At 29.1% G+C, this 57,671-nt stretch carries 50 protein-coding genes, 1 tRNA gene, 1 other RNA gene, 3 pseudogenes and 1 other annotated feature (1 of these 56 running past the window's edge); of the genes and pseudogenes, 51 read left to right on the top strand and 4 right to left on the bottom strand.

Going from position 1 to position 57,671, the window contains the following annotated elements:
• Positions 1 to 7, bottom strand: a tRNA-Leu gene (locus I2E98_RS07440); it reaches 80 nt to the left of the window's first position.
• A 132-nt stretch (positions 8 to 139) separates the two neighbouring features.
• On the opposite strand from I2E98_RS07440, the gene recQ reads away from it, so the two are divergent.
• From recQ to I2E98_RS07405, 7 genes and pseudogenes are all read left to right on the top strand, one after another.
• Positions 140 to 1,894: a DNA helicase RecQ gene (recQ, locus tag I2E98_RS07435; protein ID WP_195468320.1), complete on the top strand. Its 1,755-nt coding sequence runs from the start codon at positions 140 to 142 to the stop codon at positions 1,892 to 1,894.
• A 243-nt stretch (positions 1,895 to 2,137) separates the two neighbouring features.
• Entirely contained in the window at positions 2,138 to 4,060 is a 1,923-nt protein-coding gene (locus I2E98_RS07430) for a PrkA family serine protein kinase (RefSeq protein ID WP_195468319.1), read from the top strand.
• Positions 4,061 to 4,065: 5 nt separating this feature from the next.
• Positions 4,066 to 5,241 (top strand): sporulation protein YhbH, encoded by a 1,176-nt coding sequence (yhbH, locus tag I2E98_RS07425; RefSeq protein ID WP_195468318.1) that lies wholly within the window; start codon positions 4,066 to 4,068, stop codon positions 5,239 to 5,241.
• Positions 5,241 to 6,611: a SpoVR family protein gene (locus I2E98_RS07420; RefSeq protein WP_195468317.1), complete on the top strand. Its 1,371-nt coding sequence runs from the start codon at positions 5,241 to 5,243 to the stop codon at positions 6,609 to 6,611. The genes yhbH and I2E98_RS07420 overlap by 1 nt, the downstream gene beginning before the upstream one ends.
• Positions 6,612 to 6,730: 119 nt before the next feature.
• Positions 6,731 to 6,853 (top strand): annotated as a pseudogene (locus tag I2E98_RS07415) (rubrerythrin family protein); the annotation flags it as partial.
• A 53-nt stretch (positions 6,854 to 6,906) separates the two neighbouring features.
• Positions 6,907 to 7,338, top strand: a complete 432-nt coding sequence (locus I2E98_RS07410; protein ID WP_195468316.1) for a hypothetical protein — start codon at positions 6,907 to 6,909, stop codon at positions 7,336 to 7,338.
• Between the two features lie 25 nt (positions 7,339 to 7,363).
• Positions 7,364 to 7,762, top strand: a complete 399-nt coding sequence (locus I2E98_RS07405) for a hypothetical protein (protein ID WP_195468315.1) — start codon at positions 7,364 to 7,366, stop codon at positions 7,760 to 7,762.
• A 54-nt stretch (positions 7,763 to 7,816) separates the two neighbouring features.
• On the opposite strand, the gene pssA is transcribed toward I2E98_RS07405, so the two are convergent.
• Positions 7,817 to 8,338, bottom strand: a complete 522-nt coding sequence (gene pssA / locus I2E98_RS07400) for a CDP-diacylglycerol--serine O-phosphatidyltransferase (protein WP_195468314.1) — start codon at positions 8,336 to 8,338, stop codon at positions 7,817 to 7,819.
• 224 nt (positions 8,339 to 8,562) lie between these two features.
• Here pssA and I2E98_RS07395 point away from each other — a divergent pair, with 224 nt between their 5' ends.
• The 24 genes from I2E98_RS07395 to smpB all read left to right on the top strand — a co-directional run bounded on the left by I2E98_RS07395 (position 8,563) and on the right by smpB (position 35,438).
• Positions 8,563 to 9,444, top strand: a complete 882-nt coding sequence (locus tag I2E98_RS07395) for a YegS/Rv2252/BmrU family lipid kinase (RefSeq protein WP_195468313.1) — start codon at positions 8,563 to 8,565, stop codon at positions 9,442 to 9,444.
• 213 nt (positions 9,445 to 9,657) lie between these two features.
• Positions 9,658 to 10,167, top strand: a complete 510-nt coding sequence (locus I2E98_RS07390; protein WP_243251016.1) for a hypothetical protein — start codon at positions 9,658 to 9,660, stop codon at positions 10,165 to 10,167.
• A gap of 267 nt (positions 10,168 to 10,434) precedes the next feature.
• Complete coding sequence (locus I2E98_RS07385; protein WP_195468311.1) at positions 10,435 to 11,685, top strand: CBS domain-containing protein; 1,251 nt, start codon at positions 10,435 to 10,437, stop codon at positions 11,683 to 11,685.
• A 487-nt stretch (positions 11,686 to 12,172) separates the two neighbouring features.
• Positions 12,173 to 13,081 (top strand): cysteine synthase A, encoded by a 909-nt coding sequence (cysK, locus tag I2E98_RS07380; RefSeq protein WP_195468310.1) that lies wholly within the window; start codon positions 12,173 to 12,175, stop codon positions 13,079 to 13,081.
• Between the two features lie 154 nt (positions 13,082 to 13,235).
• Entirely contained in the window at positions 13,236 to 13,829 is a 594-nt protein-coding gene (gene epsC / locus I2E98_RS07375) for a serine O-acetyltransferase EpsC (RefSeq protein ID WP_195468309.1), read from the top strand.
• A 3-nt stretch (positions 13,830 to 13,832) separates the two neighbouring features.
• Positions 13,833 to 14,807 carry a tRNA epoxyqueuosine(34) reductase QueG gene (gene queG / locus I2E98_RS07370; protein WP_195468308.1) on the top strand — a complete coding sequence of 325 codons (975 nt, stop codon included), beginning with the start codon at positions 13,833 to 13,835 and terminating at the stop codon, positions 14,805 to 14,807.
• A 70-nt stretch (positions 14,808 to 14,877) separates the two neighbouring features.
• Positions 14,878 to 15,582: a lysophospholipid acyltransferase family protein gene (locus I2E98_RS07365; protein ID WP_195468307.1), complete on the top strand. Its 705-nt coding sequence runs from the start codon at positions 14,878 to 14,880 to the stop codon at positions 15,580 to 15,582.
• A 107-nt stretch (positions 15,583 to 15,689) separates the two neighbouring features.
• Positions 15,690 to 16,331, top strand: a complete 642-nt coding sequence (nth, locus tag I2E98_RS07360) for an endonuclease III (RefSeq protein WP_195468306.1) — start codon at positions 15,690 to 15,692, stop codon at positions 16,329 to 16,331.
• 79 nt (positions 16,332 to 16,410) lie between these two features.
• A complete protein-coding gene (locus tag I2E98_RS07355; RefSeq protein WP_195468305.1) occupies positions 16,411 to 17,322 on the top strand; it encodes a D-alanine--D-alanine ligase in 912 nt (303 codons plus the stop codon).
• 203 nt (positions 17,323 to 17,525) lie between these two features.
• Entirely contained in the window at positions 17,526 to 18,467 is a 942-nt protein-coding gene (locus I2E98_RS07350) for a glycoside hydrolase family 25 protein (RefSeq protein WP_195468304.1), read from the top strand.
• A 207-nt stretch (positions 18,468 to 18,674) separates the two neighbouring features.
• Positions 18,675 to 20,150, top strand: a complete 1,476-nt coding sequence (locus I2E98_RS07345) for a VanW family protein (RefSeq protein ID WP_347708020.1) — start codon at positions 18,675 to 18,677, stop codon at positions 20,148 to 20,150.
• A 282-nt stretch (positions 20,151 to 20,432) separates the two neighbouring features.
• Positions 20,433 to 20,894 carry a tRNA (cytidine(34)-2'-O)-methyltransferase gene (locus tag I2E98_RS07340; RefSeq protein WP_195468303.1) on the top strand — a complete coding sequence of 154 codons (462 nt, stop codon included), beginning with the start codon at positions 20,433 to 20,435 and terminating at the stop codon, positions 20,892 to 20,894.
• Between the two features lie 18 nt (positions 20,895 to 20,912).
• Entirely contained in the window at positions 20,913 to 21,749 is an 837-nt protein-coding gene (locus I2E98_RS07335) for a DegV family protein (RefSeq protein ID WP_195468302.1), read from the top strand.
• 367 nt (positions 21,750 to 22,116) lie between these two features.
• Positions 22,117 to 23,151 (top strand): sugar-binding domain-containing protein, encoded by a 1,035-nt coding sequence (locus tag I2E98_RS07330; protein ID WP_195468301.1) that lies wholly within the window; start codon positions 22,117 to 22,119, stop codon positions 23,149 to 23,151.
• Between the two features lie 78 nt (positions 23,152 to 23,229).
• Positions 23,230 to 24,243 carry a type I glyceraldehyde-3-phosphate dehydrogenase gene (gene gap / locus I2E98_RS07325; RefSeq protein WP_195468300.1) on the top strand — a complete coding sequence of 338 codons (1,014 nt, stop codon included), beginning with the start codon at positions 23,230 to 23,232 and terminating at the stop codon, positions 24,241 to 24,243.
• A gap of 151 nt (positions 24,244 to 24,394) precedes the next feature.
• A complete protein-coding gene (locus tag I2E98_RS07320) occupies positions 24,395 to 25,573 on the top strand; it encodes a phosphoglycerate kinase (RefSeq protein ID WP_133013754.1) in 1,179 nt (392 codons plus the stop codon).
• Positions 25,574 to 25,749: 176 nt separating this feature from the next.
• On the top strand, positions 25,750 to 26,496 hold the full coding sequence (tpiA, locus tag I2E98_RS07315) for a triose-phosphate isomerase (RefSeq protein WP_133013753.1): 747 nt from the start codon (positions 25,750 to 25,752) through the stop codon (positions 26,494 to 26,496).
• A gap of 296 nt (positions 26,497 to 26,792) precedes the next feature.
• Positions 26,793 to 28,325, top strand: coding sequence for a 2,3-bisphosphoglycerate-independent phosphoglycerate mutase (gene gpmI, locus I2E98_RS07310; protein ID WP_195468299.1), 1,533 nt, complete (start codon positions 26,793 to 26,795; stop codon positions 28,323 to 28,325).
• A gap of 202 nt (positions 28,326 to 28,527) precedes the next feature.
• Positions 28,528 to 29,394: a DegV family protein gene (locus I2E98_RS07305; protein ID WP_195468298.1), complete on the top strand. Its 867-nt coding sequence runs from the start codon at positions 28,528 to 28,530 to the stop codon at positions 29,392 to 29,394.
• A 247-nt stretch (positions 29,395 to 29,641) separates the two neighbouring features.
• A complete protein-coding gene (locus I2E98_RS07300) occupies positions 29,642 to 30,226 on the top strand; it encodes a protein kinase (protein ID WP_195468297.1) in 585 nt (194 codons plus the stop codon).
• 255 nt (positions 30,227 to 30,481) lie between these two features.
• A complete protein-coding gene (eno, locus tag I2E98_RS07295; protein ID WP_133013737.1) occupies positions 30,482 to 31,777 on the top strand; it encodes a phosphopyruvate hydratase in 1,296 nt (431 codons plus the stop codon).
• Positions 31,778 to 32,117: 340 nt separating this feature from the next.
• The gene (secG, locus tag I2E98_RS07290) at positions 32,118 to 32,348 is read left to right on the top strand and encodes a preprotein translocase subunit SecG (RefSeq protein ID WP_195468296.1); all 231 of its coding nucleotides are present in this window, start codon (positions 32,118 to 32,120) and stop codon (positions 32,346 to 32,348) included.
• 283 nt (positions 32,349 to 32,631) lie between these two features.
• Positions 32,632 to 34,893: a ribonuclease R gene (rnr, locus tag I2E98_RS07285; RefSeq protein ID WP_195468295.1), complete on the top strand. Its 2,262-nt coding sequence runs from the start codon at positions 32,632 to 32,634 to the stop codon at positions 34,891 to 34,893.
• A gap of 74 nt (positions 34,894 to 34,967) precedes the next feature.
• Positions 34,968 to 35,438 carry an SsrA-binding protein SmpB gene (gene smpB, locus I2E98_RS07280; RefSeq protein ID WP_195468294.1) on the top strand — a complete coding sequence of 157 codons (471 nt, stop codon included), beginning with the start codon at positions 34,968 to 34,970 and terminating at the stop codon, positions 35,436 to 35,438.
• Between the two features lie 73 nt (positions 35,439 to 35,511).
• On the opposite strand, the gene I2E98_RS07275 is transcribed toward smpB, so the two are convergent.
• Positions 35,512 to 36,423 carry a hypothetical protein gene (locus I2E98_RS07275; RefSeq protein ID WP_195468293.1) on the bottom strand — a complete coding sequence of 304 codons (912 nt, stop codon included), beginning with the start codon at positions 36,421 to 36,423 and terminating at the stop codon, positions 35,512 to 35,514.
• A 704-nt stretch (positions 36,424 to 37,127) separates the two neighbouring features.
• Here I2E98_RS07275 and mgtE point away from each other — a divergent pair.
• From mgtE to ssrA, 6 genes and pseudogenes are all read left to right on the top strand, one after another.
• Positions 37,128 to 37,965 (top strand): annotated as a pseudogene (gene mgtE / locus I2E98_RS07270) (magnesium transporter); the annotation flags it as partial.
• A 106-nt stretch (positions 37,966 to 38,071) separates the two neighbouring features.
• Positions 38,072 to 38,281: a response regulator gene (locus tag I2E98_RS16175; RefSeq protein ID WP_279324966.1), complete on the top strand. Its 210-nt coding sequence runs from the start codon at positions 38,072 to 38,074 to the stop codon at positions 38,279 to 38,281.
• Entirely contained in the window at positions 38,247 to 38,750 is a 504-nt protein-coding gene (locus tag I2E98_RS07265) for a response regulator transcription factor (RefSeq protein ID WP_347708019.1), read from the top strand. The genes I2E98_RS16175 and I2E98_RS07265 overlap by 35 nt, the downstream gene beginning before the upstream one ends.
• Positions 38,740 to 39,474, top strand: coding sequence for a HAMP domain-containing protein (locus tag I2E98_RS16005; RefSeq protein ID WP_243251012.1), 735 nt, complete (start codon positions 38,740 to 38,742; stop codon positions 39,472 to 39,474). Before I2E98_RS07265 ends, I2E98_RS16005 begins: the two co-directional genes overlap by 11 nt.
• Entirely contained in the window at positions 39,465 to 39,911 is a 447-nt protein-coding gene (locus I2E98_RS16310; RefSeq protein ID WP_347708022.1) for a HAMP domain-containing sensor histidine kinase, read from the top strand. Before I2E98_RS16005 ends, I2E98_RS16310 begins: the two co-directional genes overlap by 10 nt.
• A 354-nt stretch (positions 39,912 to 40,265) precedes the next feature.
• Positions 40,266 to 40,598: a transfer-messenger RNA gene (gene ssrA, locus I2E98_RS07255) on the top strand.
• Positions 40,599 to 40,915: 317 nt separating this feature from the next.
• Here ssrA and I2E98_RS07250 read toward each other — a convergent pair.
• Positions 40,916 to 41,326, bottom strand: coding sequence for an LAGLIDADG family homing endonuclease (locus I2E98_RS07250; protein WP_195468292.1), 411 nt, complete (start codon positions 41,324 to 41,326; stop codon positions 40,916 to 40,918).
• Positions 41,327 to 41,396: 70 nt separating this feature from the next.
• Between I2E98_RS07250 and I2E98_RS07245 the strand changes: the two are divergent.
• The 14 genes and pseudogenes from I2E98_RS07245 to I2E98_RS07185 all read left to right on the top strand — a co-directional run.
• Positions 41,397 to 41,537: pseudogene (locus tag I2E98_RS07245) on the top strand (DNA methyltransferase); the annotation flags it as partial.
• Between the two features lie 440 nt (positions 41,538 to 41,977).
• Positions 41,978 to 44,230: a formate C-acetyltransferase gene (pflB, locus tag I2E98_RS07240; RefSeq protein WP_195468291.1), complete on the top strand. Its 2,253-nt coding sequence runs from the start codon at positions 41,978 to 41,980 to the stop codon at positions 44,228 to 44,230.
• Entirely contained in the window at positions 44,196 to 44,990 is a 795-nt protein-coding gene (gene pflA / locus I2E98_RS07235) for a pyruvate formate-lyase-activating protein (protein ID WP_195468290.1), read from the top strand. The genes pflB and pflA overlap by 35 nt, the downstream gene beginning before the upstream one ends.
• Before the next feature lie 518 nt (positions 44,991 to 45,508).
• Positions 45,509 to 46,486, top strand: a complete 978-nt coding sequence (locus I2E98_RS07230) for a mannose/fructose/sorbose PTS transporter subunit IIA (RefSeq protein ID WP_195468289.1) — start codon at positions 45,509 to 45,511, stop codon at positions 46,484 to 46,486.
• Between the two features lie 36 nt (positions 46,487 to 46,522).
• Positions 46,523 to 47,329, top strand: a complete 807-nt coding sequence (locus I2E98_RS07225; protein ID WP_195468288.1) for a PTS mannose/fructose/sorbose transporter subunit IIC — start codon at positions 46,523 to 46,525, stop codon at positions 47,327 to 47,329.
• An 18-nt stretch (positions 47,330 to 47,347) separates the two neighbouring features.
• A complete protein-coding gene (locus I2E98_RS07220) occupies positions 47,348 to 48,259 on the top strand; it encodes a PTS system mannose/fructose/sorbose family transporter subunit IID (protein ID WP_195468287.1) in 912 nt (303 codons plus the stop codon).
• A gap of 163 nt (positions 48,260 to 48,422) precedes the next feature.
• Entirely contained in the window at positions 48,423 to 48,800 is a 378-nt protein-coding gene (locus I2E98_RS07215; RefSeq protein WP_195468286.1) for a DUF956 family protein, read from the top strand.
• 643 nt (positions 48,801 to 49,443) lie between these two features.
• Complete coding sequence (locus I2E98_RS07210; RefSeq protein ID WP_195468285.1) at positions 49,444 to 50,454, top strand: pectate lyase-like adhesive domain-containing protein; 1,011 nt, start codon at positions 49,444 to 49,446, stop codon at positions 50,452 to 50,454.
• A gap of 64 nt (positions 50,455 to 50,518) precedes the next feature.
• Positions 50,519 to 52,069, top strand: coding sequence for a triple tyrosine motif-containing protein (locus tag I2E98_RS07205; RefSeq protein WP_195468284.1), 1,551 nt, complete (start codon positions 50,519 to 50,521; stop codon positions 52,067 to 52,069).
• Between the two features lie 246 nt (positions 52,070 to 52,315).
• Positions 52,316 to 53,167, top strand: coding sequence for a DegV family protein (locus I2E98_RS07200; RefSeq protein ID WP_195468283.1), 852 nt, complete (start codon positions 52,316 to 52,318; stop codon positions 53,165 to 53,167).
• Between the two features lie 17 nt (positions 53,168 to 53,184).
• On the top strand, positions 53,185 to 53,682 hold the full coding sequence (locus I2E98_RS07195; RefSeq protein ID WP_195468282.1) for a DUF1836 domain-containing protein: 498 nt from the start codon (positions 53,185 to 53,187) through the stop codon (positions 53,680 to 53,682).
• A 183-nt stretch (positions 53,683 to 53,865) separates the two neighbouring features.
• A complete protein-coding gene (glgB, locus tag I2E98_RS07190; RefSeq protein ID WP_195468281.1) occupies positions 53,866 to 55,689 on the top strand; it encodes a 1,4-alpha-glucan branching protein GlgB in 1,824 nt (607 codons plus the stop codon).
• Positions 55,690 to 55,880: 191 nt separating this feature from the next.
• Complete coding sequence (locus tag I2E98_RS16170; protein WP_279324965.1) at positions 55,881 to 56,009, top strand: hypothetical protein; 129 nt, start codon at positions 55,881 to 55,883, stop codon at positions 56,007 to 56,009.
• A gap of 135 nt (positions 56,010 to 56,144) precedes the next feature.
• Entirely contained in the window at positions 56,145 to 57,275 is a 1,131-nt protein-coding gene (locus tag I2E98_RS07185) for a deaminase domain-containing protein (RefSeq protein WP_195468280.1), read from the top strand.
• Between the two features lie 77 nt (positions 57,276 to 57,352).
• Positions 57,353 to 57,580, top strand: a binding site (T-box leader).
• The last annotated feature ends 91 nt before the right edge of the window (positions 57,581 to 57,671 follow it).

The raw sequence follows: 57,671 nt of genomic DNA, 5'->3' as shown, positions 1-57,671 counted from the left end.
CTTCAGCAGGCAAGATTTATTTTAATATGACATTAAGAATAAGTCAATAGAAAAATTAAAAAAAATAAAAAAATATGTAATAGTAGTGAAAAAGGTGATAATATAAAAGAAATATATTTATGGAAATTGGTGAGCTATTATGAATAATGTGTTTGAAGTACTTCATAAGTATTATGGATATAATTCCTTTAGAAAAGGGCAGTATGAAATTATAAATAATATATTAAGTAGAAGAGATACATTTTGTATTTTACCAACAGGTGGGGGAAAATCAATTTGTTATCAGATTCCAGCTCTTTTATTTAAGGGAGTTACTATAGTTATTTCACCATTGATTGCTTTAATGAAGGATCAGGTAGATAATTTAAAATCAAATGGAATAAATGCCGAATATATAAATAGCACTCAAAGTTTAGAGAGTATAGATAGCATTATGGAGAGGTGTAGAAAAGGTGAAATAAAATTACTTTATATTTCTCCTGAAAGGTTAGAAAATGAATTTTTCAAAAGAAAGCTTAGAAGACTTAATATAAGTCAATTAGCAATAGATGAAGCTCATTGTGTATCAATGTGGGGACATGATTTTAGAAGAAGTTATGGATTAATTAATGATTTTATAAACTCTTTAAGTATTAGACCAGTAGTAACTGCATTTACTGCTACAGCAACAGAAATTGTAAGAAAGGATGTAGTTAAGCTTTTAGGATTGAGGAGGCCTTACATATACATAGGTAGTTTTGATAGGGATAACTTATCTATAAGGGTACATATTGAAGAAGATAAGTTAGAGTTAGTAAAAGATATAATTAAGGATAAGGAAAATGAAGCTGGTATAATTTATTGTGCTACGAGGAAGGAAGTAGATGGATTATATTTTTATCTTAAGGATTTAGGATATGATGTATTAAAATATCATGGTGGATTAAAGGATGAAGAAAAAGAGTATTATCAAGATGAATTTTTAAATGAAAACTGCAATGTTATGATTGCAACTAATGCTTTTGGAATGGGAATAGATAAGTCCAATGTGAGATATATAGTTCACTTTACAATGCCTAAAAATATAGAAAGTTACTATCAGGAGATTGGAAGGGCTGGTAGAGATGGAGCTATATCTGAGTGCCATATTTTATTTAATAGAAGTGATATTAGAACATTAGAATATTTAATATATACAACTGTTCAGATAGATAGAAAAGAATTAGAAATAAAGAAGCTTCAAAGCATGATAGACTTTTGTGAGAGTAAAGAATGCTTAAGGGCCTTTATTTTAAAATACTTTGGACAAGAGAATATTAGGGAGTATTGCAATAATTGTAGTAATTGCCTAAATAGTGATGAACTTAGAGATTATACTATAGAAGCTCAAAAGATATTATCTTGTGTATATAGAACTAGAGAACGTTATGGAGTTGCAGTTCTTATTGATGTACTTAGAGGAATGGTTGGTCCTAAGATAATTAATGATAAATTAAATGAATTAACTACATATGGAATAATGAGAGAGTATAGTAGTAAGTTTATACGAGATTTAATAAAAGCATTAATTGATTTTGGGTACGTTAATTTAAAAGAAGGTACTTACTCAATGCTACAATTAAATGAAAAATCCTACAGTATTTTAAAGTCGAAGCAAAGAGTAATGTTAAAGTTAAGTTATCAAAATGAGGAAAAAGTTATTAATAGTGATTTATTTAATAAGCTAAGAATTTGGAGAAGAGATACTGCAATTAAAGAAGGGGTAAAGCCATATATAATTTTTTCGGATGCAACATTAATTGAATTATGTAATAAATTACCTAAAACTGAGCAAGAACTTTTACAAATTAGAGGTATGGGAGAAAAGAAATTTAAAAAATACGGAGAAGAGCTTTTAAAAAGATTAAAAAGTTAAAATTTAATAAAGTAAATATAAATTCCTTATGAGTAAAATTATAGTTAATATAATTTTCTTATAGGGAATTTTTATTATTAATAAGGTATATTAGGCTGTAAATATAATAAATAAAAAAAATATGGTTAATTAATAATAATTGGTAAATTCAAACATATAAAATATAGAGAAGTGTAAATAAAAAAATAGGAATATAACTATTTAATACAATAATATATTAAATTAAAGGGGAGGGATGAGTTTATGAACTTTAAGGAATTTATAACTACAGATAGAGAAAGTAGAAATAAAGAAAAATTTGAGGGTACATTTTTAGATTACTTAGAAATAGTAAAGCAAAACCCAGATATAGCAAAACTTGCACATAAGAGGTTATATGACTTTATTATGAGTAAGGGGGTAGAAGTTTTAAAAGGTGATGAACACCCAAGAATAAGAAAAATATATGGTAATGAAACAATTAGGGAATATGGATATTTTAAAGATGATTTCTTTGGAATTGATAAAGTCTTAATGAAGCTTGTTAATTATTTACACTCTGCATCTATGAAGGGTGAGGAATCTAGGCAAGTTTTATACTTAGTAGGGCCTGTTGGAGCTGGTAAATCATCATTAGTTGAATCATTAAAGAGTGCATTAGTTCAATGTGAACCAATATATACAATAAAAGGTTGTCCAATGCATGAAGAACCTTTGCATCTAGTTCCAAACCACTTAAGACCTAAATTTAATGAAATGTTAGGTGTTCAAATAGAAGGAGATTTATGTCCAGTATGCAAGTATAGATTACTTCATGAATTTAATGGAGAATATGAAAACTTCCCAGTTGAAAGAAAAGGGTTCTCTATAAGATCAAGAAAGGGAATAGGTGTTGTTCCACCTGTTGACCCTAATAACCAAGATACTTCAATATTAACAGGTTCTATTGATATCTCTAAGATGGATATGTATCCAGAAGATGACCCAAGAATATTCTCATTAAATGGTGCATTTAATGTAGGTAATAGAGGGTTAGTAGAGTTTATAGAAGTATTTAAAAATGATGTTGAATATTTACACACAATCATAACTGCAACTCAAGAAAAATCTATACCATCACCAGGTAAAGGTTCAATGATTTACTTTGATGGATTAATAATAGCTCACTCTAATGAGGCTGAATGGAATAAGTTTAAATCAGATCATACTAATGAAGCTATTCTAGACAGAATTGTAAAAATTGAAGTTCCTTATTGTTTAGAGCTTGAAGAAGAAATTAAAATTTATGAAAAAATATTAAAGAAGAGTAATTTTAAAGCTCATATAGCACCTCATACAATTGAAGTTGCAGCTATGTTTGCTATACTTTCAAGATTAACACCATCTGCAAAGGTTGATCCTATGACTAAGCTTAAGATTTATAATGGTGAGGATTTAGTTGAAAAGGGAACAACCAAGAAGATTGATATTACAGAGCTTAGAGAAGAAGCAGGACCTTATGAAGGAATGAAAGGTATTAGTACAAGATTTATTATAAAATCAATTGATAATGCACTTTCAAATTCTGAATATGACTGTATAAATCCTTTAAGCATAATGGAAAGTATAATTAAGTCTATTAAAGATATGGATATAGCTGCTGATGATAAGAAAAAGTATTTAGCATTTATCCAAGATACTATCCGTAAAGAATATAATAAAACTTTAGAGAAAGAAATAACAAAAGCATTTATCCATTCATTTAGAGAACAAGCAGAAAGTCTTTTCAATAATTATATAGATAATGCTGAGGCTTTTGTTAATAAAACTAGAATTAAGGATGCCCAAACTGGTGAAGAATTAAAACCAGATGAAGAGTTTATGAGGAGTATAGAAGAGCAAATAGGCATTTCAGAAGCCTCAAGTAAAGGGTTTAGAGCAGATGTAACATCTTATATGTTCTATCTAGTTAGAAATGGATCAAAGATAGATTATAAGTCTTATGAACCATTAAAAGAGGCTATAGAAAAGAAGCTTATAGCATCTGTAAGAGATTTATCTAGAATTATTACTAAATCAAGAGTGAGAGATAAAGAGCAAACAGAAAAATATAATGCCATGGTTGATGAAATGCAAAGAAACGGATATTGTCCACACTGCTGTGATGTAATTCTTAAATATGCCGCTAACAACTTGTGGAAGGATTGATAAGGATGGCTATATTTAGAGACAATACTATAAATCCTGTTGAGCATGATAGAAGTATTGAAGATAGAAGAAGACATAGGCAGTTGGTGGAAAAATCTATTAAGGAAAACTTAGGAGATATACTATCAGAAGAAAGTATAGTAGGAGAAACTAAAAATAAGAAGTTTAAAATTCCTATTAGGGGAATAAAGGAATATCAATTTGTATATGGTAGCAACAATAAAGGTGTTGCTACCGGTACAGGTGAAGAAAAACGTGGTGATAAAATAGGGTCAGCTGAGTCTAGTGGCAAAAAAGGAAATAAAGGAGCAGGTAACTCCGAAGGTGATGATATATATGAAACAGAAATAACTTTAGAAGAGTTAATGGATTATATTGTTGAAGATTTGGATTTGCCTAATTTAGATAAAAAGAAATATTCAGAAGTTATTACTGAAAGTGCTAGTAGAAAAAGAGGATATCAAAGGCATGGAATTAATCCAAGACTAGCAAAGAAAAAAACAGTTATGGCTAAGACAGCTAGAAAGCAAGGGAAGAAACGTGCTCTTAAAGAAGCTGGATTAGATACTGAACTAGAGAGATTTCCTTTTAGAGAAGATGATATCAGATATTATAGAGTTAAAACTAAGCCTAAAAAGGAAAGTAATGCTGTAATGATTTTCATAATGGATGTATCTGGATCTATGGATAGCACTAAAAAGTATTTAGCAAGATCATTTTTCTTTGTATTATCAACTTTTATAAAAAGAAAATATAACAATATTGCATTTGAGTTTATTTCTCATACAACAGTTGCAAAACAAGTTAATGAATATGAATTTTTCCATAAAGCAGAATCAGGAGGAACATACATTTCTAGTGGTTTAAATTTAGCATTAAAGCTTATTGAAGAAAAATATTCGCCTGATGTTTGGAATATATATCCGGTATATGCTAGTGATGGTGATAACTGGTCTGAGGATAATGAAAGAGCCATTGAATCTGTAAAGAAGCTTTGTGAAATAAGTAATATGTTTGGCTATGCTGAACTTTTACCATCAACTTATTCAACAACAATGTACTATAGATTTAATAAGGAAATTTCAGATAAGAAATTTGTCTCTGTTATTGTTAAAGAGAAAAAGAATTTATGGGATGCTCTTAAGTTGATGTTAAGCAAGGAGCTGAAGGAGGATGAATAATGGAGTACACATTAAAAGAATTAGAAGAGTGGAATGTAAGGATTGAGAAAAAAGCAACTGAATTTGGACTTGATTACTATCCTCAAGAGTTTGAAATAGTTGGGTTTAATGAAATGTTAGCTTATGAAGCTTATGTTGGTATGCCATCTAAATATCCTCATTGGAGTTATGGTAAGGCATATGAAAAAAATAAAACATTATATTCATTAAATTTAACTGGTTTACCTTATGAAATGGTTATAAATTCAAATCCATCTCTTGCATATTTAATGAAGGAAAATACATTGCTTTTACAAATCCTAACTATGGCTCATGTTTATGGTCATAATGATTTCTTTAAAAATAATAGGCTATTTAGAGAAGGAACTAAGGCTTATTACACTTTAGAGATGTTTAAGTTAGATGCTGATATAATTAGAAGTTATATAAATGATCCTAGTATAGGATATAGTAGGGTTGAAAAGATTTTGGATGCGGCGCATGCACTTAGATATCAAATACCAAGGGTAGTTGGTGTGAAAGAATTAAGTGATGAAGAAATCAAAGCTAACTTAATAGAAGAATATAATATGAAAATTCAAGGTAGAGATATATTAAATAGTGATGAAGAAATTGAATTGCCAGATTTAAGTAAGACACCTATAGAACCTTGTGATGATATTATAGGGTTCATAATGAAATATGGTTCTTTAGAAGAATGGGAAAAATCAATTCTTAAAATAGTTAAAAGAGAAACTCAATATTTTATACCACAAATTGAAACTAAGATAATGAATGAAGGATGGGCAAGTTATTGTCATTATAATATCTTAAAAAGCTTAGATTTACCAGATGGATTATATTTAGAGTTTATAAAGCGTCATAATGATGTTATAGCACCAATATTAGGTGGCCTAAATCCTTATTATGTTGGTTTTAAAGTGTTTGAAGATATTGAAAGAAGATATGGAAGAGATAAATTATTTGAAGTTAGATATATAGAAAGAGACAATTCATTTTTACGTAAGTATTTAACTCAAGATTTGTGTAAGGATTTAGGATTATTCCAGTATGCAAAGAAGAGTTTTGAGTTTGTAGTAGACGAGGTTTCTGATGAAGAAGGATGGAAGAGTATAAGAGATACTATGTCAGATTCCTGTGGAGTTGGATCTATTCCTTATATACGAATTGTTGATTTGAATAAACGTGATGGTACTTTAACATTAGAGCATGTTTTTGATGGTAGAGAATTAGAATTGCTTTATGCAAAAGAAACAATAAAGTATTTATTTGATCTTTGGGGTCATAAAGTTGTATTGAACACACGTACTAAGGAAGGTAGAAGTATAGAAATAGTCTGCGATAATGATAGAAGAGTAACTGTAAATTAATATTAAAGATAAAATGATGAATTAAAAATGAGAAGTAACATGTTTACTATCATTTATGATTCATCATTTTTATATGTTTTGAATAATTTAATATTAGGAGTATTTTAGAGGGGATAAAAATGGATTTAAAGGGAAGTAAAACAGAGAAAAATCTGTATAGAACCTTTGCTGGAGAAAGTAGAGCAAGAACTAAATATAGTTTATATGGGGAAAAGCAAAGGTTGAAGGGGTGGATATCCAAAGGCTTATTTTAAGCCATATTGTGAAATTAAAAATGTATAAGGAGTTATAAATAATGTTTATATCAATACCAAAAGAATTTTTTGTTCCTGTCATTTTTGGAGAGGGATTTACATTAAATGAAGAAAATAATAATTTAGAGTTAGATTTAAGTATGTATAGAGAAAGTACTGGTAAAAAAACTACCAGTAATTTAGAAATGAATAAAGAGTATTTAGAGCAGAGTAAGACTGCAAAAGAAAAACAAGATATTGTTAATATAGAAGTAAATATGGATGAAAAACAATGTGGAAATAAAGCTAAAGTAGAAGGAAGTACTGCTAAGACTGAAAAAGAAAATGGAATAACAATGTACATGTCTTTGAAGGAAAAAGAAGACTATGAAAAATTCTGTTGTGATGAAGGAAAGGTATTTGAAGAATTAGATGATGAATTTATAGAAAATATTAATATTAACCTTAAAGGCTGCAATAAAAGTGACAGTTAAACAATTATAATTTGGAGGTATTTAAATGAAATATCAACAATTAATGAAAGAATATTATGTTGATATTAATAATTTAAATCAATTATTAAAAACAATGGTAGACTCTTATAGGTTATTAATAGGAGGGGCAGCGGAATTAAATAATATATATGAGGCGAAAAGTAGTTACGTTAAAGAAGCTGTCCATAGAGCAAATGAATTAGGTGATATAATAGATAATGTAATTGATTTATTGGATGAATGTGGACAAACCTATTTTAAATACTGTGCTCTAGTTGGAGATTATATTTTAAAGAAAAGTGATGATAAGATAATTTTAACTGAAGTAGATAATGAATTGTTTTTCCAAGATTCTTCTACTAGAGAAGAATTTGAAAGGTTAAAAGCTTATAAAAAAGAACATGAAGAAAAGTTAAATAATTAAAAAGAAGCTATATCAAAGTGTAAATTATTTAAATATCTTTGATATAGCTTTTTTTTAGAATTTTTTTAATTTAAATGAACTCACCATTAAATAAGAACCTAATAATAATAATAATAATGGAATAATTGCGGAAATGGCTTTATTAATGGTAAATAAGCAAAATAACGCTAAAAAGCTACCTGTAACAGTAATAGGAACACCTGTAAAAACTCCATTAAATTCACTTGCATTATATCTAGCTAATCTAAAAGCGCCGCATATTGGAAATAATAAAAGTGGAATTATTCCTAATATACCTGAAGGGCCTAGTGTATAAAAATCAAATGATAGAAATACTAATATAGATGGTGCAACACCGAAGGAAACTAAATCCGCCAATGAGTCTAGTTCTTTCCCTAAATCGCTTGTAACTTGTAAATAGCGAGCTATTCTACCATCATATCGATCAACTAATGCAGCAAGTAATATAAAAATACATGCCAGTGAATAGTTGCTATTAAAGGTAGAAAGCAATGATAATATTCCAAATGATAAATTAATAAAAGTAAAGATGTTAGGAATACTGCTTTTTCTCATATAATCACTCCTAATTCTATCTTACATAAATATAATTATAACATAAATTTTAAAAAAAAATTAATATTATCCAAAAGTCAATATTTAAAATTTTGTTAAGCATGAAAACACAAAGGTTTAAAGGGGTATATACCTAGTATATATCGTGAGTTTTAAATATATTCGAGATATAGCGTAATAAAATATATGTGGTATAATTTTATATAGATAATAGGAGGGATACGATGAAAAAGGTAAAGTTAATTTATAATCCATATTCAGGAGAAAATATTATTTTATCCAAATTAGATGAAATAATTAATATACATCAACAAGCGGGACTTACTATAGTGCCATATAGAATAAGAAAAGATTGTGGGATAGAAAGTGCGTTTCATGATATTAAACCAGGAGAATATGAATATGTATTAGTTGCTGGTGGTGATGGAACTGTTGATTCGGTGGTAAATGCTATGGCTAAACAAGGGATTTCACTGCCTATAGGTATTTTGCCAGTAGGTACAGCAAATGATTTTTCTAAATTTTTAGGAATACCATTTGATATAGAAGAAGCTTGTAAGCAAATAATTGGGTCCACAGCAACTACAGTAGATTTAGGAAGTATTAATGATAAATACTTTGTAAATGTTGCTAGCACAGGACTTTTTACAGATGTGTCTCAAAAAACTGATGTGAACTTAAAAAACACAATTGGAAAGCTAGCATATTATTTAAAAGGATTAGAAGAATTACCTAGTTTTAGGCCTTTAAAAGTAAAAATATCATCAGAACAAGTAAATTTTGATGGTACTATGTATCTTATGTTAATTTTTAATGGTAAAACTGCAGGAAATTTTAATTTAGCTACTAGAGCTGATGCTACAGATGGAATGTTAGATGTAATAGTTTTTAAGGCTGTTCAAATATATGAATTAATTCCTCTATTTATAAAGGTACTTAAAGGAGAGCATCTAGATTCTGATAAGGTTATATATTTTAAAACTGATAGATTGCATATAGAGTGTAGTGAAGATATAGTTACAGATATAGATGGAGAAAAGGGTCCAGATTTCCCATTAGATATAAAATGTATAAAAGGTGGATTGAAAATTTTAGGTGTTAAATAGAAAAAAGAGAATAAATAAATTAGCAATCTAATAATTATAAATAATAGTACTTTTGTAAAGGAGATAAAAAAAGTGGTTGCCTTTATTTATTTATGTATATTGTTATTTATAATTATTTTTTCTTTATACCTAATTTATTTAAGTTATAATAAATGTCCAATAAAAATAAGAAAATTTTATTTAGTAAGCTTATCAATTATAGTAGTGAGATACTTGTCATTACTTTCTTTATGGTTAATACAGAGGCAGAGAATAATTTACTTTATTAAAGTATTAACTCAATTAAGTTTTATTGCTATTCCACTTTTAATATTGGCAGCTATTTATATATTTTTAAGAGATGAAAATAGAAGCTTTGATTATAATTATACTTTTATGATTATATTATTTTTAGGGTACTGTGTAATAAATATATTTTATAAGATAGATATAAGGGTAGATACTGTATTTGGATTTATAGTAAGTTACAGGGATATTTTAGTTCCAAATTTGATTTATCTAATAATAATTTCTTCATTTGTAGTTATTACCTTGTTATTTGTTGATAAACCATATAGTAACACAAGTGGAATGAGATTACTTTTACTATCGTTAATAATTACTGTTATAGAGTTCATAATATTCTTAGGGGGAGTTAGAATTTTCCCTTATCCATTAATTGGGGAAGTATGTATTATAGGATGTTCTTATAAGGCAATATCCACATTTAAAATTAAAAAATAAGAATTAAATAATAAATATTGTTTTTATAGTATTGCCTTTTATCGGGTTGTTAATATAATATTAATATATGATGCCCAATAAAGGGCATTTTTATTGCAACTTTAAAGTAAAATTTGTAATGAATAATCTTTGAAAAATAATGGTGGTGAGATTAAATGGAGGGTGTCCCTCAGAGTATTAATTTAAGAAAATTGAATATAAGAAGTAATAGAGGGGAAACTCAGATTTAAGTGAAACATCTCCTCTATTAATTGAGGAGGAATTTTTATGCAAAGATTATCTGTTTTTTTATTTACGAGCATATTAGGAAGAAAGATATATGATGAATTTGACGATGTGCTTGGTGAATTAAAAGATATATATGTAACTACTGAGCAAGGATATCCAAGAGTTATTGGATATAAAGTTAAACGTGATGGAGTAACATTCCATTATGAGTTTAGAAGCATATTATTCTATAATGTTGATAATAAGGTTAAAATAATGACTCGTGGAAGTAAGGAAATACTTCCAAGAACTTATTCTTATTTATTATCAAGAAATTTATTGGATAAAAAGATTGTAGATATTAATGGAAAGCAAGTTGTTAGAGTTGATGATTTAAGAATTGCAGAAATTGCTGGTGAATATAGGGTAATTGCAGTTGAAACAGGTCCTCTTGCTAAATTTAGAAGAATGAATTGTCAAGGTTTAGGAAAGTTTTTCTATAAAGTGTTGAACAAGGATTTTGAAGATAAGGTTATTATGTGGGATGACGTTGAATCCTTAGAAATGGTTAATAAAAATCTTCAAATAGCAGTTCCCTATAAAAAACTATCAACATTACATCCAGCAGATTTAGCAGATATATTAGAAAATCTTGATGCAAGTTCAAGAAAACAAGTTTTTGAATCATTGGATGAAGATTTAGCAGCAGATACTTTAGAAGAAATAGAACCAGAATATAAAAGTAGTATCATAAAGGGTTTAAGTGAAGCAAAAGCTGTAGAAGTATTAGAAAATATGCCTAATGATGAAATTGCAGATATATTAGATGAACTAGATGATGATGAAAGAGAAAAGATACTTGTTAACTTAGAAACTGAAGATGCTAAAGAAGTAAAAGAGCTTCTTAAATATGGAGATGAAACAATTGGAAGCATAATGAGTAAGGATTTTATTTCATTTAATTTAGATATTACTGTTGGAGAAATAATAGATATTTTAAGAGAAAGTAATCCTGAAGATGAGGAGTTAAATTCAATATTTATAAAGGATGAAGAAGAAAAAGTAATTGGGGTAATAGAATTAAAAGATTTAATTCTAAATGATAGTAAAGTTAAAGTCAAAGAAATAATGGATGAAAATATAAATATACTTAAGCATAATGAGGATATAGACGAAGCGGTTGAAATAGCGGCTAAATATGATCTATTAGCTATACCAGTAGTTGATAATAATGATGTTTTAATAGGAGTTGTAAATACTCACGATTTAATTGATGAAGTTTTATATCCAATTTGGAAAAAGAAAAAATAAGCAAAATTTTCCAAATTGGTTGTTGACTTTTTGCTTAAGAAGCATATAATTATAGTATAAAGTTTAGTTAAATACTGGAAAATAAAACTATGAAAAAGGAAAGTAGTATAAAGGAAGGTTACAGAGAGAAAAGAGTGCTGAGAACTTTTCACTGGTAATTTATCTGATGTCTAGCTACTGTAAAACTTCAAATGAAGTTAACATTAGCACGAGCCTAGATAAGTTCCTCTAAGCTTCTATTGAAGCTAAGATTCACTTTATATGAAGTGCCCTTTGGAGTTTATGCCTGAAATAATAGTAGGGTTTTACGGTAGCACCCGTTATAGTGGTCAGGTATTGTGTTGTACCGTAGAATGAGTGAAATCATTATTATTATGATGGTTTAATTAGAGTGGAACCGCGAATATACTTCGTCTCTAGCATAGAGACGAAGTTTTTTTATATAAAAATTTAAATAGTTAATAAAAATATTTTTGGAGGTATATATATGATTTATAATGGAGCAATTGAGTTAATAGGAAGAACACCAATATTAAGAGTAACAAATATGATAGATGAAAATAGTGCAGATCTATATGTGAAGTTAGAGAAGTTTAATCCTGGTGGAAGCGTAAAGGATAGAGCTGCACTTGGAATGATTGAAAAGGCAGAAGAGGCAGGATTGCTTAAGAAAGGATCAGTAATTGTTGAACCTACAAGTGGAAATACAGGAATTGCATTAGCGATGATAGGAAGAATTAAAGGATATAAGGTAATAATAGTTATGCCTGAAACTATGAGTAAGGAAAGAAGAGATTTAATTAAGGCTTATGGAGCAGAGTTAGTATTAACAGAAGGAAGTAAGGGGATGAAGGGAGCTATAGAAAAAGCTACTCAAATGGTAAATGAGCATGGATATTTTATGCCTCAACAATTTGAAAATATAGCTAATCCAGAAAAGCATTATGAGACAACTGCACAAGAAATATATGAAGATATAAATGATTTAGATGCCTTTGTAGCTGGAGTTGGGACAGGGGGAACTATAACAGGGATAGGCAAGAGTTTAAAAGAAAAAATAGATGGTATAGAGATTGTGGCAGTTGAACCAAGCAATTCACAAGTTATTGCAGGAAAGAACCCAGGACCACATAAAATTCAAGGTATTGGGGCTGGATTTGTGCCAAAAAACTACAAACAAGAATATGTTGATAAGGTGGTAGCTGTTAGTGATGAAAATGCAATTAAAACTGCAGTAGATTTTACTAAAAATGAAGGAATATTAGTTGGTATATCATCAGGAGCAGCCATTTATGCGGCTATAGAGATAGCAAAGAAGCTTGGAAAAGGAAAAAAAGTATTAGCAATAGCTCCAGACGGTGGAGAAAAATACATCTCAATGGGAATATACGAATAATATTGTTCATCACGTGGAGCCGAAAAATTAATTTCTAAAACTTAATTATAATTATATAAATTCTAGGTAAAAATTTCATGGTTACTGGAAAATAAATATTTCATTTTTTCGCTTCCACGTAACCAATAATTTAGTTAAAGGAGGAAGAGTAGATTTGTTTAGGAATTTAAGATATGATTTAAATAGAGTTATGAAGAATGATCCTGCTGCTAGAAGTAAGATTGAAGTATTTTTACTTTATCCTACAATTCATGCTTTGATTGCATATAGAATAGCTCATTTTCTTTATACTAAGAAGTTATTCTTTTTAGCTAGGCTTATATCACAAATATCTAGATTTTTTACAGGGATAGAGATACATCCAGGGGCTAAGATTGGAAAAGGATTGGTTATAGATCATGGAATGGGTGTAGTAATTGGTGAAACAGCAGAAATTGGAGATAATGTACTTTTATATCATGGAGTAACATTAGGTGGAACAGGGAAAGATAAAGGAAAGAGACATCCGACCTTAGGTGATAATGTTATAATAGGAGCTGGGGCTAAGGTGCTTGGACCTATATATATTGGAAGTAATTCTAAAATTGGTGCAAATTCTGTAGTTTTAAGAGATGTTCCAGAAGGAGCTACAGCAGTTGGAATTCCAGCTAAAAATATAATTAAGGTCAAGGAAGAAATGTCAGCAATAATAGGAATAGAAGATTATAGGGGTAATAATAAAGAAATTTATAATGATATGGTGATTTAATTTATGTTTAAGGAAGAGATAAAGGAGTACTGTAATTCATTAAATCTAGATACTGTTGGATTTATTAAGTGTAGAAGATTTGATGAATTAATAGAATTTTATAAGGATAGAAAAGAAATGGCTTTAGAAAACGAGTTTGAAGAAGCTGATATAGAAAAAAGAATAAATCCAATGTGGTATATGGAAAGGGGAAAAACTATTATTTCAATAGCTTTCCCCTATCTTTGGGTTGAAAATAATATAGAAAATGGATTTTCAAAATATACTAAAGGATTAGACTATCATAGAGTTGTAAAAAAATATTTAGATAAGATTTGTGATTTCATTAAATCTAAGGGTGGTGAAGCTATTTCTTTTGTAGACAGTAATACATTACCAGAAAGATATATTGCTTACTTAGCCAATGTTGGATTTATTGGGAGAAATAATATGATTATAACTGAAAAATATGGTTCTTATGTTTTTTTAGGTGAAATAATTACTAATTTAGAATTAGCTAATGAAGAAATACGAAAATTTGAACAGATAAAAGAATATAGAGAGTGTGGGAAATGTACTAAATGTTATAAAGGATGTCCAACAAAATCTATTAATATAAGTAAAATTAATCCTAATATATGTTCTTCATATATTACACAAAAGAAAGATTTAACAGATATTGAAATAAAGCTTTTAAAGGGAAAGATATTTGGATGTGATATATGTCAAAATGTATGTCCATATAATAATAAAATAGATTTTTCAAAGATTGAAGAGTTTAAGCCTTTAGAATTTATGGGTAGTTTACAAAGTGATATTTATGCTGATATGAACAACAAGTTTTTTAAAGAGAATATTTCAAGGACGTCTTGTGGTTGGAGAGGAAAAAATGTTATTAAGAGAAATGCTATAATAAAGTTATATAATGAAGGTGAAAATATAGAAAGATATAAAGGAGATTCACCTTATATAAATGAATACATAGAAAGATTAAAATAAGTCAATTGTTTTGAGAAAATATAAAAAATATAATGTCTATATACATAGTTAGTTTAAGGGGGGATTGAATATGATGTCTAAAAGCACTGCAAGGCTTATAGAGCTTTTGCCAGAAAAATTAGTTATAAAAATAGCAAGAAATAAGATAAATGGGTATTTAAAAAAATATGCAAAAATTAATGTAAGTGGATATGAAAATATAAAAAAAGCAGATGGACCTAAAATATTTATTAGTAATCACTTAAGTAATTCAGATGGATTTATTATAGAAAAAGTATTAAAGGATGAATATGATCCTACCTTTGTTGCTGGAGTTAAACTTTCAAATGACCCAGTTACTAATTTAGGAACTAAAGTAGTTAAAAATATTTCTATTAAACCTAATAGTGCTGATAAAGATGCTATTATGTCTATGATAAAAGTACTAAAGGATGGAGAAAATCTTGTTCTTTTTCCTGAAGGGACAAGAAGTAGAAGCGGAAGTATGATAGAGGGTAAAAAGGGAGTATTATTAGTTGCTAGAATGAGTAAAGCAAAGATAGTACCGATTTCATTATATGGAACTGAAAAACTATTACCTATTAATAAAAATGGTGATATGGCTGGTGAAGAGTGGAATGAAGCAGAGGTAAATGTAAAGATAGGAGAGTATATAGAACTTCCTAAAAAATATAAAGATGAATCTAAGCATGAATATGATGATAGATGCCTAACTTACATAATGAAATCAATAGCTAATGGGTTGCCAGAAGAATATAGAGGCGTTTATAAATAGTTAAGGAATTAAGAGATTGGGAGCTTATATTAATTAAAAAGTTTAAATATTAGGGGATTAGGATATTAGTGGAGTGACGATCTTAAAAAATTTAGGAGGAAAGTTAAATGAAACAAAGGACTAAGATAATATTAGAGGAGTTAAAAAGATTATATCCAGATGCTAAATGTGAATTAAATCATGAAACTCCTTTTCAATTATTAGTTGCAACTATTTTATCTGCACAAACTACAGATAAAAAGGTTAATGAAGTAACTGAGAGTTTATTTAGAGATTATCCAGATGTTGATGCATTTCTAACATTATCTATAGATGAGCTTGAAGAAAGAATAAAACAAATAGGATTATATAGAAGTAAAGCTAAGAATATATTAATTATGTGTAATCAATTAAAGAGTAAATTCAATGGAGAAGTTCCTAAAACTATGGAAGAGATAACAAGTTTAGCAGGTGCAGGAAGAAAAACTGCAAATGTAGTATTATCAAATGCATTTGGAGTTCCATCTATTGCAGTTGATACACATGTTTTTAGAGTTTCTAATAGACTTGGATTAGCAGATTCAGATAATGTTTTAGAAGTTGAAAAGCAACTTCAAGCAGAATTGCCTAAAAAAGAGTGGAGTTTGACACACCATTTATTAATATTTCATGGCAGAAGATGTTGTATAGCAAGAAATCCTAAGTGTAATGAATGTCCACTTACTAATAGATGTAAATATTTTAAGGAGCAAAAGGCTAAAAAGAAATAAAAGTTTTAAATTATGATATAATTAATATAAAAATATGTAGTAATATCTACATAATTACTAGAGTTTTAGGAGGATGTATATGAAAGTTGGAGTAATAATGGGGGGAATTTCTTCAGAAAGAGAAATTTCGCTTAAAAGTGGTAATTCAATAGTTGAAAAAATAGATAAAAATAAATATGAAGTAGTACCAGTAGTTATTGATAATAAAGAAGATATAATAAATAAGGTTAAAGATATAGATTTTGCTTTATTAGCTCTTCATGGAAAATTTGGTGAGGATGGAACTGTTCAATCAGTACTTCAAACTCTAGATATACCTTATTCTGGATGTGGGCCTATAAGTTCAGGGGTATGTATGGATAAAGACTTTACAAAAAGAATATTAAAAGCAAATGATGTTAGAACTGCAAGATGGATTAACGTTTCATCTGTAGAGGAAATAGATTATGATAAAATAGATGAAATGGGATATCCTGTTTTCGTTAAGCCAACAAACGGAGGTTCGAGTGTTGCCACATTTAAGATAAAGAATAAAGAAGATATTCAAGCAGCAGTTGAAGAAGGATTAAAATGGGATACAGAAGTAATGATTGAGGAGTTCGTTGAAGGTGATGAAATAACTTGCCCAGTATTTGATGGTAAAATGTGGCCTGTTATAGCTATTAAGCCAAAATCTGATTTCTTTGATTATACTCAAAAGTATGCTGCTGATGGGGCTGATGAAATAGTTATTGAATTAGAAGAGGAACTTCATAAAGAAGTTGAAAAAATGGCTTTAGAAACTTATAAGGCTTTAAAGTGTCAAGTATATGCTAGAGTTGATATGATTATTGATAAAAATGGAGTTCCATATATATTAGAAGTAAATACATTACCAGGAATGACTCCAGCAAGTCTTTTCCCTAAGAGTGCGGCAGCAATAGAAATTAGCTATGCTGGCCTTTTAGATAAGATAATAGAAACATCTTTAAAAGTTAAAAGAAGTATTTAATATATGTATTTTAAAACTCAGCGTAAGCTGAGTTTTTTATATAGTTAAAATTATTTTGTTTTAAATGAAACTTTTTAGGTATGTAAATTGTCTAATATTTATAAAGTAATTTAAAATATTGCTTTTCAATATTTTTTGATGTAACCATAACAAAATTTTTAAATATTATACGTAGTAAGGAGAATTTTTTATTGGAGGGCTTTATGCAAAATAGAAGTGATAAAAGTCTTTTTGGTATAGATATTAACGAGTATACACAAGATGTAGACTTTACATTTCTTGCAACTACTATAGACTTTTTATACCTAAGATCTTCAGGATCAGCTACAGGTAGATTTAGGGTAGATAAAAAATTTTTAGAGTTTGCTAAAAAAGCAAGGGATTTAAAGATACCTGTTGGTGCATATCATTTTGGAGTTCCAAGTGCAGATTTAACTACTGCAGATTCACAATGTGATGATTTTATTAATATACTTCAAGAAGGGTTTGGAGAAAAAGATTATGGAGATTTATTTCCAGTTCTAGATGTTGAAACACCTACAGATAATTCAATTTCTACTTCTACTTTAATTAATTGGATAGAAAGATTTAGAAAGAGATTTGAGAAAAAAACAAGAAGAAGATTAATGCTTTATACTGGTGTATTCTTTGTTGAGATGTACAATAATTTCTTTATTCCTGATCAAGGTTATCCTTTAAAGAATATGATTTTGTGGATTGCTCATTATACTGCAATTGCAGGAAATGCACCTATTCCGCCAGATGTAGGTGGATGGACTAGCTGGAGAATATGGCAATATAGTGAAAGTGCACTTGTAGGTGGTGTTGGAAATCCAGTTGATGCAAATTGGGGACCAGATAGTATAGACTTGTTAACTCAACCTAGAAATGTAACAGGACTTACAGTTAATAGAAAAGGAAATGTTTTAAATGTTAGTTGGAAGAAAAATACCGATACAGATTTATTAGGATATAATATTTTTGCCAATAATTACTGGATAGGAACAGTAGATGCTGATGATACTAATTTTTCAATAAATATAAATCAATTGCCGTTTACTGTTAATGGACCTATAAAGATAAGTATAGAAGCCTTTGATAGAGATGGTGAAACATCTAAGAATAGAAGTAGTTTTACAATATAAAATAAGATAGTAACTTTAGAATAGCTTTGTATAATAAAGATAGAATTAAGTAGACATGGATATATAAAGCTATTCTTAAAGCTATTAATTTAAACTTGATGAAATTGTAATAATTTTATTAATTGTATTAAATAGAATAATAGAATATAATTAGAACATAATGCAATTATAGCAATTATAGATAAATTTTTTGGGAGGAGTGGAACTGTGAGTAACGAACAAGCAAATGATAGTAAGGTTAAAAAAGCTATGTCTAAAAGTAAGAAATTAATAATTATAATATCAACTATTATAGTATTAATTGCAGGGATAATTTTTGGATATTTCATGAATGTAAAAAATGAAGTTGATTCATGGGCAGATAAAATATATCCTGGGGTACAAGCTTATGGTATAGACCTAGGTGGTAGGACTAAGGAAGAAGCAATAAACATAATGAATGATCAGTTAATTTCTTTAATTGGAGATAAGGTTATCACTGTAACTATTGGTGATAAAACTTTTGAGCTTAAGTATTCTGATATTAGCCCATCAGTAAGTGCTGATGAAACAGTTGAAGAAGCATTGGATTATGGAAAAGATAAGAAAATGTTTGAAAAGAAAAAAATAATAGAAAATGGTGTTGATTATAAAGTTGATACTGTATTAAGCTATGATGAAGAAAAAGTTAAAGAATTTGTTAATAGCATAAATGATCAAGTTAAGGTTGATGCTGTAGATGCAAAAATATCAGTTAATGGTAGTAATGTTTCTATTACCCCAGAGGTTACAGGAAAGCATATAGATATAGATGACTTATGCAATAAGATAAAAGAGTGTATAGATCCAGATCCAGAAAAAATTGAGACTGTGACCGTAGATTTACAAAATTATTCACCAAGAATAACTTCAGCAGATTTAAATAAAATTACTGGAGTAATGTCATCTTATTCAAGTACTTTTGGAACTGCTGATACAGGAAGAGTTGAAAATCTAAGAATTGCAAGCGGGTATATTAATGGTACGCTATTAATGCCAGGAGATGAATTCAGCTATAATAATACAATAGGTCCAACAACTCCAGAAAGGGGATATAAAGAAGCAAATACATATGTTGGTTCTAAAATAGTACCAGGATATGGTGGAGGAGTATGTCAAGTTTCAAGTACTCTTTATAGAGCTGTTATACAAGCTAATATAAGATCTACTGAAAGACGTAATCACTCAATGACTGTTAGTTATGCAAAACCAGGATTAGATGCAACAGTTGCGGCTGGATACATAGATTATAAGTTTGTAAATACATATGATTTCCCAATATATATTCAAGGATATTTATCTGGCAATCAGGTGGTGTTTAATATTTGGGGAAATAAAGAAGCTATGGGTGGAAAAACTTATGAACTTGTTAATGAAATATTAGAAACTTATACTTATGGTACAGAAGAGGTACAAGATCCTACTTTACCTGAAGGAACAAGAGTTGTAACATCATCAGGTGCTAATGGATATAAAGCAAGTGGATATTTAATTACTTATGAAAATGGTGTTCAAGTAAATAAGGAACTGATATCAACTGATATATATTCCACTAGAAATCAAGTTGTTAGTGTTGGAACGAAGAAGATAGAAACACCTGCGGTTCCTTCTGAAAATGAAACAACCCCAGAAGAGAATGTAACAGAAGAAGCTCCAGCAGCTTAAAGAAAAAATAAATATTCTAATAATCACAATATATAATTCGTATTATTATGATTTTATATATTGTGATTATTTTTTATTTATAATTTTAAATAGTAAAAATGTTCACTAAAAGAAGAGGTGATTTAAGATGCTAGATTATAAAATATAATATAAAATTAAAAAATTTAACAAAATGTAAAATGCTTTGACTATTAAAAAACTATATAGTATCATTGAAGGTATATAAATAGTGTAAAGTAAGATGTTATAACATCTTGCTTTTTATTTTGGAGGGTGAATTCATTGAATTTAAATATAGTTTTATATCAACCAGAGATACCACAAAATACTGGAAATATAGCAAGGACTTGCGTTTTAACTGACTCAACTCTTCATTTAATAAAGCCTTTAGGATTTAGTATTGATGATAAAGCTGTTAGAAGATCAGGTTTAGATTATTGGAAGGACTTAAAATTAGAAGTTCATGAATCTTATGAAGATTTTATGGCTAAATACGGAGACAGAAGAATATTTTTATCTACAACACATGGTGGAAATATATACTCAGATGAAAAGTTTCAAGAGGGAGATTTCATAATGTTTGGAAGAGAATCATCAGGGGTGCCGGATGATGTACATAATGCACATAAAGGAATAAGAGTGCCAATGGTACAAACAAGTACAAGAAGTTTAAATTTATCAAATACAGTAGCTATTATAGCATATGAGGCATTAAGGCAGATAGACTTTCCAAATATGAAATAGAAAGCAGGGGGTACTTGTATGGAAAAAATTAAGATTATTACTGATAGTACTTTAGATTTACCGTCAGATATTATAAAAGAGAAAGATATTGAAGTTTTACCGCTATTAATCAACTTTGGAGAAGAAAGTTATTTAGACGGAGTAGAGATAAATACTAAAGAGATGTTAGATAGAATAGAAAGAGATAATATACTTCCAACTACAGCTCAAGTAACACCAAATAGATTTGAGGAAGTATTTAAAAAATATCTAGATGAAGGATATAAGATAGTAACTTTAGTATTATCATCAGAAATGAGTGGAACATACCAATCTGCATGTATAGCTAAAAATGTGTTAGATACTGATGATATAGTAGTTATTGATTCTAGAAATGTAACATCGGGGTTAGGGCTTTTAGTATTAAAAGTTTGTGAATTTAGAGATAATGGAGATAGTATATTTGAAATTGAAGAAAAGATTAAAAATATAATTCCTAAAGTAAAAAGTTCATTAAGTTTTGAATCTTTAGAAAATCTAGTAAGAGGTGGAAGACTTTCTAAGACAGCTGGTGCTATAGGAAGTGTTCTAGGTTTAAGGCTTATTTTAGAAGTTAAAGATGGGCAAATGGCAGTGAAAGATAAAGTAAGAGGAAGCAAAAAAGCTTTAAAGAAAGTAATTTCTGATTTTGAAAATGGAAATGTAGATACTAATTCTCCAATAGTATTATTAGAAATTTTAAATGAGGAAATTTATTCAGGATTAAAAAAATATTTTGAAGAGAATAATATAAGTTATATAGATGCTAAAGTTGGATGTACAGTGGGAATACATTCAGGAACTAGAGCATGTGGAATTTTCTTTATTGAAAAATAAAATTCTAAATAGCAAGCAGCAGTTTTTAGATTGTTGCTTGCTATTTTTTTACTTTAAATCATTAAATAGCCCTTATTGGAATAAAAAATGGAATTGTTTTTTGAATAGATATGCGAAAATAGTATAAAATATTAGAGAAAATTTAAAAAGAGATTTTTAATATAGGTTGTAAAGGGTAATGAAGCTATTCAAATATGCAAAAATGACTTAACTTTATTACGTATATAAATGAAAAAAATAGCAAAATAAAAAAATATTAAAAAAATTACTAGAAAGACTTTCAAAATTTAGATATCTGTTTTATAATAATAGATGTGGGACATAAAAGTCATTGCTGGGACGTTTTTAGTCCAAAGGAGGGTCTGTAGTGCAGGAAATATTAGATTTGCAAAGAAAGATAGTTCCTGAGCTGGTGGAAGTCCTAGAAAAACGATATAATGTTTTAAGGACAATTTTTTATAACCAACCTATTGGAAGAAGAATGCTCGCAAGCGAACTTAATCTTGGCGAAAGAGTAGTTAGAAATGAGATTGATTTATTAAAATCACAAAACTTAATAGAAATTAATACTCCAGGTATGACAGTTACCAAAGATGGACAACATGTCTTAGAAGGTTTAAAAGAGTTTATACATCAAATAAAGGGGTTAAATGATATTGAGGAAAGTATTAAATCATTCTTAGGATTAAAAGATGTTGTTATAGTTCCAGGTAATGTTGAAGAAAATCCAGCAACACTTAAGGAATTAGGAAAAGCAGCAGCTAATTATATGAAAAATATAATTAAAGATAATGATATAATCGCCATTACTGGAGGAAGCACAATAAAAGAAGTTGTTGAAGCATTTCCGAAAGTAAGTAATTTTTCCGATGTTCTTGTTATTCCAGCTAGAGGCGGAATGGGAAGAAAAGTTGAAAGTCAAGCTAATTATTTAGCAGCAGCATTAGCTAATAAAGTTAATGGTACTTATAAGCTTCTGCATATTCCGGAAAATGTTAGTATGGAAGTATTGGAAGGACTTCTTAAAGAAAAGCAAATAAAAGAAGTTATAGAAAATATTCATAATGCTGATATCTTAATTTATGGAATAGGAAATGCAATTCACATGGCTAAAAAGCGTGGATTATCAGAAGAATATATAAGTAATCTTGAAAAACTAGGAGCAGTAGGAGAAGCATTTGGGTGTTATTTTAATAAAGCATCTCAAGTAGTTTCAGAAAATACTCCAGTCGGAATTAATATTAACGATGCAAAAAAAATTAATACACATATTGCTGTAGCTGCAGGGGAAAATAAAGTAGAGGCTATAATTGCAACAGAAATGAATAATTCTAATGCTGTTTTAGTTACTGATGAATCTGCAGCAAGAAAGATTGCGGAGTTAATTAAAAGTTATAAGTAAAGCAAAGCTTTGCATTAATTAATTTGATTTAAAATTTAATTTTAAATATATAATATCTATTTTTAGGAGGTAATTGTAATGGTAAGAGTTGCAATAAACGGTTTTGGACGTATAGGACGTCTTGCATTTAGACAAATGTTTGGAGCAGAAGGGTATGAAATAGTTGCTATCAACGATTTAACAAGCCCATCAATGTTAGCTCATTTATTAAAATATGATTCAGCACAAGGAAGATACGCTTTATGTGATAAAGTTGTTGCTGGAGAAGATTCTATCACTGTTGATGGAAAAGAAATCAGAATTTATGCTGAAGCTGATGCTTCTAAATTACCATGGGGAGAAATCGGTGTTGACGTAGTTTTAGAATGTACTGGATTCTACGTATCAAAAGCTAAATCTCAAGCTCACATTGAAGCAGGTGCTAAGAAAGTTGTTATATCAGCTCCAGCTGGAAACGACCTTCCAACAGTTGTATTCAACGTAAACCAAGACATATTAACAGCTGAAGATAACATAATATCTGCTGCATCTTGTACTACAAACTGCTTAGCTCCAATGGCTAAAGCTTTAAATGACTTTGCACCAATCCAATCTGGTATAATGTCAACAATCCACGCTTACACTGGAGACCAAATGGTATTAGATGGACCACACAGAAAAGGTGACTTCAGAAGAGCTAGAGCTGCTGCAGCTAACATCGTTCCTAACTCAACAGGAGCTGCTAAAGCTATCGGATTAGTTATTCCAGAATTAAACGGAAAATTAATCGGTTCTGCACAAAGAGTACCAGTTCCAACTGGATCAACTACAATCTTAACTGCAGTAGTTAAGGGTGAAAATGTAACTAAAGAAGCTATAAACGCTGCTATGAAAGCTGCTTCTAACGAATCATTCGGATACACTGAAGAAGAATTAGTTTCTTCAGACATCGTAGGAATCACTTACGGTTCATTATTCGATGCAACTCAAACAATGGTATCTGAAATCGGAGAAGGATTATACCAAGTTCAAGTTGTTTCATGGTATGACAACGAAAACTCATACACTAGCCAAATGGTTAGAACTATTAAATACTTCGCTGAATTAGCTTAATTTTAATAGATAATTATATACGGATTTAGATGCTTATAAAAGCACTCTTATAAGATCCTAAAAAGGGTCCGGTCTCTAAGGCATACTTATAAGACCGGGCCTATTTTAAAATTATATGAAAAACTATGAATAAATTTATGAGGTGAAAAGAATGAGCTTTAATAAGAAGACAATTGAAGATATTCAAGTTAACGGTAAAAGAGTTTTAGTAAGATGTGACTTTAACGTTCCATTAAAAGATGGTGTTATCACTGATGAAAACAGATTAGTAGGAGCACTTCCAACAATCAAATACTTAGTTGAAAACGGAGCTAAAGTTATACTTTGCTCACACTTAGGAAAAGATGCTTCTAAGACTTTAGCACCAGTTGCTGTAAGATTAAGCGAAATGTTAGGTAAAGAAGTTGTTTTCGCTAGAGATGAAGAAGTTGTTGGAGAAAACGCTAGAAAAGCTGTTGCTGACATGAAAGACGGAGACGTTGTATTATTAGAAAACACTAGATGCAGAAAAGAAGAAACTAAGAATGGAGAAGAATTATCTAAAGAATTAGCTTCTTTATGTGATATCTACGTTAATGATGCATTCGGAACTGCTCACAGAGCTCACTCTTCAACTGAAGGTGTTACTAAATTTGTAGACACAGCTGTATGCGGATACTTAATTCAAAAAGAATTAAAGTTCTTAGGAGAAGCTGTAAATAATCCAGTTAGACCTTTCGTTGCTATATTAGGTGGATCTAAGGTTTCTGATAAGATTGCTGTTATCAACAACTTATTAGAAAAAGTTGATACAATCATCATTGGTGGAGGAATGGCTTATACATTCTTAAAAGCTCAAGGATATGAAATCGGAACTTCTTTATGTGAAGATGATAGAATGGACTACGCTAAGGAAATGATCGCTAAAGCTGAAGCTAACGGTGTTAAATTCTTATTACCAGTAGACCACAGAATTGCTGATGGATTCAAGGATGTTGAAGCTACAGTTACTGAAGATCAAAACATTCCAGCTGGATTCATGGGATTAGATATCGGACCTAAGACAGAAGCTTTATATGCTGATGCAATTAAAGATGCTAAGACTGTTATCTGGAACGGACCAATGGGAGTATTCGAATTCGAAAACTTCAACAAAGGAACAATTGCAGTTGCTAAGGCTATGGCTGATGCAGATGCTACAACAGTTATCGGTGGAGGAGACTCAGCTGCTGCTGTTAACATCTTAGGATTCGGAGATAAGATGACTCACATCTCTACAGGTGGTGGAGCTTCATTAGAATTCTTAGAAGGTAAAACTTTACCAGGAATTGCTGCTTTAAACGACAAGTAGAAACAGTTAAGAGTGACAAGTGATAAGTGGCAAGTTGAGGAATAAATTCAGCAGAGCTGAATTTTAGAAAAATATATTTTTAGAAACTCCATTAGGAGTTTCTACCTTAACTTGTCATTTGTCACTGTAAACTTGTCACTAAAAATTTTCAAAAAATTTTATTAGAGGTGAATAGAATGAGAAAAGCTATTATCGCTGGAAACTGGAAAATGCACTACACTCCAGAAGAAGCTGTTAAAGTTATAAACGAATTAAAACCATTAGTAAAGGATGCTACTTGTGATGTAGTAGTTTGTCCTACTTTTGTTTGCTTAGATGCTGTATTAAAGGCAGTTGAAGGATCAAACATCAAAGTTGCAGCTCAAAACATGCACTTTGAAGAAAAAGGAGCTTTCACTGGTGAAGTTGCTCCTGGAATGTTAGAAGCTATGGGTGTTAGCTATGTTGTTTTAGGACACAGTGAAAGAAGAGAATACTTCAACGAAACTGATGAAGCATTAAACAAGAAAGTTAAAGCTGCTTTCGCTCACAACTTAACTCCAATCCTTTGCTGTGGAGAAACTTTAGAACAAAGAGAAAATGGAACAACTAACGAAGTTGTTGGAGCTCAAATCAAAGCTGATTTAGAAGGTTTAGCACCAGAATTAGCAGAAAAAGTTGTTATAGCTTACGAACCAATCTGGGCTATTGGAACTGGTAAAACTGCTACTGATGAGCAAGCTAACGAAACAATTATGGCTGTAAGAAGCGTTGTTGCTGAAATGTTCGGTCAAGAAGTTGCTAACAAAGTAAGAATCCAATACGGTGGATCAGTTAAGCCAGGAACTATAAAAGCTCAAATGGCTCAATCTGATATCGATGGTGCTTTAGTTGGTGGAGCTAGCTTAGTTGCTACTGATTTTGCTCAAATCGTAAACTACTAGAATTTAATAAAAAAGAAATCCTCTGCTAGGGATTTCTTTTTTATTTTATAAAGCAATTAAATATTTTTGGGTTATTTAGTAAAAAATAAATTATCAGAAAATTTTTTAGACAATCGTTTACAAAAAACTAACTATATTGTTTAGTAATAATAATTATAGTATAATAAACATGGTTCAATTAATGATACTAATGACGAGTGAGATTCAAGACACTTTAATTGCATAATGAAACTCACAAAGACAAAGTTATCACTTTTTTTGAAACTAAAAAAGTATTTATATATTTGGAGGGAATTATGGCGAAGAAACCTGTAATGTTAATGATATTAGATGGATTTGGAATAGCTCCAGAGAGCGATGGAAATGCAGTTGCTGCTGCAAAGAAACCAAACTATGATAAATTAGTTGCAAACTATCCTCACTCACAATTACAAGCAAGTGGTATGTTTGTTGGATTACCAGATGGACAAATGGGTAACTCAGAAGTTGGACACTTAAATATTGGTGCAGGAAGAATTATATATCAAGAATTAACTAGAATAACTAAAGAAATAAACGAAGGTGGATTCTTCAAGAATGAAGCTTTATTAAAAGCTATTGAAAATGCTAAGAAAGATAATGCTGCATTACACTTAATGGGATTATTATCTAATGGTGGAGTTCACTCTCATATAGATCATTTAAAAGGATTATTAAAATTAGCTAAAGAGCAAGAAGTTAAGAACGTATATGTTCATTGCTTCATGGATGGTAGAGACGTTGCTCCAGGTTCAGGTAAAGACTTCGTAGTTGAATTAGAAAACTACATGGCTGAAATCGGAGTAGGTAAAATTGCTAGTATTTCAGGAAGATACTATGCAATGGATAGAGATAACAGATGGGAAAGAGTACAATTAGCTTACGATGCAATGGTACTTGGAAAAGGTGAAACTGCTACATCTGCTGTTGCATGTATGGAAAAATCTTATGCTGATAACAAATCAGATGAGTTCGTATTACCATGCGTTATTGAAGAAAATGGAGCTCCAACTGGAACAATAAAGAATGGAGATTCAGTAGTATTCTTTAACTTCAGACCTGATAGAGCTAGAGAAATAACTAGAGCTATAAACGATAAAGAATTTGCAGGATTTGAAAGAGAAACTTTAGATTTAGTATTTGTAACAATGACTCAATACGATAAGACTTTAGAAGGTGTTGAAGTTGCTTACAGACCAGAAGCAATTACTAATACTTTAGGTGAATATGTTGCTTCTAAGGGATTAAATCAATTAAGAATAGCAGAAACAGAAAAGTACGCTCACGTTACATTCTTCTTCAACGGTGGTGTTGAAAAAGAAAACGAAGGTGAAGACAGAGCTCTTATTGCATCTCCAAAGGTTGCAACTTACGACTTAAAGCCAGAAATGAGCGCACCAGAATTAACTGATGAATTAATAAATAGATTAGATTCAGGAAAATATGACATGGTTATATTAAACTATGCTAACCCAGATATGGTTGGACATACTGGAGTTTTAGAAGCTGCTAAAGCGGCTGTTGAAGCTGTGGATACATGCTTAGGAAGAGTAGTTGATAAAGTTTTAGAATTAGATGGAACAGTATTTATTACTGCTGACCACGGAAATGCTGAAACTATGATTGATGCTGAAACAGGAAAGCCATTTACAGCTCACACAACTGATCCAGTTCCATTTGTATGGGTATCTAACCACACAGAAGGTAAATCTTTAAAAGATGGTAAGTTAGCTGATATAGCACCAACAATGTTAACAGTAATGGGATTAGATGTTCCTGCTGAAATGACAGGTGAATCTTTAATAAAATAGTATTATAAGGAGAGGGTTACCCCTCTCTTTTTGTTACTTAATATAAGTAAAATTAATATAAATTTTTTAAGTAATATGAAATAAAATTTGAATTATATAATATTTGAAAGTCAAGACATTTGACAATATTAATATTTACATATATAATTTCCTTACAATACAAAAACACAACTATTATAAAGTTAGTGGAGGATGAAACAAGATGGGAATAAAAATAATAACGGATTCAGCATGTGATTTAAAAAGAGAATATATAGATAAAAATAATATAGCTTTACTTTCATTAATATTAAACTTAGAGGGACAAGCTATAAAAGATGATTTAGGAAAATCTTTAAGTTATGAGGAGTTTTATAATAAGATGAGACATGGGGCTACACCTACAACATCTCAAATAAATGCTCATGATTTTGAAGAGGAGTTTACTAAATATATAAAAAATGGGGATTCAATAATTTATATATCAATATCATCAAGCTTAAGTGGTACATTTAATAGCGCAAATATAGCAAGAAATAATTTAATTGAAGAATATCCAGAAGCAAAAATTGAATTAGTTGACTCTTCAAGTGTTTCAATGGGACAAGGATTATTAGTTTTAAAAGCTTGTGAAATGAGAGATAATGGAGCAAGTATAGATGAAATAGTAGAATGGCTTGAAGAAAATAAAAGAAAAGTAATACATTCAATATTAATAGATGATTTAAATCATTTAAAAAGAGGTGGACGTATATCAGGTGCAACAGCCACTATTGGAAGCCTTTTAAATATTAAGCCATCTGCATATTTAGATGATGAAGGAAAGCTAGTACAAGGAGAAAAAATAAAAGGTAAAAAGAAAGCATTAAGATTTTTAGCTAATGAAGTAAAAGAAAGAGCTGTAGAAACTGAAAACGAAGTATTATATATATGTCATGGAGATTGTTTAGAAGAGGCTGAAGCATTAAGAGATATAATATTACAAGAAGTTAAATTTAAAGATGTAATTATAAATTATGTTGGTAATGTTGTTGGAGCACATGCAGGGCCAGGAGTTTTAGCAGCTATATTCTTAGGTAAAAATAGATAAATATAAAAATAAACTGTATGGTAGATTAGTAATATATCAGCCATACGGTTTATTTTTTGAAAAAATATATAGGATCAAAGTTACTGTAAAAAATCACGGTATAAATTAATAAATAAACTGATAAAAAATCAGTAATAGTGACTAATCTATGACGTTTTAAAAATTATAGTCAATTATGATTTATAGTTGTTATAAATTTATATTGTAATTAATATAATAGTACAAATATTAATTAAGGTAGGTTATAATGGCTAGAACATATGCATACTCAGCGGATTTCGATAAGGATATAGAAAGTCTATTTAAAGACGCTAAGTTATTGGGTGAGGGACATAATGGAATTGTTTATGAAGTACCTGGTAATAGAGCTATAAAAATATTTACAGACAAAAATGTTTGTAAAAGTGAAGCTGATATATTATATAAAGTAAAAAAATCTAAATATTTTCCTAGGATATATAAAAACGGAGATTATTATATATTAAGAGATATGGTTAATGGTAAAAGATTGGATGACTATATCAAAGAAAATGGATTAAGTCAGCAACTTATATATAATTTATACAGATTAATTAATGAATTTAAGTCTTTAAAGTTTACCAAATTGGATGCAAGATGTAGAGATATATATGTTGATAAGAATGAGAGATTAAAGGTTATTGATCCAAAGCAATGCTATAGACGAAAGGTTGATTATCCAAGGCATTTAATGAAAGGTCTTGATGGAATAGATGTTTTAGAGGAGTTTTTAAGAGGAATTTATATAATAGATAAAAGAAGGGCTTCGGAATGGGAGCAGAAAATTAATCAATATTATGCAAAGGAGTACTAAGATAATTAGGTGTTTAAATATAAGAGTCAAGAGCTAAGAAGTAATATAAATTATATTATTAAGCTTTTGACTTTTATATTTTTTTTAGGAAACTCCTACTCGTATTCGCTCGTAGGAGTAAGTTCGCCTAACCAAATTAAAATTTGGAGGCTCACTTATGAATATTATTTCTTTCTGTTGTAAAAAATAAATGGGTAGATATTAGAGTTTGGAATAAAATATTTCATTTAATGTTAAAAACAAGGAGGATATGAAATGAAAAATTTTGTTGAAATTGTAGATGTTGTAGCAAGACAAATATTAGATTCTAGATGCTTCCCAACAGTAGAAGTAGAAGTATATCTAGAAGATGGCACAATGGGAAGAGCTGCAGTGCCATCAGGAGCATCAACAGGTATTTATGAAGCTGTTGAACTAAGAGATGGAAACAAAGATTATTATATGGGAAAAGGTGTTTTAAAAGCTGTTGAAAATGTTAATGATACAATAGCTGAAGAATTAATAGGATGCAATGTTTTCGATCAAACATATATTGATAAAATGTTAATAGAACTTGATGGAAGCAATAATAAAGGTAAATTAGGAGCAAATGCTATATTAGGTGTTTCTTTAGCAGTAGCACAAGCAGCAGCTAATTATTTAGGCTTACCTTTATATCAATATGTAGGTGGAGTAAATGCCAAAGTATTACCAGTTCCAATGATGAATATAATAAATGGTGGTTCACATGCTGATAACTCAGTTGATCTTCAAGAATTTATGGTTATGCCAGTAGGATTTGATAACTTTGATAAAGCAGTTCAAGCTTGTGCAGAAGTTTATCATGCATTAAAGAAGACTTTAAATGAAAAAGGATATTCAACAGGGGTTGGAGATGAAGGTGGATTTGCACCAAACTTAAAGAGTAATGCAGAAGCTATAGAAGTTATTTTAGAAGCAATTAAAAAGGCTGGATATGAACCAGGAAAAGATATATTCATAGCTATAGATGCTGCTTCATCTGAATATTATAAAGATGGTAAATATGTATTAGAACATGAAGGAAAGACTTTAACTGCAGCTGAAATGGTTGATTTCTTTGAAGACTGGGTAAATAAATATCCTATTATCTCAATTGAAGATGGTATGGCAGAAGAGGATTGGGAAGGTTGGAAGTTACTTACTGATAGATTAGGTAAGAGAGTTCAATTAGTTGGTGATGATTTATTTGTAACTAATACTCAAAGATTAGAAGATGGAATTTATAGAGGAGTTGCTAACTCAATTCTTATTAAATTAAATCAAATTGGTACTTTAACAGAAACTTTAAATGCTATAGAAATGGCTAATAGAGCTGGTTACACAGCAGTTATTTCTCATAGAAGTGGAGAAACTGAAGATACTACTATAGCAGATTTAGTTGTTGCTGTTAATGCAGGTCAAATTAAGACTGGTGCTCCTGCAAGATCTGAAAGAGTTGCTAAATATAATCAATTAATCAGAATAGCAGAAGAACTTGATGATGTAGCAGAATATAGAGGAAAGAAAGCTTTCTTCAATATAAAAGAATAAAAGAAAACAATAAAAGTGGTAAATAGCAAATTGGATGAAAAGTAATACAAAAATATAAGGTTTTAGCGTGTTTTAACTAGGCTATTTGGCAAGGGAAAAAGACTGTTGTACTTATGTGCGCAGTCTTTTTTTGATTATATGCACTTTTTTATTAAGGTATTAAGAAATAAAGGCAATGGTAATTTTATAATAAAAATATTAAGTAATAAAAATATAATAATACATAAGTAATTATATTTAATAATGGAGTTATTTGTAAATAATCTTGATATATAATTTGTATTATGTTATGATAAAATTAAGTGAAAATGCACGAAAGTACAATATGGGAGGTGTAACCGTGAAGACTTTTTTATTTGTTTTAGAAGCGGTTTTAGGATTAGTAGTTGTTGTTTCAATATTAATGCAAAAAAGTAAAGCTGATGCATTAAGCGGGTTAGTTCAAGGTAGCAAGAGTGAAACATTCTTTACTAAGAATAAGTCAAAGACTAAAGAAGCGATGTTAGTTAAAGTTACTATAGTTTCAATGCTTTTATTTGCTATAAATACAGTAGTTTTAAATATAATTTAAAATATAATGTAGATCACTAAAGAATGGTGATCTATTTTTTTTAGGAATTTCTAATGAAAAATTATATTAATTGTTTTTACTAAGCGAAAATTTGTAAATAATATAATATAGGAGTTTATTATATTTATTATGAATTGAAAAGGTATGGTATTGAATAAAATATAATAACGATATTATAAGCACTGCTTATTGAATAAAAAAACTCACATGTGGTACTATAATAAATAGTGCGTATAAGAAAATATTGGATGAGGTTAAATATAATTTAAACGGAGGAAATTACATGGGAATAAAAGAAACATTACTTAGCTTTATGAAAGAAGAAGCATATAGACCTATGGATATTCAAGAGCTTGTTGCAGTTTTTGATATTAATCCAGATGAGTACAAGGCTTTTAAGAGGGCATTAAAAGTAATGGAATTGGAGGGTTCAATAGTAAGAACCAAGAAAGATAAGTTTGCAGTTCCTGAAAGGTTAGGATTAATAAAAGGTAAACTTCAAGCACATAAAAAAGGATTTGGGTTTCTAATACCAGAAGAAGAAGGCGAAAGAGACGTATTTATTCCAAGTTCATTTATTAATGGTGCAATGAATAATGATAGAGTACTTGTACAAATTACTAGAGATGATATTAATGGTAAGAAAAGAGAAGGAGAAGTTGTAGAAGTACTTGAAAGAGCAAATAGTAGAATAATTGGTGTATATGAAGATAGTAGAAATTTTGGATTTGTAGTTCCAGAAGATACTAGATTAAATCAAGATATATTTGTTTCAAAAAAAGATAAAAATGGAGCAAAACATGGAGATGTAGTTATTGTAGAAGTAACTAAATGGCCAGAAAAGAGAAGAAGTCCAGAAGGAATAGTTAAAGAGGTTTTAGGTAAAAAAGGAGAAAAGGGACTAGATATTTTAACTATAATTAAGAAGCATGGTCTTCCAGAGGAATTTCCACCAAAGGTTTTAGCTTATGCTGATGGAATTTCTGAAGAGATAGAAGAAAAAGAAATAAGAAGAAGAAAAGATATTAGAAATCTTAGAATGGTTACTATAGATGGTGAAGATGCAAAAGACCTTGATGATGCTGTTTCTATAGAAAGATTAGATAATGGTAAATACAGATTAGGAGTTCATATTGCAGATGTTACACATTATGTAAGGGAAAAGAATCCATTAGATAAAGAAGCTTTAAAAAGAGGTACGTCTGTTTATTTAATAGATAGAGTTATACCAATGCTTCCAAAAAAACTTTCTAATGGTATATGCTCACTTAACCCTAAAGTTGATAGATTGGCACTAAGCTGTTTTATGACTATTGATAATAAGGGAAAAGTTTGTGATCATGAAATAGCTGAAACAGTTATTAAAACATCTGAAAGAATGACTTATACAGATGTAACTAAGATATTAAGAGACAAAGATGAAGAACTTATTAAGAAATATGATTATTTAGTAGATGACTTTAAAACAATGGAAGAGCTTTGTTTAATTCTTAGAGAAAAAAGAATGAAAAGAGGAGCTATAGATTTTGATTTTGAAGAATCTAAAATAATATTAAATGATAATGGTAAACCTATTGATATAAAGCCATATGAAAGAGAAATAGCCAATAGAATAATAGAAGAGTTTATGCTTGTTTGTAATGAAACAATTGCTGAGCATATGTTCTGGACTAACTTACCTTTTGTATATAGAGTTCATGAAAATCCAGATGAAGAAAAGCTAGAAAAGTTTAGAGATTTTATTTATAACTTAGGATATACAATGAAGGTAGCACAAGATATACATCCAAGAATTCTTCAAGAAGTATTAGAGAAGGTAAAAGGTAAGAAAGAAGAAACTGTAGTTAGTACTCTTTTATTAAGAAGTATGATGAAAGCAAAATATACACCAGAATGTTCATCACATTTTGGTTTAGCAGCAACTTACTATTGTCACTTTACATCACCAATTAGAAGATATCCTGATTTACAAATTCATAGAATAATTAAGGAGTATTTAAATGGCAAGATTGATGAGAAGAGAGCTACTAGGTTAGCACCAATAGTTGATATAGCAGCTAAGCAATCATCAGAAATGGAAAGACTTGCAGAAGAGGCAGAAAGAGAAGTTGATGATTTAAAGAAAGCAGAATATATGATGGACAGAATTGGAGAAGAATTCGAAGGCATTATTTCTTCAGTTACATCATTTGGTATATTCGTTGAACTTCCAAATACTATAGAAGGCCTTGTTCATATAACTGATTTAGATGATGATTATTATATATATGATGAACAACATTTAATGCTTTTAGGTCAAAGAAATAAAAAGGTTTATAGATTGGGTGATTCTGTAAAAGTTAAGTGTGCTAAGATTGATATTGATAATAGAGAAATATTCTTTGATATATTAGATAGCGAACAAAATCTAGAAGAAATCCTACCAAGTGAAGAGACAGCTTCAATAATAGCTGAAGTTAAGAAAGAGTTTGGAACAAAACCAGAAACTGAAGAATCTATGGAAACTGCAGAGGGCTTTGAACCAGAAGAGGAATTTAACGAGTAATTTAGATATATTGTGATTTTGAGGGGTTCTTGTTATAATTAAGAAAAACACGTAAATAAAAAGTGGGTGAGGATATGGCAAGAGTTAAGAATAGTAATTCTTTAGCTGAAAATAGAAAAGCTCGTCATGATTATTTTGTTGAAGAAACAATGGAGGCGGGAATTGCTTTAGTAGGAACAGAAGTTAAATCTATTAGAGGTGGTAAATGCAATTTAAAAGATTGTTACGCTGATGTAAAAAATGGAGAGATATTTATTTCAAATATGCACATTAGTCCTTATGAACAAGGAAATATATTTAATGTTGATCCATTGAGAGAAAGAAAGCTTTTACTTCATAAAGAGCAAATAGGTAGACTTGCAGGATTAGTATCTAGAGATGGATATACTTTAGTTCCATTATCTTTATATTTAAAGAATGGAAGAGTTAAAGTTGCTCTTGGAATCTGTAAAGGTAAAAAGAATTATGATAAAAGAGATTCAATGTTAGAAAAAGCTCATAAGAGAGATATTGAGCGTCAAATGAAAGAAAGAAACCGTTATTAATGAGAAATGACAAATTTAAAATGGCAAACTCAAACTTAAAGTTAATTTGCCATTAATAATTTGTCATTTTTGCTTAATAAGAAGGCTTTATATTTTTTTCTTTCCAACCTAAATCAAATGGCATATTTGAAATATTAAATAAATTACTATCTATTAAAGGATAGCCATTTGAATCAAATCCAGATATTATAGCTTTGTGATCTGTAAAAAATGATTTATCAAATCTAATAATATCATCTTTTTTATAGGTACCAGATATCTCATAATTAGGATTTATTCTTTTGGTGTAAGGTAAAAATGTTTCTGATAATGTAAAGATATACTCATCTAAATCATCATTAAATATATCAGAATAATAATCCTTATCTATATAAAAATAGTTTTTAGAGTTATCGTTAGTAGTATAAAGCGTTAAAATATGAGGTATTGTTAGAGTAAATTTATTTATAGCAAATTGTTTATTGTGAATATAGTTAAAAGTATAATGTTCATCTAAATAAACAATTATTTTGTCATCATTTCTAATAATCTTGTTAATAATCACTAATGAATTAATAGAAGTAAAAATTATAGCTCTTTCTAATGCCCAATCACGTAAGTAAGAAATTCTTTTAAATTCATAACCTAATGAATATTGACCATTTGCCGAGGAGGTACCATAGTAATCATAAAGTTTAGAAACTTTTCCACTTAAAAAACCATCATTTCTTGTATTAAAAGCTGAAGTTATAAATGTATTTAACTCATCCTCATATGGATCTATAGAGTCTTCAGGTATATCATTACTGTTAAAGTTACCAACACTAGTACTGAGGCTGATATTATTTAATAGAGTATTTTTAGAAACATAATTGTTTGGGGGCACTTTACCTATACAATAGAAAAAGTAAGCAAATAAGTTTATTATTAAGATGTAATAAACCATCTTAAACATAATGTTTTTGATGTTTATCTTAGATTTATTATTCTTATCATTTGGAAACATATCGTCACTCCTTTTAGTGAAATTCAGTAGGTAAAATTGTAAAATAGTTAAACTAAGTTATAATTATAAATAATAAATTCAAAATAAGTTATATTATAGAAAAAAGTACTATATATAGTATTATCTATTTTAAAAGAATTATTTACCAAAATTACAATAATAGTTGTTTTAATATATATAAATACAAGAGTAAATATTACCATATAACTGAAATTCCAAATTTAAATTTACTTAGTTGAAGTTAGATACTTGATTTCTAGGAAAAGATATTTCTTAAATAATGAAGGAAAAATATTAATATCATAAGTTAAACAAAGAAATGATTTATAAATATTTTATTTTTAAAGCAATTAATATTATAATAAATAAAATTAATTGTTGATACTACTAAATTAACATGTATAATTAAAATAAGGGAATTCTGAAATATTTAGACTTTTACCACCATAGAAATTTATTTGGGGATTCTAGAACATTTTCGACAATATTGAATAATATATACTAATGTATGTATTAAAGATGGTAAGGCTTATGATAGCATAGGTCTTATCATTTTTTTATGCCTAAATATAAGATTAATTAAACTCATAATTTCTCCACAATTATCTTATATAATTAACAGGTAGATTGGGTGAGGAGCGTGATTTATATGGATGATATACCACTAGAAAATGATGAAACAACAAAATTTAATAGGTTACTTAGATGATACAGTAGATATAATAGAAGAATTACCAGCTAATATAGTAGGTAAAATTATTTCAAACACTTCTTTAGAAAAAAGACAGTTAATTAATCAGTTTTTAAAGTATAAAGAAGATTCTGCCGGTGCTATTATGACTATAGAATTTATAGACTTTAAAGAAGAAATGACTATAATGGAAGCTATAAATCATACAAGAAAGACTGGCGTAAATAAAGAATCCTTAGATAACTGTTTTATAATTGACAGAGAAAGAAGATTGAAAGGAATTATATCATTAAAAGATTTAATTTTAAGTGATGAAAATATGTTAGTTTCAGAGGTTATGGAGACTAATATAGTTTCAGTTAAAACTTTTGAAGATCAAGAGAAGGTAGCAGCTTTATTCAAAACTTATGATTTACTTTCTATGCCGGTAGTAGACATTGAAAATAGATTAGTTGGGATTATAACAGTAGATGATATCGTAGATATTATTGAACAAGAAAATACAGAGGATTTTCAAAAAATGGCTGCAATGGAGCCAAGTGAAGAACCATATTTAAAAACTTCAGTTTTGACGCTAGCCAAAAAGAGAATAGTATGGCTTTTGGTACTAATGGTATCTGCAACAGTTACTTTTCTTTACTAGTGCAGATTTCATGATTTCTCTTACAGTATGTGCAAGCTTATTCTTGACTGTAGTATTAGCAAAGATTGTAGGTGGAGTTTTACCTATAATATCAAAGAAGCTAAAGTTAGACCCTGCAATAATGGCAAGCCCACTTATTACAACAATAGTAGATGCTTTTGCATTAATAGTGTATTTTGGTTTTGCAAAATTACTTTTAGGAATATAATATTAAATTAAGAGTTGCCAATAAGAGTTATTTACAGGCAACTCTTTAAATATTATAAGAAGAAAGTGAGTTATACTATTGAAGAAGAGTTTTTTAGGAGGTTATTATGATTAGCATATTAATAGTTGATGATGAAAAGAAAATATGTGAGTTTATAAAAGCCTTTTTAGATAATGAAGGCTACTGTACAGATGTTGCTTATGATGGAAATAGTGCTATAGATAAATTAAATTCAAAAAAATATAATTTAGTAATATTAGATAGAATGATTCCAGATATAAGTGGAGAAGAAATATGTAGATATAATAAGAAGTAAATCTGAGATTCCAATAATTATGTTAACAGCAAAAATAGAGTATGAAGATAAGATTGATGGATTTAAGTTAGGTTGTGATGATTATATTTGTAAGCCGTTTAATATAAATGAATTAATATTAAGAGTTAAAGCTATTTTAAAGAGAAGTAGAAATTTTAATGATAAAGAAATAATAAGTTATGGTGATGAATTAGAAATAAATACTTCAACGCATGAAGTTAAGGTTAGGGGAGAACAAGTGATTTTAACTAATACGGAGTATAAAATATTACTTATACTAATAAATAACCCTAAGAAGATATATTCAAGAGATAAGTTATTAGAAAGCACTATTGAAGGATATTATGAAAAAGGTGATAGGGCTATAGATAGTCATATAAAGAACTTAAGGCAAAAGTTAGAAGTTGATTCAAGAAATCCAAAGATAATTCAAACTGTATATGGGGTAGGGTATAGATTTGGATTATAGAAGTAAATTAAAATCAATAAATAGTAAGCTTATAATATCTTTCACTTTTATTATGATTGTAACAATTATAGCTATAAGGTTTTTTGTAAATACAAACTTTAAGAGCTCCTTTGAAAAGTATGTTGATGATAGTAATAAAGCAGAAGTAAAGCATCTAATTGAGTTTGATTTAAAAAGTATATATGTAAATAATGCTTGGGATATTGAACTTATAGAAAACTTAGGAGTAGATGCAATAAGAAAAGGAATTGCCATTGAAATATATGATGAGAACAATAATAAAATATGGAGTGTATTTGAAGATGAGAAGGTATTATCGGATACTACTATAAGAGAAGTAAGTGAAAATATGCAAAGTATAGAAAAGAAATGGAACAATTATTTTGAGGAATATAAAGTTGATGTTAGTGACAACAATGATAATTTAGTTGGATATGCTTATATAGGTCATTATGCATCTACTTATTATATGGAAAATGATGTGGAACTTTTTAATGCTGTTAATAGAATTATAGCAATAATAGGTGCTATTTCCATAGGAAGTATTATAGTAATTTCAATAATAATATCTAGATCAATAACGAATCCTATTTCAAAAGTATCGAAGATGACAAAAGCTATAGGTAGGGGAAATTATAAAAAGGAGTTAACTTATAAAAGCGATATAAGTGAAGTTGATGATCTTATAGACTCTATAAATAAATTATCTAATGAATTAAATTAGGAAACTATATAAAAAATATTACTTATAATTATGAAGGAAAAGCACTAGAAAAAAAATTATTAATTAAATATGAATTAGAAGATTTAAAGGTTTTAATTGATAAGGAAAAGTTTGCACAAGTAATTATAAATATACTATCAAATGCTATTAAATATAATAATGGAAATGGTGATATATATATTAAGACATTTACTAAAGACAGTAATGTTAATATAAGTATTAAGGATAGTGGAATTGGTATACCTAAAGATGAACTTAAAAATATATTTGAGCGATTTTATAGAGTAGATAAATCAAGAGGTGGTAGTGAAAAGGGGATAGGAGTCGGACTTACAATATCTAAATCTATAGTAAATGCTCACGGTGGAGAAATAAAAGTATTTAGTGAAATTGGTAAGGGATCAGAATTTATAATTATTTTACCTAAAGAAAAGTAAGTTATGCAGTTATAAACAAATGTTTGCAAAAAATATGAATTAAGATGTGGATTATTTTTTTGTTTATGTGGATAAATTTTAAAAAATTTTTTTAAAATAAAGTAGAGTCTAGCATCCGGCGAAGGACAAACTAGACTCTACAGGTAATTAGCACTTTAACGTACCAACTGCTTGTTTAGAATAACATCTTTCGACAATAAATGCAAGAGTCTTTTATTTTTCCAATAGTTTAATGGAATAGTTAAGTTGACAGTTGAAACTGTATGTTTTATAATAAAATCACGATGTTAATCATCGATTTAAAATTGAATAGGTAAAAAGCGTTTATGACCTATTAACCTAACATGGGGGCGTTTTGGCTTCGACGGGGGTGTGATGGGTTTGATAAGCGGGCCGAGGCAAGCATGTCACCTCGATAATAAAGTATGCATTAAATATAAACGCAGAAGACAATTTTGCATTAGCAGCTTAATATAGCTTGCTCATCAGCCCTGTGTGCCCACGCATAGGATCACTGGTGTCATTAAAGTGGGGAACGAAGTTTAGCAAAGCTTTGAGCTAAAGGGGTATTTATGAAGCTAGGGAATCAGGAGTTTGTTTGTGAGCGAACTGAGGACCGAAATTTTAGTCACAAACTACGCTCGTAGAAAGTCAGGCTGGTCTGCTTTCGGACAGGGGTTCGATTTTGAAAGAAAGTCGCCTTAAGCAGTGATGTTTAAGTGATAACTTGGCTTTATCGGTGAAACCGTAACAGAGAATGCTGACGGCAATACCGAGAGGTATGTGAAGAAATTCAACAGCCTCGTATCGACTTATAGGTTCCTAAGGAGTAATCTATGGAATACTAGGATAGAAGATATAAACTATACTAAGCTTCTATAATATGCCAGGCTACTATTCTAGTAATAGTAGAAGATATAGTCAGTGCCATATAGAAATAATGGATGCACATGACCCCTCGCCTCCACCAAAATAAAACCGTACAGATTATCTGTACGGTTTCATTACTTTATAGACATAAATTCGTTATAAAAATCAAGTTTAGCTCTAAGCATTTCTTCAGAATATCTCCCATTTCTAGGAGTTATAGATTTATATTTTTTTAATATTAATTCTGCTCTTTTTCTTTTGGCTGGAATAATTATATATGGATAAAGATCTTTAATTAGATTAATAGCATCATTATATTTTAATTTATAGCTATAGCAGTCTTGATGTTTTTCAGGATTATAATTCTTTTTTTTAACTATAACACCCTTTCCAACTGTTTTTTTGATCCATTCTAACAACTCAAGTGTAGTTGATGCTATTGATACACAAGGAGATGGATGTTCTTTTGCATGAAATTTTTGAAGCATAATACTTCCTTCGCCATCTAGTATTCCAGCTATATAAGCTTTTTCAGTTTCTGTCATATTAAAATTATCCCTACCTATTTTTATATTTATAAAAATAGTATTCCCTAATATAAAAAATATAAAATAGTATTTATGTCATCGTGTGGTAAATCATGCTGGAAGGTTGGTACCAAGGTGGCAGGAGCAACGATTTTTGCTATTAGAAGAAGGTGTATCCTTTAAAGATGAGAATCATGTTGATATGAAAGAAAATCAATGGGATTGTTAAAATAGATAGTTTAGTCATTTTTAGGGATTTTGAGTATTTATGCACACCACTTAGTGGAATTTTCACTAGGGGTGTGCGTTTTTATTGATGAAATGGCTAACTAAGCATTGTAATTTTAAAATATAAAATTTCACATAATCGTTACTAGGGGGAGGGTTTTATGGAAAATATAAATATTGTAATCGTTATAAAAATTAATATTAATAATTTTAGGTAAATTATCAGAGAAATATATATAAATATATTTTTAGAAAAAATTGACAATAAATACAAAATAAGTTAACATATGAAATGAAATTAGTTTTTAAATCATACATTGTATAGTTTTCTGAAATGCAAGAGCATAATTCAGAGGTTAAAAAGGAATAAATTTAGCTTATACCAAATTAGTAGTATAAATTGTGAGAATATATGTATATAGCGTACAAGGGGGAATGAACATGTTAGAAAATGAACAATGGGCTGGCTTTGAAGGGAGAATATGGAGAGAGGAAATAAATGTTAGAGACTTCATTCAAAAAAACTATAAACCATATGATGGTGATGAAAGTTTCCTAGCAGGTCCAACAGATGCTACCAATAAACTATGGGGCAGATTACAAGAATTGCAAAAAGAAGAAAGAGCTAAAGGCGGAGTACTTGATATGGAAACAGAAGTTGTTTCTGGACTTACAGCTTATGGTCCAGGATATATTGATGAATCTTTAAAAGAGTTTGAAAAAGTAGTAGGTCTTCAAACGGACAAGCCTCTTAAGAGAGCTTTCATGCCATACGGTGGTATAAAAATGGCTGAGCAATCTTGTGAAAACTATGGATACACACCAAATCCAGAATTACACAAGATATTTACTGAATACCATAAGACACACAATCAAGGGGTATTCGACGCTTATACACCAGAAATGAGAAAAGCTCGTAGCAGCCATATAATAACAGGACTTCCTGATACTTATGGACGTGGACGTATCGTAGGTGACTACAGAAGAGTTGCTCTTTATGGTATTGATTACCTTATAGAAGAAAAAGCAAAAGACCTTGCTAACTGTGGGGATGGAACTATGACAGATGAAGTTATCCGTCTAAGAGAAGAAATTACAGAACAACGTAAAGCACTTGAAAATATGAAGAAAATGGCTGCAAGCTATGGCTATGATATTTCAAAACCAGCAAAGGATGCTAAAGAAGCTGTTCAATGGTTATACTTTGGATATCTTTCAGCAATCAAGACTCAAAATGGTGCAGCTATGTCAATAGGACGTGTATCTACTTTCCTTGATATCTATATCCAAAGAGATCTTGATAATGGAGTTATTACGGAAGAAGAAGCTCAAGAATTAATCGACCATTTAACAATGAAATGCAGGATGGTTAAATTTGCAAGAATAACTTCTTACAATGAATTATTCTCAGGAGATCCTTCATGGGTTACTATTGCATTAGGTGGTATAGGTGTTGATGGACGTCACATGGTAACAAAAAACGACTATCGTTTCCTTCACACATTAGAAAATATGGGACCTTCTCCAGAACCAAACCTTACTGTACTTTATTCTTCTGCACTTCCTGAAAACTTCAAGAAGTATGCAGCAAAGATTTCAGTAGACACAAGCTCTATTCAATATGAAAATGATGATGCTATGAAACCAGAATGGGGCGATGATTATTCAATATGTTGCTGTGTATCTGCTACTCAAACAGGTAAAGAAATGCAGTTCTTTGGAGCTAGAGCTAACCTTGCTAAGTGTTTACTTTACGCAATAAATGGTGGTGTTGATGAAAAATCAGGTAAACAAGTTGGACCTGAGTATAAAGGAATTACATCAGAATACCTTGATTATAATGAAGTAATTGAAAAATATGAAAGAATGAGTGACTGGTTAGCTGGTCTTTATGTAAATACATTAAATCTTATTCAATACATGCATGATAAATATTATTATGAAGCAGCAGAAATGGCTCTTATAGATACAGATGTAAGACGTACATTTGCAACTGGTATTGCAGGTTTCTCACATGTAATTGATTCACTTTCTGCAATTAAGTATGCAAAAGTTAAAACAATTCGTAATGAAGATGGTATTGTTACAGATTATGAAGTTGAAGGAGATTTCCCGAGATATGGTAATGATGATGATAGAGCTGATGAAATTGGTATATATGTTCTTAAGTCATTCCTTGACAAAATTAAAAAGAGACACACATATAGAAATTCTGAACCTACTACATCACTTCTTACTATTACATCAAATGTAGTATATGGTAAGTATACTGGTAATATGCCAGATGGACGTAAGGCTTGGACTCCACTTTCACCTGGAGCTAGTCCATCTTATGGGGCAGAAAAGAATGGTTTACTTGCTTCTTTAAACTCTGTAGCTAAGATTCCTTATGAATGGGCTTTAGATGGTATTTCAAATACACAAACAATTAACCCAACGGCATTAGGACATGATAAAGAGGAACAAGTTGATAAACTTGTACAAGTATTAGATGGTTATTTCGATCAAGGACCACATCATTTAAATGTTAATATATTTGGTATTGAAAAATTAAAAGACGCTATGGAACATCCTGAAAAAGAAGAATATGCTAACTTCACTATCCGTGTATCTGGTTATGCAGTTAAGTTTATAGATTTAACAAGAGAACAACAACTTGATGTTATCTCTAGAACATGTCATGCTGAACTCTAATTTAGATAAAAATATAGCAAGAATTCATTCAATAGAGAGTTTTGGGTCTGTTGATGGACCAGGAATCCGTTTTGTTGTTTTTTTAAAAGGCTGTCATATGAGATGTCAGTTCTGCCACAATCCGGATACTTGGGATATGAATGGCGGTGAGACAAAAACTGCAGATGAGCTTTTGTCTCAAGCTCTTAAATATAAAACTTATTGGAAAAAGAATGGAGGGATCACTGTAAGTGGTGGTGAACCTCTTCTTCAAATAGATTTCCTGATTGAATTCTTTAAAAAAGCTAAAGTAAAGGGCGTTCATGTTACACTTGATACGTCTGGAGGTCCATTTACAAGAGAAGAACCTTTCTTTAGTAAATTTAATGAGCTTATGAAAGTAACAGATCTTGTAATGCTAGATATTAAACAGATAGATGAAGCTGACCATAAAATACTTACAGGATGGAGTAATTCAAATATTCTTGATATGGCAAGATATTTATCAGAAATCAATAAACCTGTATGGATTCGTCATGTACTCGTACCAGGTGGAAGTGATAATGATGAACAGTTAAGAAAACTTGATGAATTTATCAAGACTTTGAAGAATGTAGATCGTGTTCAAGTACTTCCTTATCATACGCTTGGAACTTTCAAATGGGAACAGCTTGGTATTGATTATCCTTTAAAGGATGTTAAACCTCCTACTAAGGAGAGAATAGAAAATGCTCAAAAGCTTCTTCATATAAGTGAATATGATGGATATTTATCACGATGATTTGTGGATTAATATAGAATAAAAATTATTTTTCTTTGCCATCAATATAAAACCGTACAGATTGTCTGTATGGTTTTATTACTTTATAGACATATAAAATCCATGACTAGTTGTATGTGACTTCAATAGCTACTTACAGATAGTTGTGGAGTTTTATTATTAAAAAGATAATAATAAAAATTTAAAATATATTACATAAATAGAAAGAAACATTACTATATATAAGTATAGTCAAAAATAGGGATATTCAATTCAGAGACCCTAAGTAGATTATAATTAATAAAAATATTTAGTATGTTACTAATTCTATTAGGCATAAGTATACTGAAATAAAGAATTCAATAAAATAACTATTTGTTTGTTATATCACATGTTTTGTATTGTCTTACAAGGTATTATATTTTTAATGATTAAATTGATATGAAAGTACTGTGATGAAATCTAAGTATGGATTATTTTATTTCTAAATGATTATGCCTTTTAGTTTTTGTAATAAATAAAAAATGGGAGGTATAGAAATGGTAGGAATTATTCTTGCGAGTCATGGGGACTTTGCTAAAGGGATTTTGCAATCTGGTGCGATGGTTTTCGGAGAACAAGAAAACGTAAAAGCTGTTACATTGATGCCTAGTGAAGGACCTAATGATTTTAAGGAAAAACTGAAAGAGGCAATAGCATCTTTTGATAACCAAGATGAAGTCTTATTTTTAGTTGATCTTTGGGGTGGTACACCATTCAACCAAGCAAATACTATATTTGAAGAACATAAAGATAAATGGGCAATTGTAGCCGGTATGAATCTACCAATGCTAATTGAAGCTTATGCTGCACGTCTTTCAATGGAATCTGCACAGAAAATTGCAGCTAATATCTTAAAATCAGCTAAAGAGGGAGTTAAAGTTAAGCCTGAAGAGTTAGAAATAGTAGATACAGGCAAAGTTTCTGAAACTTCAGCTGAACAATCTAATGTAGGTATGCCTGGATCATTCGAATATGTTTTAGCTCGTATTGACTCTCGTTTACTTCATGGACAAGTAGCAACTGCTTGGACAAAAGCTGTACATCCTACTCGAATTATTGTTGTTTCAGATGCAGTAGCCAAAGATCAGCTTCGTAAGAATTTGATTCAACAAGCAGCTCCGCCTGGGGTTAAGGCTCATGTTGTTCCCATTAATCATATGATTAAACTTGCAAAAGATGATAAACATTTTGGTGGACAACGTGCAATGCTTCTTTTTGAAAATCCAGAAGATGTACTTAGAGTAGTAGAAGGAGGAGTGCCTTTAAAGACAATCAATGTTGGTTCTATGGCTCATTCTATAGGTAAGGTTCAACCCAATAAAGTACTAGCTTTTAGTCAAGAAGATATTGATACATTTAATAAATTAAAAAAAATTGGGCTTAGTTTTGATGTTCGTAAAGTTCCAAGTGATTCAAAAGGAAATATGGATGAAATAATTAAAAAAGCACAAGATGAATTAAACAAAGAAAAATAAGCTAATTATATTAGATAAAAAGGAGGATTAATAATAATGACTTTAAATATTGTTCAAATTATACTAGTTATTATTATAGCATTTTTAGCTGGTATGGAAGGTGTATTGGATGAATTCCAGTTTCATCAACCAATAGTTGCTTGTACGTTGATTGGATTAGTTACAGGTAATCTAGTACCTTGTTTAATCTTAGGTGGTACCCTTCAAATGATAGCTTTAGGTTGGGCAAATATTGGTGCGGCTGTGGCACCTGATGCAGCCTTAGCATCTGTTGCATCTGCAATAATTTTAGTGCTTGGAGGAAAAGGTACAGATGGAGTTTCTTCAGCAATCGCTATTGCTATTCCTCTAGCTGTTGCAGGGTTATTATTAACAATTATTTGTCGTACAATTGCTACAGCATTTGTACATTTTATGGATGCTGCGGCTAAAGACGGAAATATCAGAGCTGTTGAAATATGGCAAATAGCAGCTATTTGTTTACAGGGTATACGTATTGCAATTCCAGCAGCTTTAATTTTAGCAATTGGTGCTGGTCCAATTAGTAGCTTACTTGATGCTATGCCTACTTGGTTAACAGATGGTTTAGCAATTGGTGGTGGAATGGTTGTGGCTGTTGGTTATGCTATGGTAATTAATATGATGGCGACAAAAGAAGTATGGCCATTCTTTGCAATCGGTTTCGTATTAGCAACTGTTTCAGAAATCACACTTATCGGACTTGGTGTAATCGGTGTAGCTTTAGCTCTTATTTACTTAGCCCTTAGTAAACAAGGTGGCTCAGGAAATGGTGGAAGTTCAAATATAGGTGATCCTTTAGGAGATATTATTGATAGATACTAAGAAAGGAGAGGAGATAAAATGGCAAAAGAATTAAAATTAACAAAAAAAGATCGTATTTCTGTTTGGTGGCGTTCAACTTTCCTTCAAGGTTCTTGGAACTATGAAAGAATGCAAAACGGTGGCTGGGCATTTGCAATGATTCCTGCAATCAAAAGATTATACAAAACTAAGGAAGAACGTGCAGCTGCATTAAAACGTAATCTGGAGTTCTTTAATACTCACCCATATGTAGCTTCACCAGTTCTTGGTGTAACATTAGCTTTAGAAGAAGAACGTGCAAACGGTGTACCAATTGAAGACAGAACTATTCAAGGTGTTAAGGTTGGTATGATGGGACCTTTAGCTGGTATTGGAGATCCGGTTTTCTGGTTTACTGTTAGACCAATTTTAGGAGCATTAGCAGCTTCACTTGCAATGAATGGAAACATTCTCGGACCAATTATATTTTTCTTAGCTTGGAATGTCATCCGTATGGCATTTATGTGGTATACACAAGAGTTTGGTTACAAAGCAGGATCTCATATTAGTGATGACCTATCAGGTGGCTTATTACAAGGTGTTACAAAAGGAGCATCAATTCTTGGTATGTTCATTTTAGGTGCATTAGTTAACAGATGGGTATCTGTTAAATTTACACCAATAGTATCATCAGTTAATTTAAGTGATGGTGCTTACATTGACTGGAGTAGCCTTCCTGCCGGGGCAGAAGGTATTAAACAAGCTCTTTTACAACAAGCATCTGGTATGTCATTAACTGCGGAGAAAGTTACAACATTGCAAAACAACTTAGATTCATTAATTCCTGGACTTGCAGGATTATTAATTACACTTCTTTGTATGTGGTTGCTTAAGAAGAAAGTATCTCCAATTATAATTATTCTTGGGTTATTTATAGCTGGTATTATTTTTCACTTAATTGGTTTAATGTAGCATTTACTTAGCCTAGGTTTTTATAGCCTGGGCTTTGTTAATATAAGATAAACAGGGATTGTAATACATATTGTTTTCAATTACTCTTGAGTGGATTATGGTAATATGTAGAAAATATATAATTAAAATGAAGGTATGTATAATTTGAAAAGAGGTGGATTAAATGGTTCAATCACTTAATACAAAGGTAGATTTAGTAATTGATGCAACATCTTTTACAGGGGTTTCGGATTATGGAAAAATTATGATTGGAGACAAAGGCTTTGAATTTTATAATTCTCGTGATCCTCGAAAATATATTCAAATTCCTTGGGAGGAGGTTGACTATGTAATTGCATCAGTATTATTTAAAGGAAGGTGGATTCCACGATATGCAATGAGAACAAGGAAAAATGGTACCTATACTTTTGCTTCTAAAGAAACAGCAAAAGTACTTCGTACTATTAGAAATTATGTTGATCCAGAGCATATGGTTTATTCGTTAAGTTTTTTTGATGTAGTAAAAAGAGCAGTGAAATGTATATTTAAGAAGAGCAGATAAACTAAACAAGTTATAATATAACTAATAAAACATTCACTATTAGATTTATGGAGATTAGATAATTATGTTTAATTAATTTTTTTTAGGAAAACTAAAGAAATAAGATACATCAAAAGAAGGTTTTTTATATTATATTTAAAAAAATTATATTAATAAATAGAAAATTGGGAATATAATCATGATAATAGGCTGTATTGACAAAAAAAGTCGAAATATTATAAAATAACAGAGTTAGACAGTAGGGTTAAATATAAAACCAAATGAGGATAATGAATCTCCAAAAGCAGAGGAGACTGGAGTATTAGGGTATATTGGATTAGGATTAACATTAATGTTGAGTGTATTTATAAATAATGGAAAGAAAAACAAATAAAAAAATCCTATATACATAGTGTGATAAAATTGAATATTAAAAAATAGTCTGCATAGAGTCATAAGTATAAAAATAAGCAACTAGATTAATAAACCTCCTATTGATAAATTTATTTTATAATAATATCTTGGGAGGTTTAGTTATAAAAAATAAATCTTTTAAGGAGAAATACACATTTTAATTAATTTTCTATAGTTTAACTTATACATAAATAACCTACTATATCAATAAACAATAAGTGTAACGATGAATTAAAGGAGTATAAAACTAATGAAAAAAATAATAACAGGAACATTAATAACTGCTATTATTTCTAATAATGTAGCTTATTGTGATACAATGAAAAATCAGTTGGCAGATGGAAATGAAGATGTGGAAGTAACACAGACTATAGATGACGAATTGGAAAATAGTTGGAATGAGGATTCGTTAGAAAAAAATCAAAGTAAAGATATAATACAATCCACTGAAGAAAAGGTTGAAAGTGTAGATAAAGTACAAGTAGTGGAAGAGTTAGTAGATAAGAGTGCTACAGGTGATACAACGCAACAATTTTTAGATATACCTGTAGTAATCACACAAGAATATGTAACTGACTTTACATCATTAGCAGATGCTATAAAAAAATCAAATATAGAAATAACTATAAAAAATGATATAACACTTCAAGGTTCTGAAGTTTTAAATGTTACTGGTAAAAACGTAACTATTAATGGTGGAGGATTTACATTAGATTTAAATCAAGTTGACTCAACAGATACAACTAATAAGTTTGTAATCAAATCAAATGATACAATAGTAGAAGATTTAAAAATTAAGAACTACATTAATAACGGAATATCTGTATATAGAGTTTCTGGTATAGAACTTAGAAATATTGAATTAATAGGAAGAGATAAAAATACAACGGCTGTTAATGAACAAAGTAAAGTTGGAATAGATTTAGATAATTCAACTGTTATAATGGAAAACATCACATGTAGTAATCACAGATTATGGGTAGGAACAAAAAGTGGACTAAATATAATAGATGAAAATTTAGGGATAAATAATAATAGAAATACAGGCAGATTATTTATTTCAAATATATCAAGGGATTATTTGGGGAATATTTGGATATCAACTAAAGATAGTATATTTATGTACAATATAAAAGAAGCTCAAAGGTATAATTTGTTGATAATTAATGATCAAGGTGTTAAAAAGTATAATATAAAGGAAAAAGATGTAGAAGATATTTATAATATTGAAGAGGGGGAAGTAAAATTTTATATATTTTAATACGGAGACTTATTCATATAAAGAAATACTAATTGGAGATGATTATTTTTCAGAATTAAGTTATATGTATAGTGATGAAAAAGATATATGGATAGCTACTACAACTGATTTTTATAGTTATAATATAATTACTAGGGAAAAGACATATTATAGTGAAAGTATTAATGAATTTGGAATAAATCCAGGACATATAAAATATATACTACAAGATAATAAAGATGAAAATATTATTTGGTTAGGTGGAAGTGATATTGGATTAGTTAAATATCATAAGCAAGAAGGAGTTATAGAGAGATATGTAAATGATCCTTTAAATAAAAATTCATTAATTAATAATTATATAAATTGTATGGCATTTGATTATTTAGGGAATTTATGGATAGGAAGTAATGTAGGACTTAGTAAATTTGATTTAGAAACAAAGAAATTTACTTCTTATACTACAGCTGAGGGATTAACTAATAATTTTATAAACTCAATTTTAATTGATAACAATGGTGATATTTGGATAAGTACTAATAAAGGATTAAATAAATTTAACACAGAAGATAATGATTTTATAAATTATACTAAGACGGATGGATTATATGGATATCAATTTAACTTAAATGCCAGTTTAAAACTTGAAGATGGAACTATTATATTTGGAAGTACTGAGGGGTGTATATATTTTAATCCAGATAATTTAGTAGATTATAGAAATGGTAAAGATGAGATAGTAATTGGTGATATTTTTATTGGAAAAGATAAAGTTGTTTATGATGAAAATGAGTTGATTTTAGAATATGATTATAAAGGTTTACATATTAGCTATTTTTTACCTAAGTATGAGAGTTTAAATAATATAACTTATGAATATATGCTAGAAGGAATTGATGAAGAGTGGATATATATTGATTTGCAGAATATCTTGGAATTTAAATCATTAGAACCAGGAAAATATATTTTAAAATTAAGAGCTAGAGATGAACATGGTGAATTAACAAAAGAGACAAGCATAAATATAAGGGTTAAAAACCCTATTTGGAAAACACCTTTGGCTTATATAATATATGTATCTATATTATTAGCATTTTCTATTTATATATTTAATTATGTTAAAATACTACAACATTTAGTAAATCAAAAAACAATGAAATTAAATAATCAATTAGAAGAAAATAAAAGATTAAGCCAAAAAATAATAAATAATGAAAAATTCAAAAATAATTATTTTGTTAATTTATCTCATGAACTTAGAACACCAATAAATGTGATAAATTCAACAGTTCAATTGATAAATTCACTAAATGTAAATAGAAATATAACATATGAAAAATTTAATCAGTATATGGATATAATAAGTAAAAGTTGCAATAATTTATTGAAAATAATAAATGATATCATAGATAGTTCAAAGATAGAAACTGGAAAGTATAAACTTAATAAGAAAAACAATGATATAGTATATATAGTTGAAGAGGCTGCACTTAATATGCGTAAGTTTATAGAAGATCAAGGGATATTTCTTATAATTGATCCTGATATGGAGGAAAAAAGTATTTCTTGTGATGAAACTGAAATAGAAAGATGTATAAATAGTACTTCCAGATATATTAGAAGAATTGGAAGATAATTAATAAATTTTGTGAGTATAATAATAAATTTTAATTTGGAAATATACAAAAAGCTATTGAAATTATTTCAATGGCTTTTTTATGTTTATTGATTAATATAGAAAAATATATTAAGAATAGATTAATATTGTTGACAAAAATGATTTAGGGTGATAATCTAAAACAAATAGTTTTTAAAACTACATAATTTAGAATGTTAATCAAGATTCTTTAGAATATTACTTTAAATTAAGAGGAGAGAAATTATGATTAAAATAGTGGCAGATTCATCGACACTTTACTCAAAAAGCGAGGGAGCAGAAAAGGAAGTTATTATTGCACCACTTGCAGTAACAATTAATGGGCATACTTATAAGGAATATGAAGATATAAGAACAAAGGAATTTATAGATATAATAAATCAAGGACACATTCCAGCTTCATCACAACCATCAATAGGTGAAGTATTAGATATATATGATCAATATCCAGATGATGAAATAATTAATATTTCAATGGCGGATGGATTATCAGGAACATATAATTCGGCTTGTGTAGCAAAAGGAATGGCAGCTAGTCCAGAGCGTATAGAGGTTATAAATTCAAAGACATTATGTGGACCGCATAGATATTTAGTTAACTTAGCTGTTGAGCTTGTAAAGCAAGGTAAAACAAAACAGGAGATAGTAGATGAGATAAATAAAGCGTTAGAAGATACAAAATCATATTTAATTCCACATGATTTTGACTTTTTAGTTAGAGGTGGAAGAATTTCATCCCTTGTAGGTAAAATAGGAAGTGCTATAAAACTAGTACCTGTTATGACGCTAGCTGAGGACAAACAGTCTTTAGTTAAATTTACAACTAAGCGTACTTTTAAAAAGGCAATAGCTAAAATAGTTGAAGAAATGATAGAATGTGGTGTTGACTCAAACTGTAAAATTTATATTTCACATGCTTGTATAGAAGAGTTAGCAGAAGAGGCAAAAAATATTATACTAAATAATATAGAAAATGCTGATATAGAAATTAATTTATTAAGTCCTGTATTTACAACTCAAGGTGGACCAGGATGTGTATCAATACAATATATAAGAAAGCATGGATTATTAAAATAGAATATTAGGGGGTATTAATGGAAAGTTTAGAATTTCATATACCAAGATTTAATGAACTACCAAGAGTTCCTCTTTATAAAGATCAGGTAATTACTTATTTAGAGGATTTAGTTAAATCAATAAATATTGAAAGTGATGAAAAGCTATTAACACCGACTATGCTTAATAATTATGTTAAGCAAAAAGTTGTTTCACCACCAAAGGATAAAAAATATAATGAAAAGCACTTAGCTTATTTAATTGTCGTTTGTTTATTAAAACAAGTATTCACTTTACAAGAAATATGTGAGCTTATTAATATTCAAATTGAAAGTTGTCCAATAGAATTAGCTTATGATTATTTTTGCTTAGAAGTAGAACAAGCTATAAGGGCAGTATTTTCTACAAGAGATTTTTCATATCCTACCGCTACAGGAACTACAACTAATGAAAGTGAAATGTTGAGATCAACAGTTATGGCAGTTGCAAATAGAATATTTATTAAGAGTAAATTGAAAGAAAAAAGATCTAATTAATTAAAAAGAAAAAGTTAAAATACTGGTAGATATAAAGCAAAATTTTATATCTATCAGTATTTTTTTAATAAATTTTATTGTAATTAGAATTTATAGAAATTTATTATAGTTTTCATCTTCCAAATAATGTAAAATATATCTAAGTGATAAAATCACTACATTACAATTAAAGGAGATAGCAGTATGGATATGTATGGGTTTTACTCAGGGAAAGTTTTTGATGCTTATAAATATTTAGGTGCTCATGTAAAAGAAAATCAAGTTACTTTTAGAACATTTGCTCCAAATGCTCTAAAAATAGAGTTAATTGGTGAATTTAATGACTGGAATGGAATAGAAATGAAGAGAACTGATGATGATAATTTCTTTGAATGTAGCATAGAAAATGCGAAGCCAGGAATGTTATATAAGTATAAAATTTACAATAAAAATGGTGGTTGTGTAGATCATTGTGATCCATATGGTTTTGGGATGGAAGTTAGACCAAACACAGCATCTATTATAAGAGACTTGGATAAATATAAGTTTAATGATGATGAGTGGATAAAAAGAAGAAGTGATTGCAAAGATAAACCTCTGAATATTTACGAAGTACATTTAGGATCATGGAGAAAAAAAAGTGATAATACTTGGTATACATATAGAGAAATATCGGAATTGTTAATTCCATATGTGAAAGAGTATGGATATAACTATATTGAAATAATGCCATTAAGTGAGCATCCATGTGATGAATCTTGGGGATATCAAAATACAGGATTTTTTAGCCCAACCTCTAGATATGGCACAGCTATAGATTTGATGTATTTTATAGATAAGTGTCATGAAAATAATATAGGAGTAATAATGGATTTTGTACCTGTACATTTTGCTATTGATGAATTTGCATTAGCTAATTATGATGGAACTTCATTATATGAATATCCATATGAAGATATTGAAATGAGCCAATGGGGAAGTAAAAACTTTATTCATTCAAGGGGAGAGGTCAGAAGTTTTCTGCAATCAGCAGCAAATTACTGGCTTGAAGAATATCATTTTGATGGATTAAGGGTAGATGCATTAAGTAATATTATTTATTGGCAAGGAAATTCTGATAGAGGTGAAAATAAAGGGGCTATAGAATTTATTAAAGGTATGAATCAAGGGTTAAAAGCATTGCATCCAACAGCAATTTTAGCAGCTGAAGATTCAACAGCATATCCTAAAGTTACAGAAAAAGTAGAAAATGGTGGTTTAGGCTTTGACTATAAGTGGGATATGGGATGGATGAATGACACTTTGGAATATTTTAAAATGCATCCATATGATAGAAAAAGAGCTTATCATAAACTAACTTTTTCTATGATGTATTTTTATAGTGAGCATTTTTTAATGCCTTTATCACATGATGAAGTGGTGCATGGAAAAGCAACTATAATCCAAAAGATGCATGGAGAATACGAAGATAAGTTTAAACAAGTAAGAGCGTTATATATGTACATGTATGCTCATCCAGGTAAAAAACTTAACTTTATGGGAAATGAAATAGGTCAATTTAGAGAATGGAATGAGAAAAGAGAACAAGATTGGGATATTTTAAACTATCCGATGCATAATAATTTTAATAAATTTATGAAAAAATTAAATAATGTGTACTTAGAATATCCAGCATTATATAAAAATGATTATAAATATAGTGGATTTAAATGGATAGATTGTCAGCAAGAAGATAAATGTATATATGTTTTTGAAAGAATTTGTGAGGAGCAAAGAATTATAGCTATTTTTAATTTCTCCAATGAAGAACAAAAGAATTATGAATTAAAAGTTGATTCAATTAATAAGATGAGATTAATTATTGATAGTAATAGTGATGACTTACAAAATAATGAGGTTATTTATATAGTTAGAGCAATTAATAAAAAATATAAAGATAAAATTGATGAAAGTAAAGAAAAATTTGAAGATACTATATCAATAGATATGCCAGCTTTTTCTGCAAGATATTATTTAGTAGAAAAATAAATTATAATTTTTATGAGATAAAATTAATTTTACCTTTTGATATATTCAGAAATTTATCACCAATATATAAAAAAAAAGAGAATAAGGGGAATAAACCAATAGTTAAAGATAGTGTTATAGATAAAGAAAATAATAAAAAGAAGAGTTCATTTAATAAGTTAAAAAATAAATATAAGGGATTCAATGTATCTGTGATAATATCAGGAGTTGGAGTTTTAGAAGGAGAGATTGTATTTGATTTTCCAGATATAATTGCATTAAAAAACAAAGATAATATAATTGTATTTATTGATGAATCTAAGGTGTTAAGTATATTTTAAGGGCAACTGTAAAGTTTGCCCTTTAATTAACTTTTATGTATTTTTAAAATAAGGATGTTTTTATATAAAATCTTAAATATTTAGATTATAATATTTAAGATGAAAAAATAGTAACTCTAAGATAAAGAGGTAAATATGATTGAAAGAAATAATAAAATAAAAAGTATAAAAAAAGATAGAATTAAAATTAGTAGTATAAAAGATTTTAACAAAATGCTACAAAAGGAAGATTATAATGTTGGGCTATTAAGTGAAATAGAGTTTAAAAAAGAAATTATTAATGAGTTTAATATAAACAATAAGATATATGAAGAAATATATAAAATTCTTGATAAAGGAAATATTACTTATAAAGTAAGGGGAGTTAAGGAATTTATAGATTACATAGAATGTGAAATTATTTTTGAAGATGAACATAACAAATTGTGTGAAAAAATAAATAAGATAAAGACCTTAATTATAGATAGAGTAGAATATGAAAGAATATTAACTACTCAAGATGATGTGGAGCATATTTTAAAAATAATAGAAGAAACTAAAAAGTCTATATCAACAAAAATCAATGAAGAGGGAAAAATAAAACTAGAAGCTTTAGAAGATGAAATTAATAGAGATTATGTTTATGCAAAAGATATTGAATTGTTAAAAAGAATGATAATTTGCAATAATAAAAATGTAAAAGAAGAGTATGATGAAAAGAGCCAAACTAAAACTTTATTTATTGAAATACCACAAAAGATTGGATTTGATTATGTAAAGGCAGAGAAAGGTACAGTTGAATATCATCAGCATATAAAAAGTTATATTCCTAGAATGAGGAGATTAATTAAAAATTTAGATAAATATATTATAGAATCTAATAACAATACATATAAAATTAATCAAAGTAGCGCAATTCAAGATTCTGTAAATATGGCAGTAGTATTATATAATGGGAAAGAATTTAGAGCTGTTAGCGGGAAAAATGATATTGAAAATAGTTGTACATTAATACCACCAGGACAAGAGTGTTTTGAAAGTTGTAAGGTTAATAAATTAGGTAAATTAGGAATAGGATATAATAGGATTAATGATAGTGAAAAGAAGATACTTGAAAAAATACATAGTCTTATATCAGATGGAAGTTTAATTGATGAAGGACAACTTATTCTATATAGTAAGTGGGAGCCATGCCCTAGTTGTTATTATGTTATTAGTCAATTTATTAAAAAATATCCTAAGATAAATTTAAAAGTTATGTATTACAAAGAATATGGTGAAAAATAAAATTATTTACAAATAAATGAAAAAGTGTTAGTATTATTTTAATAAAAATTTCATATAATAGTAAATATGGTTAATATTAATATACGTTGAAGGGGAAAAGTATTATAGAATACAGTTTTAAGAGAGAAAGTGTCATAGGCTGAAAGCACTTTTAAATATGCCTATAAGAAAACTACCCTGGAGTTATGGTTTAGTATCAAGATAATGAGAAATACCATCGGTGAAGATCGATAATACTTTTAAAGATGAATTGAATTTTTTAATTCAATTTGGGTGGAACCACGGATATAGCATTCGTCCCAAGGTTAGGGATGGATGTTTTTTTAATGTATAGGAAAGTATAAAAATTTCAATGGCTGAAAGTTAGATAAAATCTAGCTTTCAGCCATTTTTTGT

This window comes from Clostridium sp. D43t1_170807_H7 (assembly GCF_015555905.1).
Lineage (GTDB): Bacteria > Bacillota > Clostridia > Clostridiales > Clostridiaceae > Clostridium.
The sequence above is the reverse complement of the archived record's forward strand: the minus strand, read 5'-3'. Positions and strand labels throughout refer to the sequence as shown.

What these genes read in the sequence shown, in the direction of transcription:
- recQ (WP_195468320.1), top strand. Translation starts at nt 140, where the DNA reads ATGAATAATGTGTTTGAAGTACTTCATAAGTATTATGGATATAATTCC.
- I2E98_RS07430 (WP_195468319.1), top strand. Translation starts at nt 2,138, where the DNA reads ATGAACTTTAAGGAATTTATAACTACAGATAGAGAAAGTAGAAATAAA.
- yhbH (WP_195468318.1), top strand. Translation starts at nt 4,066, where the DNA reads ATGGCTATATTTAGAGACAATACTATAAATCCTGTTGAGCATGATAGA.
- I2E98_RS07420 (WP_195468317.1), top strand. Translation starts at nt 5,241, where the DNA reads ATGGAGTACACATTAAAAGAATTAGAAGAGTGGAATGTAAGGATTGAG.
- I2E98_RS07410 (WP_195468316.1), top strand. Translation starts at nt 6,907, where the DNA reads ATGTTTATATCAATACCAAAAGAATTTTTTGTTCCTGTCATTTTTGGA.
- I2E98_RS07405 (WP_195468315.1), top strand. Translation starts at nt 7,364, where the DNA reads ATGAAATATCAACAATTAATGAAAGAATATTATGTTGATATTAATAAT.
- pssA (WP_195468314.1), bottom strand. Translation starts at nt 8,338, where the DNA reads ATGAGAAAAAGCAGTATTCCTAACATCTTTACTTTTATTAATTTATCA.
- I2E98_RS07395 (WP_195468313.1), top strand. Translation starts at nt 8,563, where the DNA reads ATGAAAAAGGTAAAGTTAATTTATAATCCATATTCAGGAGAAAATATT.
- I2E98_RS07385 (WP_195468311.1), top strand. Translation starts at nt 10,435, where the DNA reads ATGCAAAGATTATCTGTTTTTTTATTTACGAGCATATTAGGAAGAAAG.
- cysK (WP_195468310.1), top strand. Translation starts at nt 12,173, where the DNA reads ATGATTTATAATGGAGCAATTGAGTTAATAGGAAGAACACCAATATTA.
- queG (WP_195468308.1), top strand. Translation starts at nt 13,833, where the DNA reads ATGTTTAAGGAAGAGATAAAGGAGTACTGTAATTCATTAAATCTAGAT.
- I2E98_RS07365 (WP_195468307.1), top strand. Translation starts at nt 14,878, where the DNA reads ATGATGTCTAAAAGCACTGCAAGGCTTATAGAGCTTTTGCCAGAAAAA.
- nth (WP_195468306.1), top strand. Translation starts at nt 15,690, where the DNA reads ATGAAACAAAGGACTAAGATAATATTAGAGGAGTTAAAAAGATTATAT.
- I2E98_RS07355 (WP_195468305.1), top strand. Translation starts at nt 16,411, where the DNA reads ATGAAAGTTGGAGTAATAATGGGGGGAATTTCTTCAGAAAGAGAAATT.
- I2E98_RS07350 (WP_195468304.1), top strand. Translation starts at nt 17,526, where the DNA reads ATGCAAAATAGAAGTGATAAAAGTCTTTTTGGTATAGATATTAACGAG.
- I2E98_RS07335 (WP_195468302.1), top strand. Translation starts at nt 20,913, where the DNA reads ATGGAAAAAATTAAGATTATTACTGATAGTACTTTAGATTTACCGTCA.
- gap (WP_195468300.1), top strand. Translation starts at nt 23,230, where the DNA reads ATGGTAAGAGTTGCAATAAACGGTTTTGGACGTATAGGACGTCTTGCA.
- I2E98_RS07320 (WP_133013754.1), top strand. Translation starts at nt 24,395, where the DNA reads ATGAGCTTTAATAAGAAGACAATTGAAGATATTCAAGTTAACGGTAAA.
- tpiA (WP_133013753.1), top strand. Translation starts at nt 25,750, where the DNA reads ATGAGAAAAGCTATTATCGCTGGAAACTGGAAAATGCACTACACTCCA.
- gpmI (WP_195468299.1), top strand. Translation starts at nt 26,793, where the DNA reads ATGGCGAAGAAACCTGTAATGTTAATGATATTAGATGGATTTGGAATA.
- I2E98_RS07305 (WP_195468298.1), top strand. Translation starts at nt 28,528, where the DNA reads ATGGGAATAAAAATAATAACGGATTCAGCATGTGATTTAAAAAGAGAA.
- I2E98_RS07300 (WP_195468297.1), top strand. Translation starts at nt 29,642, where the DNA reads ATGGCTAGAACATATGCATACTCAGCGGATTTCGATAAGGATATAGAA.
- eno (WP_133013737.1), top strand. Translation starts at nt 30,482, where the DNA reads ATGAAAAATTTTGTTGAAATTGTAGATGTTGTAGCAAGACAAATATTA.
- rnr (WP_195468295.1), top strand. Translation starts at nt 32,632, where the DNA reads ATGGGAATAAAAGAAACATTACTTAGCTTTATGAAAGAAGAAGCATAT.
- smpB (WP_195468294.1), top strand. Translation starts at nt 34,968, where the DNA reads ATGGCAAGAGTTAAGAATAGTAATTCTTTAGCTGAAAATAGAAAAGCT.
- I2E98_RS07275 (WP_195468293.1), bottom strand. Translation starts at nt 36,423, where the DNA reads ATGTTTCCAAATGATAAGAATAATAAATCTAAGATAAACATCAAAAAC.
- I2E98_RS16175 (WP_279324966.1), top strand. Translation starts at nt 38,072, where the DNA reads ATGATTAGCATATTAATAGTTGATGATGAAAAGAAAATATGTGAGTTT.
- I2E98_RS07250 (WP_195468292.1), bottom strand. Translation starts at nt 41,326, where the DNA reads ATGACAGAAACTGAAAAAGCTTATATAGCTGGAATACTAGATGGCGAA.
- pflB (WP_195468291.1), top strand. Translation starts at nt 41,978, where the DNA reads ATGTTAGAAAATGAACAATGGGCTGGCTTTGAAGGGAGAATATGGAGA.
- pflA (WP_195468290.1), top strand. Translation starts at nt 44,196, where the DNA reads ATGTTATCTCTAGAACATGTCATGCTGAACTCTAATTTAGATAAAAAT.
- I2E98_RS07230 (WP_195468289.1), top strand. Translation starts at nt 45,509, where the DNA reads ATGGTAGGAATTATTCTTGCGAGTCATGGGGACTTTGCTAAAGGGATT.
- I2E98_RS07225 (WP_195468288.1), top strand. Translation starts at nt 46,523, where the DNA reads ATGACTTTAAATATTGTTCAAATTATACTAGTTATTATTATAGCATTT.
- I2E98_RS07220 (WP_195468287.1), top strand. Translation starts at nt 47,348, where the DNA reads ATGGCAAAAGAATTAAAATTAACAAAAAAAGATCGTATTTCTGTTTGG.
- I2E98_RS07215 (WP_195468286.1), top strand. Translation starts at nt 48,423, where the DNA reads ATGGTTCAATCACTTAATACAAAGGTAGATTTAGTAATTGATGCAACA.
- I2E98_RS07210 (WP_195468285.1), top strand. Translation starts at nt 49,444, where the DNA reads ATGAAAAAAATAATAACAGGAACATTAATAACTGCTATTATTTCTAAT.
- I2E98_RS07205 (WP_195468284.1), top strand. Translation starts at nt 50,519, where the DNA reads ATGTATAGTGATGAAAAAGATATATGGATAGCTACTACAACTGATTTT.
- I2E98_RS07200 (WP_195468283.1), top strand. Translation starts at nt 52,316, where the DNA reads ATGATTAAAATAGTGGCAGATTCATCGACACTTTACTCAAAAAGCGAG.
- I2E98_RS07195 (WP_195468282.1), top strand. Translation starts at nt 53,185, where the DNA reads ATGGAAAGTTTAGAATTTCATATACCAAGATTTAATGAACTACCAAGA.
- glgB (WP_195468281.1), top strand. Translation starts at nt 53,866, where the DNA reads ATGGATATGTATGGGTTTTACTCAGGGAAAGTTTTTGATGCTTATAAA.
- I2E98_RS07185 (WP_195468280.1), top strand. Translation starts at nt 56,145, where the DNA reads ATGATTGAAAGAAATAATAAAATAAAAAGTATAAAAAAAGATAGAATT.